Source organism: Tabrizicola sp. (assembly GCF_022842145.1).
In the GTDB taxonomy this organism is placed as follows: domain Bacteria; phylum Pseudomonadota; class Alphaproteobacteria; order Rhodobacterales; family Rhodobacteraceae; genus Tabrizicola.
Map to the genome: position 1 here is coordinate 83943 of NZ_JALHQD010000010.1, position 57671 is coordinate 141613.

A 57671-nucleotide genomic window follows, 5' to 3' on the forward strand; every position below is an offset into this window, starting at 1 on the left:
ACGGCGGTGGTCCCGGATTCGATGGTACGGCTGTCCGTGCCCGCCCCGGCGGTGGTCGCGTTGTTCGGCCCGGTCAGCACTGGCTTGGTGGTGTCGGCGACCGTCAGGGTAAACGCCATCGTCGAGAAGTTGCCCGAGGCGTCGGTGCCGATGACGTTGACCACATAGGTCCCGACGACGCCGGGGGCCTTCAGGGTCAGCACCCCGCCGCTGGTGATGTCGAAGAGGCCAGCGTTGGTGCCCGACAGGCTCCAGGAGCTAATCGGCTCGTTGGCGGTGAAGGTGGTGACGGCGGTGGTCCCGGATTCGATGGTGCGGCTGTCCGTACCGGCTCCGGCGGTGGTCGCGTTGTTCGGCCCGGTCAGCACTGGCTTGGTGGTGTCGGCGACCGTCAGGGTAAACGCCATGACCGAGAAGTTGCCCGAGGCGTCGGTGCCGGTGACGTTGACCACATAGGTCCCCACGACGCCGGGGGCCTGCAGGGTCAGGACCCCGCCGCTGGTGATGTTGAAGAGCGCCGCATCGGTGCCCGACAGGCTCCAGGAGCTAATCGGCTCGTTGGAGGTGAAGGTGGTGACGGCGGAGGTCCCGGATTCGATGGTACGGCTGTCCGTGCCCGCCCCGGCGGTGGTCGCGTTGTTCGGCCCGGTCAGCACCGGCTTGGTGGTGTCGGTGACCGTCAGGGTGAAGGCCATCGTCGAGAAGTTGCCCGAGGCGTCGGTGCCGGTGACGTTGACCACATAGGTCCCCACGACGCCGGGGGCCTGCAGGGTCAGCACCCCGCCGCTGGTGATGTTGAAGAGCGCAGCATCGGTGCCCGACAGGCTCCAGGAGCTAATCGGCTCGTTGGCGGTGAAGGTGGTGACGGCGGTGGTCCCGGATTCGATGGTGCGGCTGTCCGTACCTGCTCCGGCAGTGGTCGCGTTGTTCGGCCCGGTCAGGACCGGCTTGGTGGTGTCGGTGACCGTCAGGGTGAAGGCCATCGTCGAGAAGTTGCCCGAGGCGTCGGTGCCGATGACGTTGACCACATAGGTCCCCACGACGCCGGGGGCCTGCAGGGTCAGCACCCCGCCGCTGGTGATGTTGAAGAGCGCCGCATCGGTGCCCGACAGGCTCCAGGAGCTAATCGGCTCGTTGGCGGTGAAGGTGGTGACGGCGGTGGTCCCGGATTCGATGGTGCGGCTGTCCGTACCGGCTCCGGCGGTGGTCGAGCTGTTCGGCCCGGTCAGCACTGGCTTGGTGGTGTCGGCGTTATAAACAACCGTGACCGTATTTGTCAGTATCGTATTTGCCCCGCCAAACTGGACGGTGGCTTGATATGTCACGGTTGCAGCAGCACTGTTGGTGACAGTAAAGACCGCGGTTCCGTTGGCGCCCGTCGTCGCCGAAGCGGGGGTGATTGAACCGTTTGCGCTGGGGGTTCCTGCAAGCAAGACAGTCGCATTGGCAATCGTTGTTCCATCCGCAAGCTTTGCAACCACGGTGACCGATGCGTTGGCCGCCGTCTGAACCGACGCCGTCGTCCCTCCGTTCACCTGAATTGTGGAAGTCCCCGGGTCGGCCGTAGAGGCAGTGAGGTAGGCGTTGAGCAGGCTGAGGATCTGGTTAGCGCTGCCCGATGCGGAGTAGGTCGCACTGTAGGTTCCGGTCAGAACGAGCAGATAGGATTGTCCAGTCGTCGTTGCGGTAAACACGACAGCCTCGGCGACCGAACCACCCCCCGGGTGACGTGATACCAGAGTGCCGGCCAGCGTCGTTGGAACACCAGCTACGGTGTATCTGAGCGTGCCGGCTGTATTCGTGAAGTTCCGACCGGTCGCCCCGTCGTTGAAGTTCACACTGCCAGCATCGGCGGTCAAGGTTCCGTTGGCGGTAAAGGTCTGTCCGCTGACGGTCCCCGTGTAGGCCCGATTGAATGTGAGATCCGCCGCCGCGGTTGGCTGAACGAAGCACACCATCATGCCCAGAAGCAGGATGAGCCATGCAAGGACCGAAATCCGCGCCTTATCCGCCCGCGCATTCCGCTGCAGATGGGTCCCGACGTAAGAATACAATTGCATTTTAGCTCACCCCAATTTCATCCCTGTTGAAAGGCGAGCGCGAGCAACAACGCAATATGCGCAAAAGGGGGCTGGGCTATCTCTTGGTCATTCGCTTCCCGCGCCCCGTCTTGAGGTCCTGGAACAGGTGTTGTCCGCGCCGAACGACCGCAAAGGACAGGGCAATGCGCTGTAGCTTCCGCATCCCCCGTTCGACTTCAGGGGGCAGCGACAGTCAATTTCACAGGGGCATCCAAGCGCAAGTCGTGTGATCCTCAGTCAGACGAATCATTTTCAAAGACTTGCAGAATCAGGACCTTGGCGCGCCGGTGGCTTTGCGGAAGTCAGGGAATTCGCTTTCCGGAAGCCACCTCTTGCGAGCCATCGCGCTGGAAGCCAGCTTCTGGGGTGGCTTCGGCGGCTGCGGCGACGATGAATGCGAACCTCACCTTGTGATCAAGTTCGGGCACTCATCAGACCGGCCCATCATCAAACGAAGCATGATTGGCCTTGAAGAGCCTTGCGTAGATGCCGCCTTGGGCGATCAGTTCCGAATGGCTACCCTGTTCAACGATCCGCCCCGCGCTGAGGATCAGGATCCGGTCCGCGTTCCGCACCGTGGCCAGACGGTGCGCGATGATCAGGCCGGTCCGGCCCCGCAGCAGGATTGCCAACGCGGTCTGGATCTGCTTTTCGGTCTGGCTGTCGATGCTGGAGGTCGCCTCGTCCAGCACAAGGATTGGCGCATCGGCGACCAGCGCGCGGGCGAAGCTGATCAGCTGGCGCTGGCCCATCGAGAGGTTCGCGCCGCGTTCGTTCAGTTCCGTTTGGTAGCCATCGGGCAGGCGCTGGATCAGGTCATGCGCGCCAACGGTGCGGGCGGCCTGCATCACATCGGAGTCGGTGGCGGTAATCTTGTTGTAGCGGATATTCTCCATCACGTTGCCGGTGAAAAGGAACGGTTCCTGCAAGACCATCGCGATCTGCGCACCAAGTGAGCTTTGGGAAAGCTGGCGTACGTCATGCCCACCGACCAGAACCACCCCTTCCGAGACATCATAGAAGCGGTGGATCAGCGACATGATGCTGGATTTGCCTGACCCGGTCGGACCGACAAGGGCCACCGTCTCACCGGGAGCGACGGTGAAATTGACGCCGCGCAGGACCGGCTGGCCAGGGACGTAGGAAAACTGCACATCGCGGAATTCAACGGCTGCGGGCATGCCGGGCGGCAAGTCAACCGCATCGGGCGCGTCCTTGATGCCGACGGGCACGTCCAGCACCTCGGTCAGGCGCTGGCCCGAGGCCATGGCGCGCTGCATGACGGAATACTGCATGGTGAGGGAGCGGACCGGATCAAAGAAGCGCTGGATGAAGAACAGGAAGGCGACCATCACGCCCACGTCCATGCTGCGGTTCAGCACCATCTGGCCGCCGATGACGACCACAACCGCCATCGCAAGGCCGGTCAACGCATCGACGATAGGCACAAGCACTTGGGCGTAGCGTGCCGCGACCAGATGGGTGCGCAGGTTGGCGGTGGCCTTGTCCTCGAACAGTTGCATGTTGACGGTCTGGCGGGTCATGCCTTGCACCGTCCGCACGCCGTGGATGCCTTCGGCCAAGGCCCCGGCCGTGACCGAGTTCGTGTCATGTGCCGCGATGAAGGCGGCGCGGGCGCGCGGCAGCCAGACGATGCGAACCAGAAAGAGGACAGGCAGGATCGACAGCGTCAAAAGGCCCAGTTGCCAGTCCAGCCACAGCATGCAGCCGACAATGCCGAACAAAAGCACCAGATCGCCTACCGAAATGACCGAAGTTTCCAGAAACTCTTGCATCGAGTTCACGTCACCTTGCAGGCGTGACATCAGGCGGCCGACCTCGGTCTTGTCCATGAAGCTTTGCGATACGCGCTGCAGGTGGGCGAACATCGCCTCACGAATGTCGAAGAGAACGTTCTCGGCGACGCGGCCGACCATCCTTTCCTGAACAAAGCTGGACAGGAAGTTGACAAGGATCGCCACGGCAAAGGCCAGCACGGACCAGATAAGGGCGCTGCGCCCATCGGGGGCCAGCAAGCCTTCGTCAATCGCGGTGCGGATGATGATCGGGATCGACAGTTGCGACAGCGTGAAGACCAGGACCGAGATGACCGAAATCACCAGTTCCCGCCGGTAGGGGCGCACGAAAACCCAGATGCGGCGCATGACATTCGTGTCGAAGACGCGGCCGAACATCTCTTCCTTGATGCGGTGCGATCCGACGACAGCACGCGGCGGGCGGCGGCCGTCTTCCCGCACCTCGTTGCGCTCCATCTCGGTCTCGCCGCTCATGGCCGATCTCCGAAGGATTGGTGCTGCAGGTCATAAAGCGCGCGGTAGCGGCCATTCAGCGCGAGAAGCTCGGCATGGGTCCCCTGTTCGGCGATGGTGCCGCAGTCCAGCACAAGGATGCGGTCGGCATGCATGAGCGTGTTCAGACGATGCGCGATCAGGATGGTCACGCGACTTGCGGCCTTGGCGCGGATGGCGGCGAAAATGCGCTCTTCGGTGCGGGCATCGATGGCTGCGGTGCTGTCGTCAAAGATCAGCACGGCGGGGTCGAGGATCAGGCTGCGCGCGATCGACATGCGCTGGCGTTGCCCGCCCGACAGCGAGGCGCCACGCTCTCCCACAACCGTGCTATAGCGTTCTGGCAGAGCGTTGATGTAGTCGTGCAGCTGTGCATCGCTGCTGGAGGTTTCGATCCCGGCCTCGGGTGCCCATGGGTCGCCATAGGCGATGTTGTTTTCCATCGTGGTGGTGAACATGAACACGTCTTGCGTCACCACCGCGACCGCCTTGCGCACCGAGGGCAACGTAACTTCGCGGATGTCCTGGCCGTCAAGGGTGATGGACCCGCCGGTCACATCGTAGAACCGCGGGATCAACTGGGCGACGGTGGTTTTGCCACTGCCCTGTTCGCCGATGATCCCGATCACCTCACCCCGCTGGGCGGTGAAGGAAATGTCACGCAGCACCAGGTGATCGGGGGCCGAGGGGTAGGCAAAGCTGACGCGGTCAAGCCGCAGGGTGCCTTCGGTCAGGGTCAGAGCTTGGGCATCGGGGGCGGTCGACACGGCTGGCTGCAGGTCCAGAAGTGCAAAGATGCGCGCGCCGCAGGTTGAGGTGCGAGCGACCGAGTTGACCAGCATCCCCAGCTGGCGGACGGGCATCTGCAGGATCATCATGAAGGTCAGGAAGGCAGTCAGGGTGCCCACGGTCATGTTGCCCGCCTGCACCTTGAAGCCCCCGACCAGCAGGACCAGCCCCATCGCGACAAAAAACGACAACGTCATCGCCGAGGTGCTGCGCACCCGCAGCTCCACCCGCTCATGCGCGAGGTCCAGCGCCCGTTCCGAAGCGGAGCGGAACTTGGCCAGTTCATGGTCTTGCGCGGAGAAGGCCCGCACGACTCGGATGCCAGCAAGGTTCTCTTCCATCACGCGGGTCAGGACGGACAGGCGTTCTTGCAGGTCAAGCCAGGTCTGGCGCAGCTCCAGCTGTGAGGTCGAGGACCGCCAGCCGACATAGGGCACGAAGCTGAGCGCCAAAAGCCCGAGCACCGGGTCGATGGCAATCAGCCACCAGCCGCCGAAGCCGATCAGAACAACCAGCAGCAACAGGCGCACCACCCCAGTGGCGAAGAACATCCGCGCGCCTTCAAGGTCAAGGAGGCCAAGGGTGATCAGGTCGCCGGAATGCATCCGGTCATGGAAGCCGAAGCTGAGGTGCTGGATCTTGTCGTAATAGGCCAACCGCAGCCGCAGGCCAGTATGGTGGCCAACCGCCTCGCTGAAGTAGTTCTGAAAGGTAGCAAACAGGCCGCGCAGGGTTGACACCGTCAGGACCAGCAGCGACGTGACCAGAAGCGCGCGGGTTGCGACCTCGTCACCGCCTGTCGCCACGACCTGGGTCTGGTCCACCGCGCGGCCCAGAAGCTGCGGGATGATCAGTTGCAGCACGGCCGCGAACAGAGTGGAGACCAGCGCGAAGGCCATCTGCCAGGGCGTTTCCATCCCGATGCGCAGGACGCGCCACATCGTGCGCAATCCCTTCGACGGGCTGACGGTATCGGTCAGGCCAAGCACCTCGACCGGGCGCGAGGCCGGGTGCGCGGTGTGCTGCGCCTTGGCTTCAGGCATGGCCACCGTCCACAGACAGCACCTGACCGGTGATCCAGCTGGCGTCCGGCCCGGCCAAAAAGGCCACGGCGCCTGCAATGTCTTCAGGCTGACCCAGCCTGCGGGTGTGGGTGCCGGCAAGGATGGCTGCCTGCCCGTCAGGGCCGTAGCTGTCCCATTGGGCGCGGCTGGCAGGGTTGGACAGGACAAAGCCGGGGGCGACGGAATTCACGGTGATGCCGAACGGGCCCAGTTCCAGCGCCAGTTGGCGGGTCAGGCCGACGAGCGCGTGTTTGGCGGCGGCATAGGCCTGGATGCCGGTCAGACTGGCGCGCAGGCCCGCGCCCGAACTGATGGTGACCAGACGCCCCTGCCCCGCCACTTTCATCGCCGGGCCGAAGGCCTGGGCCAGATGGAACGCGCTGTCGACGTTGGCGGCGAAGATCGCCTGCCAGTCGTCTTCGGGCACGTCTTCGACCGGGCGGCGGACCTGGTCCCGCACGCCACCTGCCGCACTGACCACGATAAGGGGCGGGGCGTCCGCCAGCCGGTCGGCCAGCGCACGGACATCGGCGATATGGCCAAGGTCGGCAGCTATTCCCGGCAAGCCAAGCACTGCGCAGGCGGCATCGAAGGCGGTGCCAGGCAGGTCGGTTACCGTGACGCGCGCGCCCTGATCGGCCAAGCGTCGGGCGATGGCCGCGCCGATGCCGCCGACCACGCCCGTCACCAGGGCGGGCGTCCCGTCAAGGGTCAGGCCCATGGCCCCTCCAGCGCGGCGCGGGTTTCTTCCACCCCGATATGCCAGAGGGCATCCGTCACCGAGTCCGGCTTTTGCCAAGCCCCGCCAAAGTTGCCGTCGCCCAGCATGGCGCGGGCAGCGGCGGGCGGGCTGGCGCGCAGCAGGTCAAAATCGGCCATCGGCTTGTCGCCCGCCGGGGCCGGAGCATGTGGAAGCCGGGTCCAGGGGAAGTTTTCCATCCAGCTGGCATGACTGCCGCCGCCGTTTTCCTGCACGAAGGCCCAGGTCCGCGGCGCGCGCCACCAGTTGTGGAACTTGATCGAGGTGTCACCCCAATCCGCCATCAGCTCTTGCGCCAGAGCGTCGACAGGTGCGTTGCCGCCGTGGCCGTTCACGATCAGGATCTGGCGAAACCCTGCCCGGCGGATCGAGGCGAGGGTATCGCGCATCACCGCCAGAAGGGTTTCCACCCGCAGCGTCACCGTACCTGGGTAGGCGACGAAGTAGGGCGCAAGGCCAAATGGCATCACTGGCCAGACTGGGACGCCCAGGGGTTCAGCCGCATCGAGCGCCACCTTTTCGGCCAGGATCATGTCAACACACAGAGACAGCTGCGCATGCTGTTCGACTGACCCGATGGGCAGCACCGCCCGCGGAGCACGCTGGGCTGCGGCCGCCACATCGGCCCAGTTCATTTCAGCAAGTTTCATAACATCGTCTCAAACCGGTGGGTGCCGCCCTTTTCAGAGCGGGCGGTGACAGTGACGCGTCCGGTTCCGCGCACCAACCATTCGACCTTGCGGGCCACGGGCGCCCATTGCTGTCCCCAGTTGGAGTATTCATAGTTGCGTTCGTTGCGGCCCGCCAGATGGCCCAGATCGGCAGTCGTCGGGTTCATCACCACCTCGGCCCCTTCGATGGTCACGGTCACCGGGCGGGCAACCTTGTTCTTGACGGCGACGTCCGAAAGGTTCGTGGGCAGATAGCCGTGGTTGGCGACGATGGCGGTCACTTTGTGGAGGTCGCCGCCCAGCGGTGTCACCGTAACGCTGTCGACCTGCACGCGGGGTGCGGCTGCGGCGTGGCGCAGGTTGAACAGTGTGTTGTCGTGGCAGACCTTTTCCAACAGCTTTCCGGGCGGGTTGCGATAGCTCCAGATATAGACCATTCCACCGACCTCGACCGGCCCAAGCTGCGGGTGGTCGAAGGCTTGCCAGTCGCGGAAGCCGTGGTCGCCGACATTGGCGAGGACCCAGTTGAAAAGCTTGCGCTGCACGTCCGCATCCCGGGGGCGTAGGTTGTAGTAGCCCTTCTTCTCGACCCCGGCGGCGATCTCGATGTCCCATAGCTCGGTCGAAAAGCAGATGATGCCCATCTCTTCATAGACCCAGTCCTTGAGCGAGCCGTGGCGGACCTTGGACTTGTCGGGCGTGAAGTCCTCATAGGTGGAGATCACGGGATAGCCGGTCAGCCGGGTGCCGACCTCGCCCAAGGCCTTGTAAAGACCCAGGTCGCGCGGGCTCATTTCGGCATCCATCGCCATCATCGAAGGGCGCAGGATGATGCCGCCGTGGGTGTGATAGGCGCACATGCCGCAGATGTTGGGATGGTCCAGGATCAGCCGCGCCATGCCCATCGTCTCGGGTTCCGAGAGCGGGTATTCGCCCGCGCCGTATTCCTGCGGCGACCAGTTGATCGGGAAGTTGCGGTTCATGTTGCCGTCGGCCTGCGGCAGGATCTTCACGTCGGCGCCGTTGTAGTCGGGGATCAGGCCCTCAGGGTAGATGCGGTAGTATTCGCCACCCTCTTCGCCCGGTTCGCGCTGGATCATCAGGCGCGGCTCGGCGGGGTCTTTATTCCATTCGCCCTTGGGGTCGGGGACGCGCATGTTGACGATGTAGCCGTCGCCGTCGATGTCCTGCGCTTGCAGCCCTTCAAGCCGGTCCTCGCCGGGCAGGCAGCGCCCGTTGCCGCACCAGGGGTGATAGGGCGCCTTCAGCGCGTATTCCGCCCCATCGGGATTGATGCGGGGGATGATGTAGAAGACCTGACCATCGACCAGCCGCGTGACCTCAGGGTCAGTGCCGTAGCGGGTGAGAAGGTAGTGGATCGCATAAAGCGCGGTGGCAGAAGTCGCGTGTTCCTCGGCATGGATCTGGGCATCGATGTAGAAGCCCGGCTTCTCCAAAGCGGGGCCGGTCTCGGGGTTGGTAATCTGCATGAACCACACGTCGCGCCCGCGATGGGTTCGGCCGATAGAGGTCAGCGTTGCCAAGTGCGGATAGGCGGCTGCCAGCGCCTGCAGATGCCCAGTCATCGCGTCATAGTCGTGGTAGGTGTCGAACCGGATGTCCATTACAGGGTCTCTCCACTGCGGCCGAAGTGTTCCATGATCGCGGCGGCATACTTGATGCCCTTGATATACTTGTCGATGTGGATGTTCTCATCCGGCGCATGCAGGTTGGCACCGGGGTTTGCAAAGCCGGTCAGCACGCAAGGAATCCAGACATGGCGCAGGATTGCGCCTTCGGCGGAGACTCCGTTGACGATGGGCAATTCGCCATAGACCTCAGTCGCGGCGGCGATGATGGCCTGGCTGATGTCTTCCTTGACGCTGATCTTGTAGGGCGGTTCGGCCCCGTCGAAGGCCTTGACTTCGATATGGCCGAAACCATGCTTGACGAGATGCGCCTTAAGGCGGCGGATCGCGGCGTCGGGCTGGATATTGGGGATCAGGCGGAAATCAAGGCGGGCGCGCGCCTCGTTCGGGACGATGGTCTTGGTGCCGGGGCCGGTATAGCCCGCGATCAGGCCCTGTATGTTGGCGGTGGGTTCATAGCTGCGGGCGCGCAGAGCGTCGATGCCGTCGCGGCCCATTGCGAATTGATCAATGCCCCATTCTTCTTTCATCGCCGCCAGATCGACGCGTCCCGCCTTGTCGGCCAGTTGCGCCTCATCATCGGGGCCAAGTTGCCAGAGGCCTTCGTACCAATCGTCGATCAGGATGCGGCGGTTTTCGTCCATGATGCTGTTCAGCGCACGGATCAGGTCCCAGACTGGAGCAGGTACCAGCGGGAAGTTGAGCGAGTGGATGTCCTTGTTGGCCCCCCGCGCGATCAGTTCGACGAAAAGCACGGACTTCAGGCCCAGCGATACGTCCGGCACTTCGGTACCCGTCTCGATAGAGCCATCAAGGCAGTGCATCCCGTCAGCAGCCAAGAGATCCTTGTTCTGCTCGGCCCAGGCGGCAAGATTGGGCGAGCCGATCTCTTCCTCGCCCTCGATCAGGAATTTAAGGTTGGCGGGCACTTCCCCGCGCACCTGCATGAACGCCTTCGCGGCCTTGGTGAAGGCCAAGACGCCGGACTTGTTGTCGGTGGCGCCGCGCCCGTAAAGGACCCCGTCCACCACCGCGCCTGACCAGGGGCCGCCATGCGTCCAGGCGTCGATCGGCTCGGGCGGCTGCACGTCGTAGTGGGCGTAGCACAGGATGGTCTTGGCTTTCGTCTTCGCCTCCAGATGGCCAAAGACCACGGGTGGGCCCTCCGCCAGTTCGTGGAAATCGGCGGGCAGGCCGTCACGGCGCATCATGTCGCGGATCAGTGTGGCGCCTTCGCGCAGGCCGACGTTCTGGGCGCTGATCGAAGGTTGCTGCACGAAGGTTTGCAGATCACGGATGCATTCATCGGCGTTCGCGTCGATCCAGTCGTAGATGGCTTGCATGGTCATGTGTCGGCTCCTGTGGACAAGGCCCAGGCGTCCAGCCGCTGACCTGACAGCTGCATGGGACGCTTCTGTGCCAGATGGGCGAAGGCGGGGGCGAGGCGGATCGGGTCAACCCAGCGGGCGCGCTGTTCGGGGCCGTAGGTCGTCTCACTCATCGGGGTGTGCATCAGCATGCCCGGGGTGATGGTGTAGGAGGCGATGCCGTGGGCCGCGCCTTCCATGGCAAGGCATTTGGAGAAGCCTTCCAGCGCGTGCTTGGCGGCGCAGTAGGCGGTCTCGTTCACGAAGCCCTCGATGCCAGAGCGGGAGGAAACAAAGATCAAAGTGCCCCCCCGCGCCTTCATTTGCGTCCAGACGGCTTGCGTCAGCTGAAAGGCTGCCTGGATGCCGACGTTCATCGTGGCCTGGAAGATGGCGAGGCTGGTATCCTCGACGGCCTCCACCCGCAGGATGGCGGCGTTGTGGATCAGGGTGTCGACGGCAGCGGGCAGTTGGGCGATGGCGGCGGCGGTGGCGGCGGCGTCCGACAGGTCCACCGTCAGCGCAGTCGAGCCGGGGCATTGGGCTTGCGTTTCGGCCAAAGCGTCCGCGTCGCGATCCATCAGGAACAACCGCGCGCCTTGCGCCGACAGATGGCGGGCAATGGCAGCGCCGAGGCCCTGGGCCGCGCCCGTGACGACGATGGTCTGCGAGGAAAGCGGTGTCACGGCTGAACCCAGCGCCGTTCCGTGCCAGACTGGCGAACCGCGTCCAGTACCTTCTGGTTTGCCAACCCGTCCCGGAACGTGGCCCCCCGCGCCAGCGGACGGCCCTCGGCGATTGCCGCGGCCAACTCGCGCATGACAGCGACGACTGAGACGTTCCAGATGCCTGCATTCAGCCCCGGCAGTGCAGCGTTGGGGTCTGGCTGCGTGATCTCTTCAAATCCTTGCCCTGCCTTGGCGAACCAAAGTTTTTCATCGGCATTGTCGAGGGTGATGGTCCCCTTTGATCCGAAGATCTGCGTCTGGTTGCCCATGTTCTGCGCCGCGACACCGGACATGAAGACCTGCGCAAGGGCGCCGCTTGCCATTTCAAGCCCCATCCATGCCAGATCGTCGGCGGTCGCTGTCCATGGCGTTCCGGTGGCCTTGTCGACGCGGTCGGGGATCAGGGTCGGCGCGGCGCCGGTGACCCATGCCACCTCACCCAGCCACCAGCGCAGCATGTCCACCTGATGGCTGCCATTGGCACCAAGGCGACCGCCGCCCTGATCGGCCAGCGACCACCAGTCGCCCTTGGGCCGGCTGGAAGGGTTGGCCCAGGAATTGCCGATGTTCGCGATGTTGACGTGGCGGATCTGGCCCAAGTCGCCCTCGGCGATCATCCGCGCGATATGGGCGCGGTTCGGGTTGAAGCGCAGCTCGTGGTCGATCATGTGGATGCGGCCCGCAGCCTCGGCGGCGTGGAGCATCTGCGCGGCCTCAGTCGCATTCATCGCGGTGGGCTTTTCGCAAAGGACATGCGCCCCTGCGGCCAGCGCGCCCAGAGTTTGGGCTGCGTGCAGGTTGGTCGGGGTGGCGATGCACACAAGGTCGAAGGCGTGATCGGCCAGCATGGCCTGCCAGTCGTCATAGGCATGAGGCACTCCAAACGCATCCGCCGCCGACCGGGCACTTTCCATCCGGCCCGAGGCGATGGCCACCACCTCGGCCCGCGGCACGTGGGCCAGTGCTGGCAGGTAGGCCGCGCGGGCGAAACTGGCCCCGATAATTCCGACTTTCATGATCTATCCCCGTTCCTTGAGGCGAGGGTCAAGCAGGTCACGCAACCAGTCGCCGATGATGTTGAAGCTGAGCACGGTGACCACGATCGCCATGCCGGGAAAGACCGCCAGCCACCACTTGTTGGCGATCAGCTGGTCACGGCTTTGGGCCAGCATGCTGCCCCAGGTGGGCGTCTCGGGCGGGACACCAAGGCCAAGGAAGGAAAGCGACGCTTCGGCCAGGATGACGCTTGCCACGTTGAAAGAGGCAATGACGGTCAGCGGTGCCACGATGTTCGGCAGGATGGTCCGGAACATGATCGAGGTTGTGCTGTCGCCCATGGCACGGGCGGCCTCTACAAACTCTTTTTCGCGCAGGGAAAGGGTCTGGGCGCGCACGATGCGGGCATAGGTGACCCATTGGCCGATCCCGAGGACCAGGATCAGGTTCACCAGCCCCGGGCCAAGAACGACCAGAAACATGATCGCCAGAAGGATAAAGGGAAAGGCCAGCTGAATGTCGCCAAGGCGCATGATGACGTCGTCGATCCAGCCCCCGAAATAGCCCGAAACCAGGCCGGCAATAGTGCCAAGGGTTCCGCCCACGAGGATCGCCGAAATGCCGACCATGAGCGATACCCGCGCGCCGTAAAGGAGCCGGGACAGCACGTCGCGGCCAAGTGCGTCCGAGCCCATGACGAAGGTGGCGCCGTTCGGGCCGGGGGCCATAGGGCCGGCCAGCCGCATCATGATGTTCTGGCGGTTCGGGTCCAGGGGCGAAAGCCACGGGCCGAAGATGGCGACAACGACGACGACAAACAGGATCGCCAGCGCCAGCAGGGGCCATTTCGCAGCCACCATGCTGCGCCCGGCACGGCGCAGTTCTCGGCTGAAGTTCGATCCGGTGACGGGCGCGATGGCGAAAGCATCGGGAAGATTGGTCATCTGGCGCGCCCCTCAGAGTTTCACGCGCGGGTCGATCCGCGCATAGATCAAGTCGACGATCAGGTTGAGGGCGATGAAGATCACCGACAGCACGATGACCGAGGCCTGGACCACGGGAATGTCTTTCTGGTTGATCGCGTTGAACACCAGACGGCCGATCCCAGGCCAGGAAAACACCGTTTCGATCACCACAACGCCGCCAAGAAGGAAGCCAAACTCAAGCCCAACCATCGTGACAACAGGCAGCCAGGCGTTGCGCAGGGCGTGGTTGATCACCACGGCCCGCTCACTGATCCCCTTTGACCGGGCGGTTCGGACGTAATCCTGGCCCAGCACCTCAAGCATTGAGGACCGAACGAGCCGGGCATTACGGGACAGCGAGTAGAAGCCGACCGCAACGCCCGGCAAGACCATGTAGTAGATCGAGCTGGGGATGTTGGTCAGCGCGGTCATGAAGTCGCCCTGCAAAAGCGGCATGATCAGTGGGACATGCCCCGAGATCGGGAACCAGTTGAGATACAGGCCAAAGAACAGGATCATCATGATCCCAAGCCAAAAGTTCGGGATCGACTGACCGAACATCGCCAGCGTCATGATACCCCCATCCACGGGCGTGCCACGGTAAAGCGCGGCAAAGACACCGAAGGGGATGGCCAGGCCGATGGCGAAGATCATTGAAAAGACGGTAAGCTCGATCGTGGCGGGCAAGGCGCCCAGCACGATGTCCATTGCGGGCTGGCGGTAGCTGAGAGAATTGCCAAAGTCGCCCTGCAGGATATTGCCTAGGTAGGTCAGATACTGGATGTGCAGCGGTTGGTCGAAACCAAGCGCCTTGCGGATCATTTCGATTTCCTCTGGCGTCGCGCGCTCGCTGACGAACAGGAAGGTCGGATCGCCGCCAATCTGAAGGGCGACGAAACTGATCAGGGTCACCCCTATAATGACGATGACGCTTTGAAGCAGCCTTCGGATGATGAACGTCCACATGGTACCGGGGGCCTTTCCAAGCAGGGATCGCAGGGTGTGCGGGCACGCGGGGCCGAAGATGCCCCCGCGTGCCGCAGAGTCGCGTCAGTTCAGAGTTGCTGAGAAGAGGTAGACCTTCTCATCCGGACGCGCGGTCCAGTTCAGACGCTTGGAGACACCGTAGAAGTCAGGCTGGAAGTACATGTGCAGCCAGGGGCCGTCGTCGTAGAACACCTGCAGCATCTCATCGATGATGACGCGGGTTTCTTCCGGCGACTTCGAGGCAGCAATGTCAGTCCAGCGATCGAACCAGCGCGGATCGTTCCAGTGGGTGTAGTTCGTCCCGCTGTCCACTTTCGCAAGGTCGGTCATGTCGTAAAGCGGCGACCACAGACCCCCGCCGGAGCCGAGGAAGAACAGCGGGCCGACATTGCGTTCGCGGATCAGAGGCACATAGACCGAGCCCCATTCCATGATGTCGGTTTCGACCTTCAGGCCAACATCCGACAGATACTGCGCCACGGCCAGAACGACGTTTTCATCGTTCAGATACCGTCCGCGGCCCGCCTGGAAGCGGATCGTGAAGCGCGTGCCATCCGCCTGACGCGGCCAGCCGGCAGCATCCAGCAGTTCTTCGGCCTTGGCCGGATCGTAGGGATACGGCGTCAGCGACTTATTGGCGTTGGGCGGGTTCACGATGCCCGTCGCCCGCTCACATGGGAAGTTCAGCAGCTGTGCGCAGATCGCCGGCACGTCGACCGCATATTGCAGCGCGCGGCGCACATCGGGGTTCTGGATCGCATCGCCGCCCGGCATGGCAGCGAATTCCGGCGACAGGTTGAAGCCGACATACATGCGCCGGGTCCCCTGGATCGACTGCACCGCCGCCGTGTCGGACCCATTGATCGCGTCGATCTGGTCGGGGGCCACGTTGGTGATGATGTCGACATTGCCTGCCATCAGTTCGGCGGACCGGGTCGATGCTTCAGGAATGATCCGGTAAAGGATGTTCTGGAAGGTGCCGGGTTCCGACATCTTGCTGAGGCGAACCTCAGACCCGGGTGTCCAGCTTTCCAGCTTGTACGAGCCCGACCCGATCGGAGAGGTCGCAGCCTGTTCAAGCGTCATCTTCTCGTAGCTGTCTTTGCAGTGAACATAGACCTCGGCCAACAAGCCGAAGGCGATCTGGTTCGGGGCGCCGATGTTGATCTGCACTTCAGTATCACTGAGCGCGACAGCATCGACGAACCCGACCGATGAGAACACGAAGCCGGGTGTGTTGCCGGTGAATGCATTCGCCGGGTCCTTGGCGCGGTTGAAGCTATAGGCAACATCTTCTGCCGTCAGCGCTTCGCCATCGTGGCAGGTGCGACCGGCCTCGATGGTATAGGTATAGGCCAGCCCGTCTTCCGAGATGGACAGGTTCGTCGCAAGATCGGGGACCACCGATCCATCGGCTTCGATCGACTGCAGCGTGTCGAAGATGTGCCGAACCACGTTGGCGTTGTCGCGGCTGGAAACGGCAGCCGGTTCAAACGTGGTGATGTCCGCACTAAGACCGACAACAAGCGTGTCATCGGAGACTTGCGCAAAAGCCGTGCCCGCAAGCAGCATGCCTGCGGTAGATGCCATTAAGAGATGTCTTGTCTTGGGCATTAGGACGTCCTCTTTACTGTTGGAGTTGGTGGGGAGGTTCGGCTGACTGGCCCCGCCAGGTCATTCAGTTCAGCCGGATTGATGTTTTTGCCTTGAGAGGAAGAGGCGATGCAGGCCTCGACCATGCGGAGCGATTTCAGGTGGTCCGCGCCGGAACAGTGCAGGGGCGCGGCGTCGATCAGGTGGGCCAGAAAGTCGGCCAGAAGGGCTGCGGCGTCGTCGCGCCACATTTCGGTGGGCGGCAGGTCGACCGGGGTGAAGCTGCGGTCATCGCGCCGGGCATAGGAAAGGGCGCCAAACATCTCGGCTTGGACAGCGACGCCTTTGGCGCAATCGGTGCGCCAATTGAAGCCAAGGTGATCGTGGTTGCCAGCCCAGGTGCCCTGATAGGTCACTTCGATCCCGCCGCCGAAGCTGATCAAAGCAGAGACGTTTGCGTCGCCCGCATACATAGACCAAGGCGGGTTCCAGGTCCGAGCGGAGATGGATACGGGCTCGCAGCCATAGACGTGGCGCATCAGGTCGAAATGGTGGATCGACTGCTCCCACAGCATCGGCTGGGCCATGTCGAGAGGGTAGCGGTTCAGGTGCGGCAAGCGGCCGTCACGCCAGCGTTCATAGGTGAAGCGGCCGAAGGCGGGTGCGCCAAGAAGATCATCGCGGAAGAGGTCGACCAGCGCACGCGTCACGGCGAGATAGCGAAAGTTGAGGCCGACCATGAGCGGCACGTCGGCAAGTTCGGCGCTGGCCACGTGCGCGCTGGCAGCACCAAGGCTATCTGCCAGTGGCTTTTCCGCCAGAATGGCCAGCCGAGCCGAGCACGCGGCAGCAATCTGGGCGTGGCGGTTCGCGGGCGGGGTGATCAGGATGACGGCATCGGCTTCGACCTGCGACGCGACCTCAGCCAGCGTCGTGCCACCGATGCAGGCAGGGTGCGCCTCAAGCCCCGCCGCAAGCCGGGCGGGGTTGGTGTCGACCAGACCGACGATGCGGGCCCGCGGGTTCTCGCCAATCACACGCCGCCAGATGGCGCTTCGCGCGCCAAGCCCCATAAGGATGAGGCGGACCTGCGTCATACCGCCGCCTCGGCCTGGGCAAGGCGGGCGATACCGTCGGCAACTGGCGTCCAGGCAAACCCTTCAAGGGAAGGCACGGACGAAGGGAGCATCGGGGGCTTCGCGCCTTGCTCTGGCACCTTGCGCTGGGTCGCCGCGGGATAATGGCGCCGGATCTGGGCCACGACCTCGCTGTCGCGGGGCGGGTTAGCGGCGCACAAGTGGATGGGTTGCGCGCGACCGGGTCCGGACAAAAGCCGGTCGATGGCGGGACCAAGATCAGGCGCGAAGGTCCAGTCGCGGCGGGGATCGGTGGCGTCGTACTGCAGGGTTTCGCCATTGCGGGCAGCGTCGATCCAGCCTTGCATGAGCGAGACTTTCATCCGGCTGGCCCGCGCAGCCTCGCCCGGGCCATAGAGGTAGCCCAACCGGAGAATAAATGTCTGGCAGATGTCGCCCAAGGCACCCGGCACCAGCGCCTCACCCGCGCGTTTGGCAGCGCTGTATGGCCCCTGGGCAGTTGGGGTGCAGGTGTCGGTCAGGTCTGGCGCGCCATCGGTGGCAGCAAAGACGCCCGAAGACGAGAGATAGACAAAGGCCCGGGGGCGGATTGTGCCAGCATGGGTGAGCATGGTCAGCAGCGGTCGTGTGTTGGCGGCGACATGCTGTGCCGACGTCAACCCCAACGCGGCGGAGCTCGTTGTCAGCGCGGCACCATGGATCACGATCTCTGCCGGCGGCAGAGCGACCCCGTCCGCCGCAAGATCGGCGGCCACCAGGTCGCAACCGGCCAGCCTCTGCTTTGCCGCCGCATCGAAGGTGAGGTCAAGCGCGCAGACCCTGTATCCCATGGCCGCAAGACCAGCCGCGATATGTCCCGCGACGAAGCCCCCTGCCCCAGAGATCAGGACCCGCGCGCCGGTCACAGGTTCATCTCGGCTATGCTTGCAGGGTCAAGATCGGCGATGCTGCGGGTGTGTTCCGAGATCAGGCTGACGGCCTTGTCGACATCCCCGTCTTCCAGCGCGTGTACGATGGGCGGGTGGTTGGCCGCGATCTCGGCGAGGTTGGGCTGGGCCACGTTCCGCAAGGCCATGATCTGGTGGATGCGGAAATAGAGACTGTTCCAAGACGCCAGCAGCAGATCGTGGTCAGACAGACGGATCAGGGTGCGGTGGAACGCTTCGTCAGCCGCGGTCAGCGCCTCGCGGTCATTGTTGCGGGCGGCGGTGGCCATGGCACGGCAGTGGATCCACAGAGGTTCCACCGGCTTGTTCATCTCCAGGATGCGGCGGACGGCCATCACTTCGAACACTTCGCGCAGGCTGTAGGTTTCTTCGATCTCGCGCGCGGTCAGGGGTTTCACCCGCTTGCCTTTGTAGGCGACAGTTTCGACCAGCCCGTCATTTTCCAGGATCTGGATCGCCTCGCGGATCGGGGCGCGGCTGACGTTCATCTGTTCGGCCAAGGCGGTTTCCACCAGCACCGAGCCAGGGCGCAACTTGCCCGAGACGATGGTCCGCCGCAGCATGTCGGCGATCTGCATGCGCAGGGGCATCTGTTCAATCGGGGTGAGTGTTGACAGCACAGAATCCAGCTGGTCGGGAAGTTGATCGGTCACGGGGTGTTTCCTCCAAAACACAAGGCACAGGCACGCAGGATGGCCGCGTCATGCGATGCATCAAGGCGCATCAGCGGCGGACGGGTGATCGCGTAGTCGGGGTCAGACAGGCGGCGGGCGACCGTCGCCTTGATTGCGGGGATAAGCGGCACCTGTTCAAAAAGGGCGCGGATGACGCCGACAGCTTCCAGCCGGGCAGCCTCATCAGGCGTGCCGAGCGCGCGGATCAGGGCCATGATGCCCGCCACGTTGACGTTGGCGCTGGCGCTGATGCAGCCCGCGCCGCCAGCAGCGACGTTGCGCACCAGAAGCGATTCCGACGCGGAATAGGTCTCTATCTCGGGGAAGGCGGCGATCACTGCGGCTGTATTGTCCCAGTTGCCGGAGCTGTCCTTCAGGCCGGCCACGATGCCGGGGAATTCGGTGGTCAGCCGGCCGATCAGGTCAAGCGTGATGCCGACGCCGGTCATTTGCGGGATATGGTATAGATAAAGGCGCAGGCTGTCAGACCCCACAGCCTCGATCAGGCGGGCGTAGCTGGCGAAAAGTCCATCGGGAGACACGGGTTTGTAAAAGAACGGCGGCAGGGTCAGCGTGCCGCGCACGCCATGGGCCAGCGCATGACGGGTCAGCGCGATGCTGTCGGGCAAGGCCGAGCAGCCGGTGCCGGGGATCAGGCGGGTGGCCGGGATACCTGCGTCCACAAGCGCATCAAGGGCGGACATGCGTTCAGCCACGCTCATCGACGTGGCTTCAGACGTGGTGCCGAAGGGGGCCAGGCCATCGGCACCGTCCTCCAGCAGCAGCTTGCAATGCGCGACAAAGCGGGCGGTATCGACGCTGAGGTCGGCCTTGAACGGCGTGATGGCGGGCACGAAAAGGCGGGTCTGGTGGATCATGGTGCAAGCTCTTGTGCCCTGAGGCCGGTCAGTGTGAGGGGGGGGATCGTGACTATCACATCGTCGTCGGGCGCGCCGCGCTGCATCATCACCGCGAAGTGGCCGTCGCGGTCGAGGACCGTGATCGGTGCATGCCAGACGCCCGGTCGATAGACGACGCCCAGTGTGCCCGGCAGCAGCATGGACAGCGCGCCTGCGGGGTCAGGCCTGCCGTCTGCGTCCGCGGGCATGACCGTCACCAGATAGCGGCTGACGTCCAGTGGCAGGAAAATCTGCGCGGCGTGCGGGTGGCGTTCCATCCGATCCAGCGCAAGAGGCAACGCACTGACTGCGACGGTGTTCAGATGGCACTGCAGGTCAAGCGCCGCAGTCGGCTTGAGCCAATGGCCGAACTGCCGCCGACCGCCGGGGCCGTCGGGCGGCGCAAGGATATCGCCGAACGGTCTGAATGCATCCGCGTCCGGCGTTCCTGTCGTGATCTGGTGCCCAAGGGTCATCCCGCACCCACCCCGTCAGGCTGATACGGCACCTGAGCCCGCCAGTGCGCCGCAAGGTCTGCCCTGCGGCACACCCACACATCATCGCGCCCCGCGATATGGTCAAGGAAGGCCATCAGGCCCACGACCCTGCCGGGATGGCCGAGGACGCGGGTGTGCATGCCAACCGACATCATCCGGGGATGCAGGTGCGCCTCGGACGCCAGAATGTCGAAGCTGTCGATCAGGATTTCCCCGAAGGCCCGACCAGTGACCAGTGTCCCGCCGACCAGCTTGGCGTCATTGGTGGCCAGGGAATAGGGGACCACCAGATGACCCTTACCCGCGACGGTTTGCCAATATGGCAGCTCATCGTTGTAGGCATCGCTGTCGTAGGAAAAGCCGCCATGTTCGACCACCAGCCGGCGGGTGGCGGGGCTTGGCCCGTACCGGCAGTACCAGCCTTCGGCCGGCCGCCCCAATGTCTTGAGGATCGAGGCATGCGCGCGCGCGATGTGGTCACGCTCGGTCGCCTCGTCCAGCAGGTAATGCTCGATCCAACGCCAGCCGTGGCAGACGATATCCCAGTCGGTCGAAGCAATCGCCGCGGCCGCATCGGGGGCGCGTTCCAGCGCCAAGGCCGAAGCGAAGACGGTCAGAGGCAGGCCACGGTCCTGAAACAGCCGGTAAAGCCGCCAGAACCCGACGCGCGTGCCGAATTCGAACATGCTTTCCGCTGCAAGATCGCGCAGGCCGGGCGGCACGCGCGCCTGGGCCACTTCGGTCAGGGCGGCGTCGGATTTCCCGTCACCGTCACTGAAGGAGTATTCCGACCCCTCTTCATAGTTCAGCACGAAGTTTACCGCGACACGGGCCCCGTTTGGCCAGCGTACATCAGGTGCGTGGTTGCCATAGCCAATAAGGGGGCGAGCGGTGTCCGGCATCAATCACGCGTCCCCGACACCTTGCAGAAGAAGCAGCACCAGTCGCCGGTCTGCACGTTGGGCAGAGCCCGCAGGCCAAAGAACATGCCGTCAGCCGGGGCGACAAGCTGGGCGAGGGTATCGCCGAAGATGTTGACGATGCGGGCAATTGGATCGCCCTTTTCCATCATCGTCAGAAACTCCACCCCGTCAGCCGGCAGGAAGATGCCAGAGGCGGGGGCAAGCAGGGCCTCTTGTTCGCCAATGTAGCGGGGGTGGGGGTATTCGGCCGTGCCGGGATACATCTTGTAGTGTCGCAAAATGTTAAGGATCGAGTCCGCAAGTTCACGCCCGACACGAGCAAATTCCTTGGGCGAAGTGGCGGACCGGCCGCCAAGTTCGACCGTGATGCCGACCTTGCCCAGCTCTTTCATATGGGCCATCGGGCTGCCTTTCGGCAGGAAGTTCGACATGATGCAGCCCCAGCCGGGGCCCATCGCGGTCGCCAGTTCCACTGAGGCGGGGGATTCGTCGACGAAGATCGCCTTGGCCAGATAGCTGTGCGCGCCGCCCGAATGGATCGATATCTCGAAATCCGCGACCGGACCCATTGCGGCAGCATGCGCGGCGGCGATGCGGTCGGACAGATAGCCCTTGGGATTGCCGGGATAGATCCGATTCATGTCATAGCTGAAGGTGTCCAACGGATTGCCCCGCTGGGCGGCCTCGAACGCGGGGACGTTCACCACCGGGACCATCACCAGACGGCCTTTCAGCTGCGCGGGGTCCACTTCGGCCAGCGCAATCTGGCAGGCGAGCGGGCCTTCCGGTTCATCGCCGTGTATCGCGCCATTGACCCAGAAGCAGGGGCCGTCCATCGCCCCATTGACGATGACGACCGGGATTTCGACCGGCGTGCCTCCGGCCAGATGGGTGACAGGAATGACGCCACGGGCTATGCTGCCCGGTGCGGCCGAGGCGGTGCCGATGGTCAGGGTTTGCGCCATTTCAGACCCCCTTGACCTGATACTGCTGAAGCTGTTCGGGCGTGTAGACCTGCATGAATTCGATCTCGATGCCGCCGGCGTCATTGTCCAAGAAGGCGACCCAGCCTTCAGGGTGCGGGTGCGAGCCGTATTTCTGGCAGGCCTGGCAGATGCGTAGCTTGGCGCCCTTTTCCTGTGCGTGGGCGAGCGCCATGTCGATATTTGTCACCTCATAGCAGATGTGGTGCAGGCCTTCCGAGCCGCGCTCGTCGATCCACTTGGCAAAGCGGCCCTGCGGATCGAGCGACTGGCACAGCTGGTATTCGATGCCGCCCAGATTGAAGAGGGCCACCTTGTTCTTTGACTTGGGGAACACGGTGATCTCAGTATCGGCAGGCACATCCAGAAAGCGCGCGTAGGTGGCCAGCGCGGCCTCGGCGTCGCGGACGCCAAAGGCCATGTGCTTGATGCCAATCACGTTGGGGTTGTCGGTTTTCATCGGGATCTCCTTCAGGCGGCTTCAGCGCGGATGGCCGCGACCACGGTTTTCATGCGGGTGATCGCTTCGCGGATCCGTTCGACGGGTTGGGTCAGTGACATGCGGACGAAGTCATCGGTGTAGTCGCCGTAAATGCCGCCGGGGTACATCAGCACCTGGCCTTCGCGCAGCAGACGCTCGCAGAAGGCGGTGGCGCCGATCCCGGTAGAGGCGACGTTGGCGTAGACGTAGAAAGCGCCCTGCGGCTCGGCGTAGGGGATGCCCATTTCGGTCAGTCCGGCGCAAAGGGCGATGCGGCGCGCGTCGTAGATCTGGCGCATCTCCTCTACGCAGTCCTGCGGGCCGGTGAGTGCTGCGATGGCCGCGTGCTGGCTGGCCGCGGCGGTTGAGATGGCGAAGGCGTGGTTGATCTCGGCCAGCGCGGGGATCAGGTCGGGCGGTCCGGCGAAGTAGCCGATGCGCCAGCCGGTCATCGCATAGGCCTTGCTGAGACCTGACAAGGTGATCGTACGTTCGAACATGCCGGGCAGGCTTGCGACCGGCTGCACGGTGTTGTTGCCGTAGGTAAGGCGGGCATAGATCTCGTCGGAGATGACGATCAGGTCATGCTTTCGCGCCACCTCGGCGATGCGGCGCACTTCGGACGGCGGGGTGACGGTGCCGGTCGGGTTCGACGGGTTGATGAGAACAAGGATCTTTGAGCGGGGCGTGATGTGCGCCTCGACCATCTCGGCGGTCAGGGTGAAATTCGTCTCCATCGTCATGCGGATGTGGACGGTTTCGGCGCCCGCCATCTCGGCGGCCTGATGGTAGGGGTTGTACCCCGGACAGGGCACGAGGATCTCGTCGCCGGGGTTCAGAAGCGCTAGCGCGATGATGAACATCGCATGTTGCCCGCCGGGAGTGACGACGATGTTTTCGGGGGCGTAGGTCGCCCCACCATAAGCTGAGATGTTGGCCGCAATCGCCTGGCGCAGCGCGGGCAGGCCCAGGGGGTGGGTGTAGTGCGTGGCACCGTTGCCCAGCGCGTCCTGGCCCGCCTTGATGATATGCGCCGGCGTATCAAGGTCAGGATCGCCCCGCCCCAGTTTGATGACGTCCGCCAAGCCCTCGGCGATGTCCGTCATGCGGGTGATGAGGTGGGCATCCTTAAGCTTCACCCGGTCGGCAAGGCGCGTGGTCGCGTTCATCATCAAACCCCGTAGACTTCAGAATATTTCTGCGTCAGGTGCGCCACATAGGGGGCGGGATCCAGCGTGCGGCCAGTGGCGCGGACCAGAAGTTCATCGCGCGTGTAGCGGCGACCGTGGCGGTGGACATGTTCGGTCATCCATTCGCGGACTGGGGTGTAGTCCGCACGCGCCAGACCGTCGGCCACTGCGGCATCCTCACGCGCCTTGGCGAACAGCTGGCCTGCCATGACGTTGCCGATGGTGTAGTTGCAGAAGGTGCCGATCTGGCCTGACGACCAGTGCACATCCTGCAGCACTCCAAGCCGGTTGTTGGGCACATCAAGATCAAGGTACTCCTTGATCTTGGCATTCCACGCCTCGGGCAGGTCCTTCACAGAAAGCGATCCGTCCACAAGGGCGGCTTCGATATCGACGCGGAGCATGATGTGGAAATCATAGGTCAACTCATCCGCCTCCACCCGGATGAAGCCGGGCTTGACGCGGTTCACGCCCCGCCAGAAGGCAGTCGCATCGACGTCGGCAAGCTGCTCGGGGAAGGCTGCCTTGGCTTCGGCGAAGTTCAGCTCCCAGAACTCTCGTGAGCGGCCGACCTGGTTTTCAAACAGGCGCGACTGGCTTTCATGCGCACCGAAGCTGACGCCGCTGACCGCGTAGAAGCCGATAAGGTCGGTTGCCAGCGGCGTGCGGACAAAGGCGGGATCGGCGAATTGTTCGTAAAGCCCGTGGCCCGCCTCGTGCAGGGTGCCGAACAGGCTGCCGGGCATCCAGTCTTCGACGATACGGGTGGTGATGCGCACGTCATTGCGGGTGAACGACACCTCGAACGGGTGAACGGTCAGGTCCAACCGCCCACGATGCAGGTCGTAGCCCAGCTTTCGCGCCATCGAGATGCCAAAGGCCAGTTGCTGCTGGGCGGGATAGTTGCGCTGCAGAAAGTCGATGCGCGGTGTGTCCGCCCCTTGCACCTTGCGAAGCAGCGGCAGAAGCCCCTCACGCAGCGTGGCGAAAAGGGTTTTCAGCGTGGCCATCGTCTCGCCAGGTTCGAACCGATACATCAGCGCATCATAGGGGTGCGCATCATAGCCGATGTGTTCCGCCATCTCGCGGTTCAGAGCGACGGTTTCTTCCAGCAGCGGCGTGAAGGCGGCGAAATCGTCGTTCTTGCGCGCCTCGGCCCAGATGTCATGACCAAGACCACCCAATTCAGTCCGCTTGCGGATCAGGTCGGACGGGATGCGCAGATGATAGTCGATGGCGTCGCGGGTCTGGGCGCAGATCGTGCGTTCGACGCTACCATCTGGGGTTGAGGAAACCTCACCCTCGGCCTTGTCGAGCAGGCTGCGGGTTTCGTCCGATACCAGCACGTCACGCGCCAGTCCCATAAGGGTAGCCATCTGCTTGGCACGCGTCACAGCACCACCGGGTGGCATCATGGTGTTGGCATCCCATGACAAGATGGACTTGGCGTTCAGCAGGTCGTTCACCTGCCCCATCCGTTCAAGAAATGCTGCATATCCCATGACTTAGGCATCTTCCTTTCGGTCACAGCCGACTCAGCGGTGCGCTGCAGTCGACTGCTAAATTGTATGTTGTCGACAATCGACAAAGAAACTATCGTATGAGTCGAACGGGATTGTCAAGGCGACTTTGGCCGACGCCCCGCCACCTGAACGACCGGCCGGGGGTGCCATGCAAGACACGCTGCGATGGAATACGGACAGCCTGGTAGAAATGGCCGTGACCGGCCAGATCAGTCAGCCGACGATGCGGCCGAACGGCTATGTGCACTATCCTGATGGTAAGGGCACTGTGCTGCCTGGCATGTCGGGCATCGCTTACAATGCGCGTGTGGGCGACCGCGCCTTTGGCTGGGCGGGCGATCATGTGGAACCGGGTGTCTCGATCTCGAACGGGACGGAAATGCAGGATTTCGCGCTGCACTACCTGACCTGCATCGGCAATGAGGCGACGGTGATGTCGGGTCTGGCGCGGGGTGCCAAGGGCATCGTGACCGGTGAACACGCCCGCCTTCTGGTGGATTTCGCGCCCGAGGTGCTGGAAGACCTGATGATCGGCGACACGGTCCAGATCCGGGCTGTGGGGCGCGGCATCGCGCTTTCTGATTGGCCGAATATCGAGTTCAAAAAGACCTCCCCACTTTTGGCGCAGGGCTATGGCTTGCGTGTCGAGAATGGCCAGCTGATCTGCCCGGTGGCGATGGAATTGCCCGCCCGCATCATGGGATCGGGGGCGGAACTGAATGCGGAATACGTCGATCAGGACCTGATGTCGGGCGACCGCGCGCTGATGGCTGACCTTGGCATCGATCAGATGCGGCTGGGCGACCTCATCGCGATCCGCAATGTCGATCATCGCTTTGGCCGCAGTTACAGCACCGATCGGGTCGCCATCTGCCTTTGTATCCACGGCGACAGTGTGATGACCGGGCACGGCCCGGGAATCCTGACGCTGATGACCGGGCCTGCTGATGAGCTTGGGTTCGAGATCAGCCGCGGCGCGAATATCGCGACATTCTGCAAGATGGGGGCATCGTGATGCTGAAGACAAACCAGGCCGATCTCGTGGCCGTTTCAGTGGCCGGGGCCATTGCCCATCCGGGGTTCGCGGGCCTGCCGGCGGAACCTTACCGCCTGGCCGCTAACGGCACGCCATTCCTGCTGCCAACCTACGGCGGGATCGTCTACAACGTCTCGGTCGGCGACAGCGCCTTTGGCTGGGCTGCGGATTGTATCCATCCCGGCATCAGCATCCGTCAGGCGGATGATCTGAAGAACCGCGGCCTGAATGTGTTCGCCTGCATCGGCAACCGCGCAAAGGTGATGACTGGGCAGGCGCAAGGCACCGTCGGCGTGGTTACCGGCAAATCGGGCCGGTTCTCAGAACAGGTGATCATCCATATCCCCAAGGCCGCCCGTGAACGAATGGCGGTTGGCGATCAGATCATCATCCGCTCCGAAGGCATCGGCATGGCGCTGCCTGACCACCCCGAGATTGTGCTGAAAGGCATCGCACCGAACCTGCTGGCAGCCTTGTCACTGCGCGAGGCGGGCGCTCTGGAGATCGGCGTCGTGGCGCGCATTCCGGCGCATCTGGCGGGCGCGGGCCTCGGTCTGACCTCGGAAGGGGGGAGCCTGCACATGCAATCGACCGACCGCGCCGAACTGGCCCGCCTGGGACTGGACGGGCTGCGGCTGGGCGACCTTGTGGCGCTGGAAGACACCGACAGCCGCTACAACCACGGCTACCTGCGGGGTGCCATGTCGATCGGCGTGGTTTGCGCTACCGACGGGCCGCGCGCGGGATACGGCCCCGGGATCGCGGTGCTGATGACCGCCCCCGCAGGTCAGCTTGGTGCCTTCATAGACGGCTCAGCCAATATCGCCGACCTTCTAGGGTTGGAGCCGTGACCATGATTGCCATGACCAACGTCACGCGCGACAGTCTGGCCGCCTTCATGGAGGAAGGCTTTCGCGTGCTGGGACTGTCCGAACCCGACGCCCGGACCTTTGCCGAAGCACTGATCTTTTCCGAACTGCGCTTTCACCCTGGGCATGGTCAGGGAGTGAAACGCCTGCGACGCTACCACGAGCGCATCAGCCAGAGACTCGTCGACCCCGCCGCGCGGTGGGAAGTGGTCAAGGAAAGCCCTGCCCTCGCGCTGGTCGATGCGCACAACGGCATCGGCACGGTTGCTGCAGCACGGGCAATGACGCTGGCCATCCAGAAGGCCAAGGTCTGCGGCATCGGGCAGGTGGTGGTGCGCAATTCCACCCACTACGGATCAAGCGCGGTGCATGCCTGTCAGGCGGCTGAAGCCGGCTGCATCGGGATCAGCTTCACCAACGCAGGGCCGGAAATGGCCCCCTGGGGTGCGCGCGAAGGGGCGGTCGGCACCAACCCCTGGGGCATCGCGGCCCCCACCGATCAGGGCTTTCCCGCCGTGATGGACATTGCCCTGACGACTGCGGGCAAAGGCATGATGCAGTGGCATGCGCGCGAGGGCAAAGCGATGCCGCTGGATTGGGCGCTGACGCCGGATGGCCATGAAACCGATGATCCGAACGCTGCGATGGCCGGCGCGCTTCTGGGGATCGGTACTTACAAGGGCTACGGGTTGGCCTTCATGACCGATGTGCTGACCGGGGTGATCGGCGGCGGCGGTTTTGGTCTGAAACCCTATTCCGACCCGGCAAAACTGGACGTCAGCCACACCCTGACCGCCATCGACATCGAATGGTTCCAGCCGCTGGCGGAGTTCGAGGAGCGGATGGGAGAGTTTGCCCGCATGATCCGGTCCCGCGCGCTGCGGCCGGGGTTCAAAGAAGTCCTTCTGCCGGGAGAGCAGGAAGCCCGCCGCGCGGCCCGCAAATCTCGCGACGGCGTGCCGCTGGACAACGAGGTTCTGGCCGATCTGCACGCGCTGGCCGAGGAAATCGGGATCAACCGACAGATCGTCGCCACCGGTCCTTATGAGGGGGTGCTGTGACCCCCCTGCCCGCCTCATTTCACGCGATGCTGAGGGATCGGCTGCGAGCACGGGCTTCAGCCGCAGGGCTGGATGGGCTCTTGCTCTTGGCTCCGGGCAACGTGGCCTATGCTTCGGGTTGGCTGTTCTCGGTGAACGAACGGCCGATGGGCCTGTGGGTGCCCGTTGAGGGCGAGGCGATATTGTTCGTGCCACATCTGGAGTTGGAGAACGCCCTTGGCGTCGCGGGCGTGCAAGTCAGCACCTATGAGGAATTTCCCGGCCTCATCCCCCCTGCCCTGTGGATGATCGCTCAGACGGGCGCGCGCCGTCTGGCGGTAGATGCGCTGGACGCAAGGTATCTTTCGGCAGCGCAGGGCATGGTGGCGAGGCTTGACCTGACCGACCATTGCCTGCCCGAACGCACCATCAAGCACGCGCCCGAACTCGCATTGATCCGCGAGGCCGCGCGGTTTGCCGATTTGGTGCTGGAGCGTCTGCTGGCGCAAGCAGGCGATATGATTGCCCAAGGCGCGACCGAACTGGACCTGATGGCAGATTGCACGGGCCATGCCCGCCGGGCTTTGTCGGCAACGCACGGTCAGACCTTTGCGGGTACCAAGATGGGCATTACCGCGTCAGTCCACTCCGGGCCTCGGGGGGCTTTGCCGCATGGCACGGTGCTGGCGCGCGTGCCGCAGAAGGGCGAGCCAATCATCGCGGGCATCGGGTGCAGCCTTGGCGGCTATCACGCCGAAAGCGGCGTCACGCTTGTGTATGGCGACCCGACAGCGGACCAGCGCCGCGTGATGCAGGCGATGGCAGATGCAAACGCCGCCACCATCCAGGCCCTTGCCCAGCGCCAGACCTGCACGAGCGTCAACGACGCCGCCCTTGCGCCGATCCGCGCGGCGGGGTTCGGGGACACGATCCGCCACCGGATCGGCCACGGGATGGGTGTCGAGGGGCACGAAGCCCCGTGGCTCTCGCCCGGCGACGACACTCCCACAGGCCCCGGCATGGTCTTTTCCTGCGAGCCAGGCATCTACCGCCCCGGCCATGATGGCTGGCGCTGCATCGAGACGCTGATCGTGACCGATACCGGCGTCGAGACGCCAAGCCGATTTCAATCCACCCATCCCTTCGACGCCCGCGTCATATCATAGGAGCCGCCGATGCCCGAACCCGCCGCCTGGCGCTATCAGAAGATCACGAAGCCGATGTTCGATCTGGCTGCCCCGCACACGATCCTTGCGGGCCGGGTGATCCCCATTGTGGGCGACATCATCGAGGATGGCTTTGTCGAGATGAAGGACGGCAAGATCGCCGCCATCGGCCCCCGCGTCCAGATGCCCGCAGGCCCGGTGATCGAGACGGGCGGCACGTTGATGCCCGGCATGATCAACAGCCACGCGCACCTGAACTGGGACGGTATCCATGATCTGGCGCGCCAGTCGATGGACGACCCCAAGCCGATTTCCGCCTTCAAGGCGGCGGGCAACATGCTGAAATCCTTGCGTGCAGGGATCACGATGGTCCGCGACCTCGGGTTCCACGATATGAACCTCTATTCCAAGCAGGCGGTGGCACAGGGCATCTTTCCCGGCCCACGTCTGAAGGTCTGCGGCGCGGCGATCATCCAGACCGGCGGGCATACCTACTGGGTCTGCCGCGAAGCCTCCGGCCCAGACGAGATGCGCCGTGCGGTGCGCGAGCAGGTCAAAGGCGGGGCCGACCTCATCAAAATCATGGCCTGCCACGACACGCTGGAATTCACCGACGAAGAACTTGCCGCCGTGATCGACGAGGCGCACCGCAACCGCCTGCCGGTGACGGCGCACGCCACCTACGACGCCTGCATCCGCCGCGTGGCGGAGTTCGGGGTTGACTGCATCGAGCATGGCGGCTCGATGTCGGACGAGACGATCCAGGTCCTGCTGGACCGCAAGCTGCCCGTCGTGACCACCTTCGCTCCCCTTGTGCAGCAAAGCCAGCCCGAAATCGCCCGCCGCTTCGGTATCCCCGAATGGAAGATCGAAGAGCGGATCAAGGCGGTCGCCGACCCCAGCCGATACGCAGGCCTGAAGAAGGCCGCAGAACGTGGCGTGCCCATTGTCTTCGGCACTGATGCGGGCAGCCCTGCTGTAGAGCATGACGTGATCGCGCCGGAACTGGCGCATATGGTCAAGGTCGGCGTCTGCCGCGACAACATGGACGCCCTAGCCTCCATCACCATCCGGGCGGCCAAGGTGTCCGCCATGGACCACCTGATCGGCTCGCTTGAGGTCGGCAAGGCCGCCGACGTGATCGTGGTTGACGGCAACCCCGACCAAGACCTTTTCGCTCTGGAGCGCATCAAGATGACCTTTATCGACGGCAAGAGGATGCACGGATGAGCCAATTCGCCAAGCACATCGCACCCCGGATCGTGGAAGAGGATGGGTCATTCCGCACCAAGATGCTGGGCATCGCGGCCAGCCGAAGCGACGTGATCGCCCTTGGCCGTGGCGATCCGGATTTCCACACACCTACACATATCGTGGAAGCGGCCAAGGCGGCACTTGACGCAAATGCGCATCACTACACCGGGCCGACCGGCCTGCCACAGCTGCGCGCGGCCATCTCGGCTGACCTCAGGGTCAGCTATGGATTGGACTACACCGCGGATGAGATCGTGGTTACGGCCGGGGTGCAGGAGAGCATCATGCTGTGCATGTTGGCACTCTGCGCCCCAGGCGAGGAGGTGCTGATCACCTCGCCCCGCTTCACCACCTATGACACCGCCGTACACCTGTGCGGCGGGGTGCCGGTTCCGGTGCCCACCCATGAGAAGGACGACTTCGCCCTGGACGTGGCCGAGATCGAGGCGCGCATCACGCCGCGCACGCGGATGTTCGTGCTTGTGTCGCCCAACAACCCTACGGGGGCCGTGACGCCGCCCGACGTGATCCGCAAGATCGCCGACCTGGCGGTCAAACACGACATCCTGATCATCGCGGACGAGATCTACGCCAAGATGATCTACGCGCCGAACGAGCATCTCAGCATCGCCACCCTACCCGGCATGAAAGAACGCACGATCACGCTGAACGGGTTTTCCAAGACATACGCAATGACGGGCTGGCGCGTGGGCTACCTCGCCGCGCCTCTGGACTTCGTGGAAAAGGTGACCGAACCACGCCACACGCTCTCAATCAACACCTGCACCGTCAGCCAGCATGCAGCCCTTGCCGCGCTGACCGGCCCGCAGGAACCGCTCCAGGCGATGCTTGCCGATTATGCTGCGCGACGGGACTGGCTAATGCCCGCCCTGACCGCCGCCGGGTTCACCTACGGCCATCCTGGCGGGGCGTTCTACATCTACACGAACATCTCCTCCACCGGGATGCCAGCGCCGGAGTTCTGCGAGCGGTTGCTCCGGGAAACGGGGGTGATGCTGTTCCCAGGCACGATGTTCGGCGACGACAGCACCGACTACATCCGCATCAGCTATCTACAGCCCCTGCCGATGATCCAGGAGGCGATGCGCCGCATCACAGCCTTCGCGCAAAGCGTGCGGGTCGCGGCATGAGCGCTGACCCCGCCAAAAAGTTCGTCGGTTGCCAGATCAGCCCGATCAGCTTTGTCGACGAGGGCGTGGAAAGCGTTCTTGATACGTTACAGACCCGCGCGGGCGTCAATGTGCTGATGTTGGGTACGGTGTCATGGCTTGGGCTGAAATCCGGGCGTTCCATCAGCCATGTGCTGGACGGCTGGCCGGATCATGGCGTGCCGGAGCCCTACCAGATGCGGGGTGGCGCCTACTTCGACCCGGACCCGCGCTACTACCGTGACACCTTCATGGCCGACTACCGGTCACGCGACCCCGAATTCGAAGGCAAGGACATCCTCAAGATGGTCATCCCCGCCGCTCATGCGCGGGGGATGAAGGTCTATGTCGAACTGATGGAGCCGTTCTTCAAATATGCCGGCCACGGCTCGGCGGCTGCGGTCGACATTCCGACCCTGCCGCAAGCGATGGAGGTAGACATCTTCGGCCGCCTTGGGGGCGAGCCATCAACATCGCACCCCGGCTATCGCGGCTGGATCCATTCGATGATCGAAGATCAGGTGCGCAACCACGACATTGACGGGTTCATGTGGTGCAACGAGCGTAACTCTCCCCTCGACACGCTGATCCAGGGCGGCTGTCCCGGCGACTTTTCCGCCCCCTCGCGGCGCGAGGCCGAAGAACGTGGCGTAAACGCCGAAAGCTGCCGCCAGGCGCTGCTGCGACTGTACGACTTTTGCCAAGAAGCGGCCGCGGGCAAGACTTTTGTCGACGGATCGCTCGTCACCTTCCTGCGGGTTCTGATGGACAATCCCGAAGCATTGGTGTGGGAGAAGTTCTGGTTAGAGCGGAACAAGGACCTCGACCGCGAGCTTTACGGTTTGGTCAAATGGTGCAAGCCGCAACTGCCTTTTGGCCTTAACGTCTGGAACCGCAATCATTTCAACCTGATCCGCCGTGCGCAATGGCCCTGGGCCGAACAGACCCGCTACGCCGACTTCGTCAAGCCGATCACCTATCAGCATCAGGCAGGTGAAGTCTGGGCCAAGGAATTGTCGTTCTTTCGCAAGACCATCCTGCGCGACTTCACCGGAGATGAGGCGACGCGTGGCCTGTTCCGCATCCTTGGCCTGAACGAAGCCCCGTTCGACCAACTCGTTGGCGCGGGTATGGACCCCGACACCTACGTGTTCGGTCAGTGCCAGGATGCGGTGCGGGGCGTTGACGGCAAGGCCAGCGTCTACATGGGCATCGGCGTCGACGCCCCGCGTTCCCGCCCCGATACCGCCAAAATGACGCGCGACATCGCCTACCGGTCGGTCCATGCAACCTATCGGGCGGGCGGTCACGGCGTGGTGCTCGCGCCGAACTACACGTCGATGCGGCTGGATCATCTGGACGGGGTGGGCGAGGCGCTCGGCGAACTGGGGCTGAAATGAGCTTCGACACACTGATACACGGGGGCATGCTGATGACCCCGGACGGCTTTCGGCCCGGGCAACTTGGGCTGTCGGCAGGTCGGATCGCGGCCATTCTGGCGCCGGGCGACACGGCTGAGGCCGGCCAGGTGATTGACGCGACCGGGCTACAAGTCCTGCCCGGATTGATCGACATACACTGTCATATCCGCTCGCCCGCCTACCCCAACCGCGGTTCGGTCGAAAGTGAGACGGCGGCTTGTGCAGCCGGCGGGATCACCAGCGTGTTCGAGATGCCGATCACCGATCCCTGCTGCAACACGCCCGATCAGGTCGCGATGCGGCGCGCGCATTTCGCCCCGCGCGCACATGTCGATTTTGGCCTTTATGCCGCCCCGCTGACACTGACCGAGGCCGCAGTGGACGCGCTGGCGGACACCGGGATCATCGGCTTCAAGATCTTCACGACCCCTTCGCCAGAGGGCAGAGAACGGGAGTTCGCGGGCCTCGCCTGGCCCGACCCAGCGGACCAACTGCAGGCGCTGCGGCTGATCGCGCGCACCGGGCTTCCGGTCGTCGTGCACGCCGAGAATGCCGATCTTCTGGCCCGTGCGGCGCATGACGTGGAGGGCGACGATCCCGCGGACGCGCGCATTCACAACCGCGCCCGCCCACCAATGGCTGAAGCGGTGGCAGTGGCGATGCTTCTGACGATGAACATGGAAGCCCAGGCGCGGCTGCACATCGCGCACGTCACCTCGGCCGCGACCGTTGAGGTGCTGCGTCGCTTCGCCGGCACCAGCGACTTCACCGCCGAAACCTGCCCGCACTACTTGCTGTTTACCGAAACCGACGTCGCCCGCGTTGGAGTGGCCGCCAAGATCAACCCGCCGATCCGGCACGCGGCGGACCGCGCGGCGCTTTGGCAGGCAATTGCAGATGGCGTTCTGGCGCATGTGACGACAGATCACGCGGCCTTTGCGCCAGCTGAAAAGGCCGCCCATACGGGCAATTTCCTGACCGCACCGCCCGGCCACCCCGGGCTTGAAACCATGCTGCCCGCCATGCTGGATGCCGTTCATGCAGGCAAGATCAGCCTGCAGCGGGCGGTATCGGTTCTTTCGACCAACGCTGCGGCACGCTTCGGCCTTCCCGACCGAGGCAGGCTTTCCAAGGGCTGCAAGGCAGATGTCGTTCTTGTTGATCTGGCAGCAAAGACGCAGATTACCAAAACCACTCTGCTGACCGCCGCCCGCAACCTTGCAGCGCTTACTGAGGGAGCGGTGTTTCACGGTGCCCTGCGTCGCACCCTCTTGGCTGGCGAAACCATCTGGCACGACGGCCTGACCGGCACAGCTGGCCAAGGCCGCTTCATAACTCCGAAAGGGCTGGCATGACCGATCCTGTACAACCGCTGCTGGAGGTTCGTGACCTACAAACCACTTTCCGTCTGGGGGGCACGTCGCGCATCAGGGCTGTTGATGGCGTAAGCTTTTCGGTGGCCCCGGGCGAGACCTTGGCCATCGTCGGGGAAAGCGGCTCTGGCAAGTCCGTCACCAGCCTGTCGATCATGCGCCTTCTGACCAAGGGCGTGGGCGAGATCACGCGCGGCGAGATCCTGCTGCGTGGCCGTGATCTGACCAAGCTGTCAGAACGCGAGATGCGCGCCGTGCGTGGCAAGGAAATCGGCATGATTTTCCAAGAGCCGATGACCAGCCTGAACCCAGTGCATACGCTTGGTGCCCAGATCTCGGAAGTCGTCATGCGCCATGAGGGGTTGTCGACCGCCAAGGCCCATGCCCGCGCCATCGACATGCTGGCCCTTGTCGGGATTCCGGAACCGAAGAAACGCGCGGACAATTACCCGCATCAGATGTCGGGCGGCATGCGTCAGCGCGCGATGATCGCCATGGCCTTGGCCTGCCAGCCCCGGCTGTTGATCGCCGATGAGCCGACAACCGCGCTCGACGTGACGATCCAGGCACAAATTCTTGAGCTGATGAAGGATCTGCAGGCGCAGCTTGGAATGGCGATCATCTTCATCACGCATGATCTTGGAGTAGTTGCGGAAATGGCTGACCGGGTGGTGGTGATGTACGCAAGCCAGGTTGTGGAATCCGCATCCGTCGTAGACATTTTTGAACGCCCGCGCATGCCCTACACCGCGGGCCTTCTGAAATCGATCCCGCGGCTGGGGTCAGCTGGCCAACATCGTCGGCTGGACACCATTCCCGGCCAGGTGCCAATGCTGGCGCGCCTGCCATCGGGCTGCCGGTTTCGCCCGCGCTGCGCCTATGCGGTGCCCGCCTGCGCGCTGACCGAGCCCAGCTTGACCCGGGATACATCGGGCCGCGAGGTGCGATGCCTGCGGGCCGACGAACTGACACTCTCCGAAGGAATTCCGGCATGACCGCGCTTCTTGCCGTCAAGAATCTTAAGAAATACTTCCCCATAAAGGGTGGCGTGCTGAATCGCGTGGTCAACAACGTGAAGGCCGTCGATGGCATCAGCTTTGACGTGATGAAGGGTGAGGTCGTGGGTCTGGTCGGCGAAAGCGGGTCAGGCAAGACCACCGTCGGGCGCACCTTGCTTCGGCTGGAGGAGGCAACCGATGGGGCGGTGCTGTTCGACGGCACCGACATCATGGAGATCGGCAAGGACGAAATGCGCGCCTATCGCAAGCGAATGCAGATCATCTTCCAGGACCCCTATGCCAGTCTGAACCCCCGCGAAAAGATCCGGACGGTGATCGGCCATGCGTTGGCCCTTCACAAGATCGGAACGTCCGCCGACCGCGAGGACCGCATCGTTGGCCTGCTGGAGCAGGTGGGCCTTTCGGCGGATTATCTTGACCGCTTTCCGCATGAATTCTCAGGCGGGCAACGACAACGGATCGGGATTGCGCGGGCTTTGGCCGTCAACCCCGACTTCGTGGTTGCCGATGAGCCGGTCTCGGCGCTTGACGTGTCCATTCAGGCGCAGGTCATAAATCTGCTGGACGACCTGCGATCCGAATTCAACCTGACAATGCTGTTCATTGCCCATGACCTGGCCGTGGTGGAACATATCTGCGACCGAGTGATCGTGATGTATCTTGGGCGCATCATGGAAATTGCGCCGGCCACGGCCTTGTACAACAGCCCGGCGCATCCCTACACAAGGGCACTGTTGTCGGCGGTTCCAATCCCCAGACCAGGACACAAACGCAACCGGGTGCTTCTGACCGGCGACATCCCCAGCCCAATAAACCCTCCGTCAGGCTGTGTTTTTCGCACGCGCTGCCCCCAAGCGGTTGCAGAGTGCGCAATGGTCGTCCCCGATCTGAGGGAAGTTGCACCAGGACAGTTCAGCGCCTGCATCATGAACTGATCGGTGTCTGAAGATACGGTTCTGCTCATCCGGCCAAGGCCGCTTCATCCGATGCCCCGCGACATCCATAGTGTCCACTATCGATTGGTGGACACTCTCCTGCACTGCGGGAGAGTGGTCAGACCGGACGAGCATGGACGCCCCTCGGAAGCGGGATATTGTGCACAGTCGAGCATGTGATCGGGTACAGTCCTGTGTCGGACTGCCTAAGCCTCGGTAAGTCGAGCTTCATTGGTCTGTAGCTGATTGCCCATGCAGGAAGACGACAAAGCCTTGGCGGCACATATTCGCCGATAAACGGCGGCTTCCCTGAAAGCCATGTTTGCTGCTTGACCTTGCCAGCGTTGGAAGGCGCACAGTCAAGGTCCGTTTTCGACCGCGCAGCAAAAGGAGACCGCCATGTCTACCGCTGATCCGCACGCAGGCCACGTCCACCCTGACGCACGCAAGCCCGATGATCACGGGTCCCCCGGACCGGGTCCGAAGGCGGTCGATCCTGTCTGCGGCATGACGGTGTCCGTCCTTCCCGACACACGGACCGAACGCTTCGGCGGCGACGATTTCCATTTCTGTTCGGATAAATGCCAGACAAGGTTCCGGGCCGATCCCTGGTTTTACGCCTCGGGGCGCGCCGCTGGGCGGAAGATGACCGGGGCGGCCAAAGTTCAGTACACCTGCCCGATGCATCCCGAGATCATCCGCGATGCGCCGGGGAGCTGCCCGATCTGCGGGATGGCACTGGAGCCGATGCTGCCCTCTGATGAGCCCAGCCATGAGTTGACCGACTTCACCCGCCGGATGTGGATTTCCGCGGCGGTCGCGGTTCCGCTGGTCGTGCTGACGATGGGCGAACTGGTGGCTCTGCCGGTACGGGACTGGATCGGACATCAGACAGCCAGCTATCTGGAGTTTGCGCTGGCGACCCCGATCATTCTCTGGGCGGCCTTGCCGTTTTTCAGGCGCGGATGGGACTCGCTGGTGAACCGGTCGCCAAACATGTGGACCTTGATCAGCCTCGGTGTGGCGGCCGCGTATCTCTATTCATTGGTTGCGACCTTCCTGCCCGGCGTGTTCCCCGAGGTTTACCGGATGGGTCACGGTGTCGGCACCTATTACGAGGCCGCCGTGGTGATCGTGGCCCTGGTCTTTGTGGGTCAGGTGCTGGAGTTGCGGGCGCGCGAACGCACCGGGGACGCAATCCGCGCCCTTCTGGACCTGGCGCCGAAGACCGCGCGACGCATCCTGCCCGACGGGACGGAATATGATGCACCACTGGAAAACATCATGGCGGGCGATCGGCTGCGCCTCCGTCCGGGCGATGCTGTTCCGGTCGACGGAACGGTGGTCGAGGGCCGCTCGTCTTTGGACGAAAGCATGCTGACCGGTGAATCCATGCCGGTCGAAAAGGGGCCGGGCGATGCGGTGACCGGGGCCACGATCAACAAGAACGGCTCGCTGGTGATCGAGGCGGGGAAGGTCGGCGCGGATACGGTGCTCGCGCAGATCGTGGCCATGGTGTCAAACGCGCGGCGATCCCGCGCGCCCATTCAGGGGTTGGCGGACCGGGTCTCGGCGGTGTTCGTGCCGACGGTGGTTGCCATTGCCGTCATCGCCTTCGGCGTCTGGCTGACCTACGGCCCGGAACCCGCGCTGGTCTTTGCCATCGCGTCGGCAGTATCGGTCCTGATCATCGCATGCCCCTGCGCGCTTGGGCTGGCGACGCCGATTTCCATCACCACGGCGGCAGGGCGCGGGGCGCAGGCCGGAGTTCTGATCAAGGACGCCGAGGCGCTGGAACGCATGGCGTCGGTGGATACGCTGATCGTCGACAAGACCGGCACGCTGACCATGGGCAAACCTCGACTGACCGACACGATGACCCTTTCAGACTTACCCCAGCTTGACCTGCTGTCCTATGCCGCCGCGCTGGAGCGCGGCTCGGAACACCCGCTGGCCGAGGCCATCGTCGAGGGTTCCGAGCCGCTGGGCGCCGCGCGTCAGAACGTCACGGACTTTGCAGCCGTCACGGGCAAAGGTGTGCGTGGCAAGGTCGCAAACCGGGCGGTGGCGCTTGGCAATGCCGCGATGATGCGGGAGATGGGGCTGGACACCACGGCGGCAGAGGACAAGGCCGACACTCTCCGCGCCGAAGGTAAAACCGCGATGTTCATCGCAGTTGATGGGGCGCTGGTCGGCATCGTGGCGGTAGCAGACCCGATCAAGGAAACCACCGCGCAAGCGATCAGGGAACTTCACGCTCAGGGCCTGCGCGTCATCATGGCGACAGGCGACAACGAACGCACTGCGCAGGCCGTGGCGGGAAAACTGGGGATCGACGAGGTACGCGCCGGAATTCTGCCCGAGGCCAAGAAGGACCTGATCGACCAGTTGCGCCGGGCGGGCCACAAGATCGCCATGGCGGGCGATGGGGTGAACGATGCACCGGCCCTGGCCGCCGCCGATGTCGGGATCGCCATGGGCACGGGCGCGGATGTCGCGGTGGAAAGTGCCGGCATCACGCTTCTCGGTGGGGACCTGATGGGGATCGTGCGGGCGCGCAAACTGGCCCGCGCCACCCTGCGCAACATCAAGCAGAACCTGTTCTTCGCTTTTGCATACAACGCGCTTGGCGTTCCGATCGCGGCAGGGCTGCTTTACCCCGCCACCGGGATGTTGCTGTCGCCGATGATAGCTGCGGCGGCGATGAGCCTGTCTTCCGTTTCGGTGATCACCAATGCGTTGCGGCTGCGGCGGGTCGAATTGTGAAAGGCAAGCCGAATGGCAAAGGACTTTGGGCCATGCCCTCCCGACGCGAAAAGCTAAATTCGGACGCCCGCCTGCCGCTCAGATGCTTTCGGGAGTGTAGATGTCGAACAGGAATGTGACCCGATGGGCCCCGCCTTCGCGCCCGGTGGACTTGGTCTTCACGAGGGTGGAAATCGTTTCACTGGCAAAGCGCTCCATCGGGTGTGAGATCAGCATGGACAGCGTGCCGTCGATCAGAGCGGCTCGGGTCGCATCGAAGAGTTCGTAGCCGACCGCGACAAAATCCGCGCGTCTTGGAAGGGCACGCAGGGCGGCGATTGCGCCAGTGACGCCACCGCCCGAGATGAAAAGACCGCACAGGTCCGGATGGTCGGTCAGAAGCTTCTCGACATGTTCCCGCGCCACGACGGCAGATTCGTAGGTCGGCAGCGGCTCCAGCAGCGTGAAGTCCGTGTTGTGTTCGCGGAAATATGACCGAAACCCGCTTTCGTTCATCTCCTGGTTCCGCAAGCGGTGACTGCCCACCAAAATTCCAATCTTGCCGGGCGTGCGGACCATCCGGTTGAACGCCCAGGCCGCGGTGCGCCCGACCTTCCAGTTGTCCAGCCCGACGAAGCTGACATTGCCCTTGGCCGACAGCGGGCCGATCAATGACGTGACCGGCACGCCCCGCTCCAGCACCGTGTCGATCGCATCGGCCACGAAATGATGCTGTGGGGCCACAATGGCCATCGACTCGCAGCGCTCGCCCAGCGAGACGATGTGGGCTGCGACCTTCTCGGGCGTGAGGTCTTCCAGAAATTCGAGGATCAGTTCGATGCGGCCGCCCTGCCAGTTTTCGGCCGCGTCCGCTATGGCCTCGCCTAGGATGCGATAGAAGGTCCTCTCCTTCCGCTGCAACAGCACGCCCAGGCGATGCGTGGTCTGCGTGGAGCGCACGGCATGCTCGATGGTGCGAAGTCCGTAAAAGCCGATCTGCTCTGCGGCCGACAGCACACGCGCCAGGGTTGGGGGGCGGACGGAATCGGGGTCGTTCAAGGCCCGGTTCACCGTTGAGATGGAAACGCCCGCCGCTTCTGCAAGGTCGGGAATAGTCGGTCGTTTCACTTCAAATTTCCCCGTCCCTGAGTCGCGAACCTCTCAATTCCATCCATCCGGCTAAAGCCATGACATCATTTGGAATGAAATTCCGATGCATAATAGATCGCCGTTGATTTCAAACATGTCAACGCTGCATGAGAAAAGAGTTGTTCGCGTTCACCTAGAAATCTGCCGACAACACTGGGGGAGGCCCAAAGCACGATTGTCAGACCGTATCCACCGCCGTGGCGGGGGGCCTGTCGGTTTGTGCCGCGGCAGATCCAGGGGGCCAACAGGCTCGATCCAAGTCGGGCCGCGGGTTTGCGGCCGTATCAAAACGGGAGGAAAGACAATGACGTTCACCAAGACCCTCGCTGCAGGGATGACGGCGGCGCTGATGGCGTCTGGTGCCTACGCACAAGACATCGCCGTGATCGTGGGCTCGGCCCAGGACGGCTTCTGGAACATGGTCAAGAAGGGCGTCGACGACGCAACCCTGATGGTCGAAGCCAATGGCGGCACCGTCAACTTCATGCAGACCCCGAACTACGACAACTTCGGTCCCGACCTGGCCGCCCTGATCGAGCAGGCTGTGGCTCAGGGTGCCGAAGGCATCGCGATCCCGAACTGGCTGCCGGAGTCGGAAACCCCGGCGCTGAAGGCGGCACGTGATGCGGGCGTGGTAATCATGTCCTTCAACGCGGGACAGGAGCATATGGGCGAGTATGACGCGCTGAACTACTTCGGTTCGGACGAATACATCGCCGGCGTCGAGGGCGGGAAATACCTGGCATTCAAGGGTGCCAAGAAGATCCTCTGCCACATCCAGAACCCCGGTGCCGTGAACCTGGAAACCCGCTGCAAGGGCGTGGAAGATGGCGCCAAGGAAGCCGGTGCCGCGACCTACATCCTGCGCGTTCCGGCGAACCTTGATCAGGACATGGTTGGCACCTCGGAAGCGATCAAGTCTGAGCTGATCGCCGATCCGTCGATCGACGCCGTGATCACCTTGGCCGCCTGGGCCTCGGACGCCGCTGCAAGCGCGATCGATCAGCAGGGCGCCACCGGCAAGATCCAGCTTGGCACCTTCGACATGTCGGCCGCCGTGCTGGAGCGCATCGCCGCTGGCACCCAGACCTTCGCCATCGACCAGCAGCCCTACCTGCAGGGCTTCCTGTCGACCTCGATGCTGTTTGCCAACCTGAAGTTCGGCACCGCCATCGCGACGAAGCCCGTGCTGACCGGCCCGGCCATCGTGGACGCGACCAACGTTGCCGCCGCCGTCGAAGGCGTGAAGCTCGGCGCACGCTGAGCGCAGACCTGACCCCGGACCCGGCCAGAGATGGCCGGGTCCAAGCCGGTCCGACCCGGGCCTGGCAGACGGCCGCAGCGGAGGAGAACGCCGAATGACCGACACGACCACAAACAACCGCACCGAGATCAGGCCCGCCGGCCCCGATGCCTCGGCAGGGTTCTCGTTGAAGAGCTTCTTTCGCAGCCCGGCGGCTGGGGCCTTCATGGGCTTTGTCGCGGTCTTCGTGTTGTTCTCGATCTTCGGCTACAGCCGCAATTTCTTGTCCGTCCCGGGCATGACCACCTGGATGAACTTCGCCTCGATCATCGGAATGATCGCCATTCCGGTCGGCTTCCTGATGATCGCGGGCGAACTGGACATCTCGACCGGGGCCGTGGTTCCAGCCTCGACCATGACCGTCGCCATCGTGTCGCAGCACTACGAGATGCCGGTGATGGTGGGTATCGCGGCAGCACTGGCCATCGGCGCGCTGATCGGCTTCGTCAACGGGTTCATCGTCACCCGCACGCGCGTTCCGTCCTTCATCGTGACGCTGGCCACGCTTTTTGCCGTCGCGGGGCTGACGCTTTACCTGTCGATCTTCTTCATCAACAACACCAACTCTTTCTACAACGCGCCGGACTGGGCCAAGTCGCTGTTCGGCGGCAAGGTCTGGGGCTTTAACTCCTCGGTCTTCTGGTGGCTGGGGATGATCGCAGGCTTCATCTTCTTCCTGCACTACTCGCCCAAAGGCAGCTGGGTCTTCGCCCTGGGCGGCGATCAGGAAAGCGCGCGGAACGCCGGTATCCCGGTCAACGGGTTGAAGATCTGGCTCTTTGTCCTCTGCTCGACCTCGGCCGCCTTTGCGGGAGTATTGCAGGTCATCACCTTCAGCTCGGCCACCTCGCAGGCAAACTTCGGGCTGATCTTCAACACCATCATCTCGGTCGTCGTGGGGGGCGTCCTGCTGACAGGGGGCTTCGGCACGGTGATGGGCATCGTCTTCGGCGTGCTGACCCTCTCCATCGTGACCCAGGCGATCGGCTTTACCAACATCGACCGGAACCTGTCGTTCCTTATCATCGGAGTGATGCTGCTGATTGCCGTCCTGATGAACGACACCTTCCGCCAGCTTGCGACCAGCTGGTCCACCGCGAAGAAGAAGTGAGGAGAGCGATATGTCCGACGCAAAACCCGTTCTCGAACTGCGCAATGTCGACAAAAGCTTCGGCCCCATCGAGGTGCTGAACGACATCAGCCTCAAGGTCGGCGCGGGCGAGGTCCTGTGCCTGCTGGGCGACAATGGTGCCGGGAAATCGACGCTGATCAAGCTGATGTCCGGCGTTCACCAGCCGACGCGGGGCGATATCCTGATGGATGGCGCACCGATCACCTTTGCCAGTCCCCGCGACGCACAAGAGCGTGGGATCGCGACCGTCCACCAGTTTGGCGGGACCTATCCGCTCATGTCCGTAGGTCGCAACTTCTTCATGGGCTCCGAGCCGACCAAGGGCTTCGGTCCGTTCAAGGTCTTCGACCGCAAGCGCGCCAACAGCATCGCGGTCGCCGAGGTGCAGAAGATGGGCATCACCCGCATCACCGACGGCGACCGTCTGGTCGGCGGCCTGTCGGGCGGTGAGCGGCAGTCGCTGGCCATTGCCCGAGCGGTCTATTTTGGTGCGCGCGTCCTGATCCTGGACGAGCCGACGGCAGCCCTTGGCGTCAAGCAGGCGGCCCACGTTCTGCGGATCGTGAACCAGGCAAAGCGGCGCGGCCTTGCCGTGATCTTCATCACCCACCAGGTGATGCACGCAATGGCAGTGGGCGACCACTTTGCCGTCCTGATCCGCGGGGCCGTCGCCTCGGATTTCCGCAAGGGCGAGAAGACCCGCGAGCAGATTGCCGACCTGATGGCGGGCGGAGAGTCCATGGTCGAGCTCGAAGCGAACATCGACGGCTACATGGAAACCCACGGCGGCCACCCGCCGCCGCCCGCCCACTGACGGACCCGAAGTTTGGAATGGAAAGCCGGTCAGCCGCGCGCTGCCCGCAAGAAGGAGTGTTGTCCCATGACGCGACTGGCGATCATCGGAGCGGGTCTGATGGGCGAAGACCACGCAAGCATCGTCGCCAGGGACCTTCCGGGTGCAAGCCTGCAGGTCGTCTGCGACATGGACCTGGCGCGTGCCAAAGCGGTGGCTTCGACCTATGGCGCGGCTGACGTCTCGGACAGCCCGGAAAGCGTGATCGCCCGCGCCGATGTGGATGCGGTCATCGTGGCCTCGCCGGATTTCACCCATGCGCCCCTGTCCAAGGCCTGCATCGCCGCCGGAAAGCCGGTGCTGTGCGAAAAGCCGCTGTCGCAGTCATCCGAGGACTGCCTTGGTGTCCTGAAGGCCGAGCAGGCCGCGGGCCGACAGTTCGTGATGCTGGGCTTTATGCGCCGCTACGACCAGGCCTACATCGAGATGCGCGCGGCCTTGGCCAACGGCACGCTGGGCCGCGCCCTGATGATGCACAACTTCCACCGCAACGTGGAAACCCCCGCCGCCGATTTCACCGGCGCCATGGCGATCACCAACTCGGCCCCGCATGAGTTCGACATCGTCCGGCACGTCCTGGGGTCCGAGTTTACCTCGGTCACCGCGATGCAGCCGCGTCGGTCGGATGACCGGGTGGCCCCGGTGGTCATGGTGCTGGAAACCCGCGACGGCCAACTGGTGACGATCGAGGTCAACAACAACGCGGCCTACGGCTATGACGTCCGGGCGGAACTGGTGGGCGAAGCGGGATCGGTGGCGATGAACCAGGTCGCCTATACCCGGACCGACCGGAAGCTTGCCTCCTCTACCCGCTACGACGCCGACTGGCGCGGCCGGTATCACGAGGCCTATGTCCGCCAGAACCGCGATTTCCTGCGCTTTGTGGAAACCGGAACCTTCCCTGCCATCGCGTCAAGCAGCTGGGATGGCTATGCCGCCGCCGTGGTGGCCGAGGCTGGCGCACATGCACTGGCAACGGGTCAGCGACAGACAATCAGCATGATGGAAAGACCCGCATTCTATGCGGGAGTGAAGGGAGAAGCGGCATGAAACTCGGCTTTGTTTCGGACAGCCTTGGCGGGCTGCCGTTCGGAGAGGTCCTGAACCATGCCCAGCGGATGGGCGTCAGCGGGATCGAGGTGAACACCTGTGGTTGGTCCACCTCGCCGCATTTCGACCTGAAGGGGATGCTCGGAAACGCGGGGAACCAGCAGGCCTTCAAGCAGCAGTTCACCGACCGCGGGCTGGAGATCATCAGCCTGAACGCCAACGGGAACCCCCTGCATCCGACCGACCCCACCCAGGCCGAGGGGCTTAGGAACACCATCCGCGTCGCGGGCGAGATGGGGATCAAGACCGTCTGCACCATGTCGGGCCTTCCCGCGGGCAACGCCACCGATACGATGCCGAACTGGGTCGTCTCGTCTTGGCCGCCCGAGACGCAGGCGATCCTGTGCTACCAGTGGGAGGCGAAGCTGCTTCCCTTCTGGTCCGAGATCACCGCGCTGGCCAGATCCTGCGGCGTCGAACGCATCGCGCTGGAGCTTCATGGCAACCAGTGCGTCTACAACGTACCGTCCCTGCTGAAGCTTCGCGCGGCTGTGGGCCCGACCGTGGGCGCGAACCTTGACCCTTCGCATCTTTTCTGGATGGGCGCCGACCCGCTTCTGGCCGCAGAAGCCTTGGGCGATGCGATCTACCACGTCCACGCCAAGGACACCTTCCTGAACGCGCCGAAGCAGGCCACCACGAGCCTGCTGGAAAACGGCAACCTCATGGACATCGCGGCGCGCAGCTGGTCCTACATCACCCTCGGCTTTGGCCACGGCGAGGAATGGTGGCGGCAGTTCTGCTACCGGCTGAAGATGGCCGGTTATGACGGCTGGCTTTCCATCGAGCATGAGGATGTCCTCCTCAATTCGCTTGAAGGGTTGGAGAAATCTGTTGCCCTTCTGCAGGGCGTGATGCCCAAGGCAGCTGCCGACTTCAAACTGCAGGATATCTGACATGGCCTTCCAACTTGCCGCTTGCGCCGAGATGCTCTGGCGCGACAAACCCATCCATTGGCGCGCGGCCCGGCTGCACGAAATGGGCTTCGGCGTCGGCCTGTGGAATTGGCCGGAGTGGGATCTGGACGCGCTGGAAAAGACCGGTGCGACCTTTACCATCATGAACGGCTATATGCAGGGCCGCCTGGCCGATGCCGAAGGGGCCGAGATGCTGCTCGCCTCGGCGAAGCAAACGGCGCAGGTCGGCAAGCGTCTGGGCGTGCACCGCCTGAACCTGCACGGCACCGGGCTGGGCGACCAGGGCCTGCCGATCCAGCAGTTGGCCCATGTCGCACCCGGCATGTGGCTGCGAGCCAGGGACACTTTGCACCGGATCTGCGATCTGGCGGAGGAGGAAGGCGTCACCTTCACGCTGGAGAACCTGAACCTGCGCGAACATCCCGGTTGCCCGTTCAACTCGACCGCCGACGTGCTGTCCTTGGTGGCTGCCGTCGACCGGCCAGAGCTGCGGATCAACCTCGACCTCTACCACACCCAGATCGGCGAGGGCGACGTGATCCGCCACGCCCAGGCCTGCCTGCCCTGGATCGGCGAGGTCCAGGTCGCCGACAACCCCGGCCGTTTCGAGCCCGGCACCGGTGAGATGAACTGGCCGGTGATCGCCCGCGCGCTCCACGACATGGGCTATGATGGCCCGGTCGGGATGGAAGCCTTTGCCAAGGGCAAGCCGGAGGACGCACTCGACGCCTTCCGCGCAGCCTTCACCCTTTGATGAAACGGAAAAACCCATGCTGAACGTCGGACTTCTTGGCGCAGGCCGCATCGCGGGCGTCCACGCCACCGCCATCACCACCAACCCCGGCAGCCGTCTGGCTGCGGTCTCGGACTTCATCCCCGAGAATGCACAGAAGCTAGCCGCGACATACGGCTCCACCGCGCGCACGACGGACGAGATCATCGCCGACCCCACCATCGACGCCGTGCTGATCGCCACCTCGACCGACACCCATTCCGACCTGATCGAGCGCGCCACGGCGGCCGGAAAGGCCGTCCTTTGCGAAAAGCCGGTGGACCTGTCGCTAGCCCGCGCCCAAGCCTGCCAGAAAGCGGTGGCCAGGAACGGCAAGCCGGTGATGATCGGCTTCAACCGCCGTTTCGACCCGAACTTCGCCGCGCTGAAAGCCGCCGCCGACAAGGGCGAAATCGGCAAGACCGAGCTTCTGTCGATCACCTCGTTCGACCCGGCCCCGCCGCCGGTGGCCTACATCAAGGTGTCGGGCGGGATCTTCCGGGACATGATGATCCACGACTTCGACATGGCGAACTTCCTGATGGGGGCGCCGCCGGTCAGCGTCTCGGCAGCGGCCTCGTCCATCGTCGATCCGGCCATCGGCGAAGCAGGGGACTACGATACCGCCGTCGTGACCCTGACCTATGCCGACGGTCGCATCGCGGTCATCAAGAACTCGCGCCGCGCCGTCTATGGCTATGACCAGCGGGTCGAGATGCTGGGGTCCGAGGGTCTTCTTCAGGCGCAGAACATGTTGGAATCGACCGTGGTCAAGTCCACCACGGCGGGCGTCACCGCCGCCAAGCCGACCTACTTCTTCCTGGAACGCTACATGCCGTCTTATGCGGCCGAATGGGCGGCCTTCGTCGATGCCGTGAGCACGGGCAAGCCTCTTCCTGTGACGCTCTCCGATGGTGTTGCGGCCTTGGCGATGGCCGAAGCCGCGACCCTGTCAGCCAAGAGCGGCAAGCCAGTCCTCCTCGCCGACGTCGCCGCCTGATCCCATCACCCCGCCAGACAACTCATCCCGTCTGGCACTGCGGCGGCCCGTTTGCCCACGGGCCGCCGCTTCTATTCCGCTACACCGATCAGGCCTTCGGCGCACCGGCCGCACTATTGAGGCGCGCCTTCTTCTTCGCATAGCGAAGCTGCATCCGCTCCTCGGCCTCCTTGGACCCATCGTGCCAGGTGCCCGCAAGCCGGTCGAATGGCACCAGCCCGTCGGCGTAGTTCACCTCGAAATGCTTGTGGTGCAGGTAGTGCGCATAGGCGTGCGAGTCGATTGCACTGTCCTTCCCCGTCTCGATCTTGTCGAACCCGATGTGCCCGACGACCGCGCCCGTGCCGGTAACCTGAAGGTGATACATCACCAGAAGCGGATGCGAGGGCAGGACAAGGTGGATCAGCACGTCCGACCAGTACAGCAGATGCTCCACCGGGTGCATCGACAGCGACGACCAGGGCGAGGGGTTGACCGAGTTGTGGTGCACCGAATGCACCCATTTGTAGAGCGGCCCCTGGTGGATCAGCCAATGGATGCAGAAGAAGTGCGCCTCATGGATCAGCGGAACCAGAAGGCCAAGAGCGATCAAAGCCAGCGGGTTGTCCCCGAAGACCGCCCAGGGTCCCCAGCCGATGGCCCAGAGATGGAGCATGATCACCTCGTAGGCCGTCCAGATCGGCACGCCGGTTCCAAAGGTGCGGATGATGCCGTCGATGTTCTGGCTGCCGAACAGGAAGACGTCGGACTTGCGATCCGAGGGGAACAGCCCGTTGAACTTGAACCGGTTGCCCTGAGCGCGATTGATGTAAAGCCGCAGTTCCAGCACGCCATAGATCACGAAGACCAGAAGCGCGTTGCGCAAAAGAATCCAGGCCATCCAGCGCCAGTCCAGCACTGCGAGGGTTTCCTTCGCGGGCGTGGCGTAGAACCAGAAGACCGCGCCCAAGGCGAAGAAAAGCGCGTTCCACGGCAGGAAGTAGTGCGGCAACCAGGACAGGAACTTCAGGGGCCGGGGCGGCCAGACGAAGACCGGCGCGGGTTCCAGCGGGTCGTTGGGCGTGTAATCCCCGCGCTTGTTCTTCCGTCCGAACTGCAGGTCGTCCATTCGATCCTCCGCTGATGCACGTTCAGTTGCTCCAATAGCGTTGACAAACGCTACGGTATATTCCCTTCATTCCGAAAGCTGTGTTTTCCCTCATTTCCCTCATCCTTTCTGATGTCGGATTGAGGGGTTTGCCTTGGGACAGGATGATGGCGCGCAGACCCACGATACAGGACCTTTCTGCCCGCGCCGGTGTCAGCGTCTCGACCATCGACCGCATCCTGAACGGACGGGACAAGGTCCGGCACGGAACCGCCGCCCGCGTGCTTGCTGCGGCCGAGGACATGGGCTTCTACGCCCTGCCCGCGTTGCGCCAAAGGCTCCAGCCCGCCCACCCAAGGGTGAAGCTGGGTTTCCTGCTTCAACAGTCCGATCGCGGATTCTATCGCAGTATCGCCGAGGCTCTGCGCACCGCTGCAGCCTCCGTTGACCCACCGGTCGAACTTCTGATCGAGCATCTGCAGGACCTCTCTCCCGATGCCGTCGCGGCTCAGATCCTGCAACTCGGCGCGCAGGTCCAGGCCCTTGCTGTCGTATCGGCCGAACATCCGCGCATCTCGGCCGCCATCGAAGAACTGGCTGCAAAAGGGGTGCCGACCTATGGCCTGATCTCTGACCTATCGGCCGCCTGCAGCACCGGCTACATCGGCCTGGACAACTGGCGCGTCGGACGCACAGCCGCCTGGGCCGTGACCGGCATGTCCCGCCGCCCCGGTCGGCTGGCGATCATTCTGGGCAATCACCGCTACCGCTGCCAGGATCTGAACGAATCCGGCTTCCGCTCCTATTGCCGCGAACACGCCCCGGACTTCACGGTCCTCGAACCCGTCCAGACCTTCGAGGACAACAGCATTGCCCGCGAAGTGACCGAACAGCTCCTCCGCCGCGAACCAGATCTTGTCGGTCTCTATGTGGGCGGCGGGGGCATGCCGGGCGTGCTCGAAGCGCTTCGGCAATCAGGCAGGGCCGGGACCATTGTTACGGTGGGGAACGACATGACCGAGCATACGCGCTTGGGACTGATCGACCGCGTCCTCACGATGATCGTTGCCCATCCGGTGCAACATCTGGCCGCGGAAGCGATCGCTCAGATGCAAGGCGACGCGGCGGTGGCTGCAGCGCCTCGAAAACGGGTTCTCGGTTTCGAGATCTTCGGGCCGGAGAACGTTTAGAAAGCGTCGGCGCCATGCTTTGCAACAACCCGTTGCCTGCCGATCGATTGTCTAGACTGTCCGCTATGGGCCGATATCTCCTTTGGGTGTTCAGCCCCGCTTGCTACTGGTTTTCGTCTGCTTGTTCCCGCGAGGCCCGGTCTGGACAGGGGTGTTGGACCGATTTTCGTCCACAAGTTTGCGCCAGCGCGCAAGACGCTCCGGATCAAGCCGCCCGGCCGCAACTGCTGCCTGGACCGCGCAGCCCGGTTCATGGTCATGAGTGCAGTCCCTGAAACGGCATTCAGGTGCAAGCTCGGTGATTTCGGCGAACACCTGGTCCAGCCCGACTGAAAGGTCGCTGGCATGCAGCGTCCGGATGCCGGGCGTGTCGATCACCCAGCCGCCTCCGGCAATGCGATGCAGCGAGCGGGATGTGGTGGTGTGGCGGCCCTTTCCGTCGGCTTCGCGAATGCTGCCGGTCAGCTGCGCCTCGTCCGGCGCTTTCTCACAAAGCGTATTCAGCAGTGAGGACTTCCCCACGCCAGACGAGCCTACAAGGGCGACCGTTTGTCCGACCGCGCACCAAGGCGCCAGCGCCGCGGCCGCTTCTGGCGCCGTTGCGTCCAGGGTGACGACCTCCAGGCCGCGCTGCAGTCCTGACACCTGATCCTGCCAGGGTCCGGTGTCTGCCACCTGGTCAGCCTTGGTCAGGATGATCACGGGCGTTGTCCCGGACTCGTTCGCAAGGGCCAGATATCGCTCGAGCCTTGCAACGTTCAGGTCATCATTACAGGACGAGACGATGAAGAGCGTGTCGACGTTCGCCGCGATAAGTTGCGGAGCCCCCCCGCCTTCGGTCCGCCTTTGCAGCGTGGTCTTTCGCTCCAGTCGTCGCACAGGGGTCCGGGTGTCAAGCTCTACCAGAAGCCAGTCCCCCACCGCGTAGTCCGCCGTATTGGCCTGGCTGGGAAGGTTCAGCTTCACCGGACCGGACTGCGATTCCGCTGTCACTCGGGCGCGGTGAACGGTCGCCACACGCATGCGTGCAAGGTGTGCTTCCGCTTGCCCGAGTTGATCGTTGAAAAACGCTGACCACCCGAGTGCAGCCAACGACAAAGGTTCCTGATCTGATGTGTGGGTCACGGTGATCTGCATGAGCGGGATCCAAGGCTGTTGCAAGGCTTGCTTTGAAGGGGGCACGCAACTGATGTTGGCCATCGCCCATATATAGAAAGCACCGCCCGCTGCGCAAAACACAACGGCAGAGTTCGAGAAGAGGTTTTGCTCAACACAAACGTCCTGTTGGGGCCGACCGATGCGTACCGGTCGGGTACTTAACAGGTCGATCCCCTCCGACAGGCACAGCGGATCTTCAATGTCGACGCCGAGGTACTTCAAGCGCACGGCGGCGTGGTCGCACCCGGGCAGCTTGCTGTCGCCAGCCGGATGCAAAGGTTATCCTTCAAACGCTATGCTGGAAGCAAAATCACATCGCTTGCTGCAAAGCTGATTTCAGCCGTGCTCCCGAGGGGCGGCGGTGGCTGGTCCGGACGGTTGAATGTATCCAGCGCGACCACCGTTCCCGCAACGCGCGCCCGGACGCGGATCACCGAACCGAGGAAGTGGACCGCTTCAATCGTGGCAGGTAGCACAACCTCGCAGCTAACGGCCCGGCCGAGGCGGATCGCTTCAGGTCGTAGCGCCAGGTTGACCGTCTCTCCATTGCGCGCCTCGATCGCGCCCGTTGCAAGGGCGATCCTTTGACCTGCGACGGTAATGAGCCCACGCTCGGCATCCTCCACCATTGCGGTAAACATGTTCAATGTGCCGACAAATCCGGCAACGAACCGCGTCCGCGGGTTGTTGTAGATCTCGAAAGGTGCACCGGCCTGCTCGGCTATCCCACCGTTCATCACGACGATGCGGTCGGAAATCGACATCGCCTCTTCCTGGTCATGCGTCACGAAGATTGTGGTGATCCCCAATTCGCGCTGGATCTCGCGGATCTCGTTCCGCAGCGAGACCCGCACCTTTGCGTCGAGCGCCGAGAGAGGCTCATCCAGCAACAGGACGCGGGGCTGGGGAGCCAAGGCGCGTGCCAGGGCCACGCGCTGCTGTTGGCCCCCCGACAGCTGGAAGGGGAACCGGCTGGCAAGGTCTGGCAGTCCGATCAACTGCAGCATCTCGATCACGCGAGCCTCGCGTTCGGCCCTTGGCACCCCCTTGACCTTCAAGCCGAAGGCAACGTTGTCGGCTACAGTCATGTTGGGAAACAGGGCATAGGCCTGGAACATCATGCCGATGGCGCGCTGGTTCGTGCGCTGGTCCGTGACATCTTGACCATCGATCCGGATCGAGCCCGAGGTCGGTGTCTCGAACCCTGCGACCATCCGCAGGACGGTCGTCTTGCCGCAGCCGGAAGGGCCAAGAAGGGAAACGAACTCGCCCTTGTCGACGCCCAGACTGAAATCCTTGACGACACGATTGGTGCCGAAGACCTTTTCAAGGTTGGTCAAATCAAGAAAGGCCATCAGACCTTTGCCCTTTCGTGTTTGGAGAACCGGGTCACAAGCTGGATAAGGCCCATGCAACCCCAAGTGATTGCGAAGGCGATCACGGCCAGAGCGGGCGGTTCATAGGCGCGATTCGCCCCGAGAAGTTGCATGAACGGACCGAACGCCGGACGGTTCAGCAGCGCTGCCATGGTGAATTCACCAATCACGATCGCAAGCGTAAGAAACGCCCCGGAGAGCACTGCGACCAGCACATTCGGCAGGATGATCCTCGCCAGGATCGTGATCCACCCCGCCCCCAGGCTTTGCGCCGCTTCGGTCAGGGTGGCGACATCAATGGTCCGCAGACCCGTGTCCACAGCCCGGTACATGTAGGGCAATGCCAGCGTAGCATAGCCCATGGTCAACAGAAAATCTGTGCCCAACGCCGAGCCAGTCAGTGGCAGGACGGACGAGGTGTTGTAAAGCCGGATATACCCAAAGACGATCACGATGGCCGGGATCACGAGCGGCAACAGGGTGATGAACTCGATGACCGGACGCGCTTGCGGAAGCTTCAGCCGTACCCAATAGGCGGTAGGCACTACAAGGAGGACGCCGAAGACGATGGTCGCCCCGGCCAGGATCAGCGAATAGCTGAAGGTGTCCCAGAACCGCTGGTCCTCGAACACCCGGCGATAAGCGTCGAAGGAATATTCGCCGCGCCGCATCTTCAAGCTGAACTCGGTCATGCCGACCAGCGGCAAGACAAAGAACAGCACGCCCAGCAGAAACGCTGTCCAGGCAAAAAAGCGGGTCATTTCAGCCACCTTTCCGACCGGGTGCGGAGGACGATGTAGGTCACGTTGGCCAGACCGGTGATGACGATCATCCCGAAGGCAAGGGCGTACCCGAGGTTCGGGTTGCCCAGCACATCCCCACGGATCTGCGCGAAAAGCTTGATCGGGACGATATTCAGCTGCGGCCCGGTCAGGGCAAAGGCGGTGGCAACGGCACCGAACGAGTTGGCAAAGAGCAGCGCGAAGGTCCCGAGTATCGAGGGGAACAGGATCGGCAGGGCCACCATCCGCCAGTATTGTGCACCGGTCGCCCCCAAGACTTCAGCTGCTTCGCGCCATTCGCGCTTCAAGCCGTCAAGCGCTGGGATAATGATCAGGATCATCAGCGGAATCTGGAAAAAGAGATAGGTGACCACCAGTCCCCAGAAGCTGAGAAGGTTGAACCCCATGGCACGCAGGTTGATCCCGAACTCGGTCTTGAGCCACAGCGTCACCAGCCCGGCCGGGCCAAGCGTCGCAATGAAGGCAAAGGCAAGCGGAACGCCGGCAAAGTTGGATGCGACACCGGAGAAAGTAAGAAGTGGACTGCGCACGCGCTTGGGAAGGCCGCCAAAGACCACGGCTGAAGCCATGGCAAAGCCTGCCGCACATCCCAGAAGCGCCGTGATCAAAGACAGCTTGATCGAGGTCCAGTAGGCACTGCGGATCGAGTCGGTATTCAGATCGATCAGGTTTTGCAGCGTGAAACCGCCCTCGGGCGACTGAAACGCACCGATCACGATCTTCATCGTCGGCATAATCAGGAAAAGCATCGCAAACGCCACGAAGGGCAAGATGCCCAGCCATTCGACCGGCAAGCGCCGTTTGGGCGGGCGGCGCAATTGTGCTTCGGACATGGGCCCCTCGTCTGTCGGACTCCCAAGGCGTCTGGCGGCCTCGGTGAGAATCCCCTCCCCGGAGCAAGCCGGGGAGGGCAAGTGTCAGGTCAGATCACTCGACGTTGGCGCCGACGGTCGTGTCCCAGCCCGCAGTGACTGCGGCCTTGTTTGCGTCCACCTCTTCCAGGGTCGGGAAATAGGCGGCCTCATACGACGCGGCCGGTGGCAGAGCATCTAGAAGATCTTGCGGGATCTTGCCTGCGGCCACCATCGCGTTGAACCGCGCGGGGTGGCAGTAGCCCTTCAGCCAGCCAAGCTGTCCCTCATCGCTATAGAGATATTCCATCCACAGTTTGGCGGCATTCGGCTGCGGTGCATAAGCACTGATAGCTTGCACATAGACCCCAGCCAGAACGCCTGACTTTGGGACCACGACTTCGACTGGCGGGTTTCCGGCCAGCGTGTCACGTGCAGCAAGAGCATTGTAGTCCCACATGACGACGATGGGCGTGGTGCCCTGAGCAAGCGTTCCGGCCTTACCGATGACCGGGACGAAGTTTCCTGCATCGTTCAGCTGCTTAAAGAACTCCAGTCCCGCTTGGCCCGCTGCTTCGCCAGGAGCGGCGCCAGTCGACATCCCCGCCGCCAGAACAGCAAGGATTGCCTGGTTCGACGCACGGGGGTCACCGGCCAACGCGACCTGTCCGGCATACTCCGGCTTCAAAAGATCGGCCCAATCCTGCGGGACGTTTTCCACCAGGTCCTTGTTCACGAGGAAGGACATCACGCCGTAGTAATCGGCATACCAGTGGCCGTCGGCATCCTTGATATTCTCGGGAATCTCGTCCCAGGTTGCGACCTTGTACGCCTGCGTCAGGCCTTCAGCCTTGGCTTGCGGACCAAAGGCCAGACCCACGTCGATCACGTCAGGCGCCTGTGGACCCTTGTTGTCCTTGTTCGCCTTGATCGCCTCTATCTCGTCGGCAGAGCCGGCGTCAGGGTTCAACTCATTGACGCTGATCTCGGGGTACTTTGCTTTGAAGCCTGCGATCACGTCGCCGTAGCCACACCAGTCATGCGGCAGGGCAATGGTGCTGAGCATCCCCTCGGCCTTGGCGGCAGCCTCGACTTCGGCGAGTGACTGGGCGGTAGCGGTCGTCGCAGCCAGCAATGCTACCAGGCTGGCGGTGCGTCCAAGCGCAGTTCTGATTGTCATGTTGGTATCCTCCTTTGTTGACCGGCCTCGTGTAACCTTGGCGCGAGACAAGTTGCGACATCTTGCGCTCGGTCGTGCCGTTTGCTTGTCCAACCTTGTTAGGGTGGAGTTCGCTTGATTTCCAGTCCTATCACCGTCGGGGCAAGGAATGCCCATGGTGGCCTATCAAACCAGTACTCATGCGTCCGTCGACCTTCTGCCCGATGCAGTGGCTGTGTCTTGTGTCGTCCGGGCAAGCGGCAAGGATGTCGGGGGCTGCCTTGGCATCATGCGTATGATGTCTGATCGGATCTTCCCGGCCAGCGCCAGCAGCCGATCCGGATCTTTCCCAAGATGGGCCGCAATCTTGATGGACAGCGCCTCGGGGGCGGTGGAAAGATCTCCCGCTCGCTCTTGGATGAGGCGGGCCAGGGCCGCGGAGGGTAATGGCGCGGGCTTCTAGAGCAGGAGGACCAAATTTCGCACGCGTAATACACTGTGCACAAGGACGCGCGTCAAACCTCCGGGGGTGCAAGACAAACTCCTCGCCCTGGAAGGCCGCATTGCAGCAATCAATGCGGAACTTGCCGGCCCTGCCCCAACGCCGGTGCGTTAACCCGGACCTGTCGGAGTTCTACTGGCGCAAGGTCACGGAGCTTGCCATCACGCCTGCGGATCCTGCGGCTGCCTCGCCCCCGCGAGAGGTGGTGCGAAGCCTGATCGAGAAGGTCTCCGGGCGATGGAAGGAGGGCCAGGCGGTCATCGTGTTCGACGGCGCGCTGAGGGCGTTGCTTGAGCTGGCCCAGAATGCAAAAAGCCCCGCGTTGACGGGGCGTGTAGGTATCGAGTTTAGTTCGCTTGAGGTGGTTGCGGGGACAGGATTTGCGCAAGAGCCTACGATTTGTATCGCCGCATGATCCTCATGAACGATCTAGCCTTAGGACGCCCACGGCCCAAAGCGGACGGTCAGCGCGAAAAGCGTTTACGCGCAACTGGGATCATCCACCTTTGTGCGCAAGACGATGTATGAGCCCTTCGAGCACCTTGCTTCAGCCCGTTTTCTTTTCTCCAGTGCCCGACTGGATCGCGTTGGCAAACAGGTCACCGGGCTTTGGCGCGCCAGGCTTCTTGCCTGTCTTTGTCTTTTTCACTTCTCGGTTGCTGGGACTTTTACCTTTGGGCGGGGCTTAGTCCTTTCGCCCTGTTCGGGCTGTCCGAGGAAATATGCCCGCCTTGTTCAGGCGGGGTAGCAAGCGGGGGATATCCCAAAACTCGAAGCCGTGGTCGTCGATGCTGAACTTGTCAGTGTCGACAATCCACATCCAAAGCGCGATGCCAGCTGCATCGACAGCGCCCTACTATACCCTCAAGTGGCGCCTGGAAGGAGCGCGTTGCTCGGGAAGATCTCCGCGGTGGACCGCGTTGACTGTTAGATCCGAATGTCAACGAGTGATGTCCAACTTAGTTTGTGACTTTTGCCGTGCTGGCTCTGCATTTGGGTTTGCTTTGCTGAGACATGGAAATGCCGCTCGCTGTCTACAGGACATGGGCCTGTGAGCCGTGAAGAACCGTATTCGGATCAGGGAGCAAGCCATTGCCGCGCCAGTCATCCGCCCTATCAAAGCGTGCGCGGCGATGGTTTGACCCCAAATGCACCGCATTGATGGCAAGAACCGTGCAGTGCAAAACAGCAAAGCAGTGGGATCGGGCGTCTTGCTGTAGCCCAGAGAAGTGGTGATCGCCGTGCCGGGAGCGGGCATCGTGCCGTAAGCGGATTGCGAGGTCTCCGGTACCCGCCTCCATTCCTTCTGATGGCTTAACGAAAGCTAGCGTCCGAGGGTTTCAGCCAGGGTGTCAGGTTTCAGCTTCGACCCCGTTCTGGTCACTGCCTCTTCTCCCGCTCCCGGACGCGGCCGCATTTCGTGGCAGGCATCGCCGCCCCAGTCGGTCTTTCAGCGGGTTAACCAAGTCCGCCGCTGATGTGAACAATTCCCAGCCAGCGACTGTGGTCTTAGCCAGGCCTCAGCTTCGGGGCCGCGACAGGATGCGTCATTCCCGCGCCGACAGTGACAGCAGACCGTCGAACAGCGCGCTCGCAACGGGGTCGGCGTCAGGGGCCGCTGCGTTCAGCCGAAAGGTGGTCGCAACCAGTTTCCCCCGACCAAGACGCTTTTCGATGATGAAGGCTCCGGGCTTGTGGACCCATCCCACAACGACACCGGCATGGACGCGGCCCTGGAACTCCCACGGCCGGAAGCCGGTCATCAGTTGATGCGGCACGACCCCGGTGAATGACAGGTCGAACATCGGCCCGCCCGGCAGGTGCGAGAACACCCCGTCCCGGCGCAGCCAACTGAAGTTGCCGACCCAGTCGCCACGCCAGATGCTGCGGTGGCGGTCGACCAGCTGGTAGCCGGGGAAGGTGAAGTAGGCACCGGACCGAAACCCGCCCTGTCCGTCCTCGATCTGCATCGACATCGGCCCGTCGCGCGGCGACAGGTCGTCGCGCAGCCGGCCCGAGGCCTTGGCGACCAGTTGCAGGATCCGTGCCCCGGCGTGGATCTCCTCGACCCGCGCGGCGTCGAGTGAATGGGTGACGAAAACCTGCGCC

Annotated in this window: 50 protein-coding genes (1 of these 50 only partly in view); 20 read left to right on the forward strand and 30 right to left on the reverse strand. The window is 63.3% G+C overall.

Going from position 1 to position 57671, the window contains the following annotated elements; translation table 11 throughout:
- The 22 genes from Q0C42_RS19335 to Q0C42_RS19440 form a co-directional block, all read right to left on the reverse strand.
- Positions 1-2060, reverse strand: a 2060-nt coding sequence (locus tag Q0C42_RS19335) for a hypothetical protein (RefSeq protein ID WP_295079931.1), incomplete at its 3' end; no start/stop codon positions are given.
- Between the two features lie 452 nt (positions 2061-2512).
- Entirely contained in the window at positions 2513-4372 is a 1860-nt protein-coding gene (locus Q0C42_RS19340; RefSeq protein WP_295079934.1) for an ABC transporter ATP-binding protein, read from the reverse strand.
- Positions 4369-6222 carry an ABC transporter ATP-binding protein gene (locus Q0C42_RS19345; RefSeq protein ID WP_295079937.1) on the reverse strand — a complete coding sequence of 618 codons (1854 nt, stop codon included), beginning with the start codon at positions 6220-6222 and terminating at the stop codon, positions 4369-4371. The genes Q0C42_RS19340 and Q0C42_RS19345 overlap by 4 nt, the downstream gene beginning before the upstream one ends.
- Entirely contained in the window at positions 6215-6964 is a 750-nt protein-coding gene (locus Q0C42_RS19350; protein WP_295079939.1) for an SDR family NAD(P)-dependent oxidoreductase, read from the reverse strand. The genes Q0C42_RS19345 and Q0C42_RS19350 overlap by 8 nt, the downstream gene beginning before the upstream one ends.
- Positions 6955-7653, reverse strand: a complete 699-nt coding sequence (locus Q0C42_RS19355; protein ID WP_295079941.1) for a creatininase family protein — start codon at positions 7651-7653, stop codon at positions 6955-6957. The genes Q0C42_RS19350 and Q0C42_RS19355 overlap by 10 nt, the downstream gene beginning before the upstream one ends.
- Positions 7650-9299 (reverse strand): M14 family metallopeptidase, encoded by a 1650-nt coding sequence (locus tag Q0C42_RS19360; protein WP_295079943.1) that lies wholly within the window; start codon positions 9297-9299, stop codon positions 7650-7652. Before Q0C42_RS19360 ends, Q0C42_RS19355 begins: the two co-directional genes overlap by 4 nt.
- Positions 9299-10672, reverse strand: coding sequence for a M20/M25/M40 family metallo-hydrolase (locus tag Q0C42_RS19365; RefSeq protein WP_295079946.1), 1374 nt, complete (start codon positions 10670-10672; stop codon positions 9299-9301). The genes Q0C42_RS19360 and Q0C42_RS19365 overlap by 1 nt, the downstream gene beginning before the upstream one ends.
- On the reverse strand, positions 10669-11376 hold the full coding sequence (locus Q0C42_RS19370) for an SDR family NAD(P)-dependent oxidoreductase (protein ID WP_295079949.1): 708 nt from the start codon (positions 11374-11376) through the stop codon (positions 10669-10671). Before Q0C42_RS19370 ends, Q0C42_RS19365 begins: the two co-directional genes overlap by 4 nt.
- On the reverse strand, positions 11373-12434 hold the full coding sequence (locus Q0C42_RS19375) for a Gfo/Idh/MocA family oxidoreductase (protein ID WP_295079952.1): 1062 nt from the start codon (positions 12432-12434) through the stop codon (positions 11373-11375). Before Q0C42_RS19375 ends, Q0C42_RS19370 begins: the two co-directional genes overlap by 4 nt.
- Positions 12435-12437: 3 nt before the next feature.
- On the reverse strand, positions 12438-13358 hold the full coding sequence (locus Q0C42_RS19380) for an ABC transporter permease (protein ID WP_295079955.1): 921 nt from the start codon (positions 13356-13358) through the stop codon (positions 12438-12440).
- A gap of 12 nt (positions 13359-13370) precedes the next feature.
- The gene (locus Q0C42_RS19385; protein ID WP_295079958.1) at positions 13371-14345 is read right to left on the reverse strand and encodes an ABC transporter permease; all 975 of its coding nucleotides are present in this window, start codon (positions 14343-14345) and stop codon (positions 13371-13373) included.
- A gap of 84 nt (positions 14346-14429) precedes the next feature.
- The gene (locus Q0C42_RS19390) at positions 14430-15956 is read right to left on the reverse strand and encodes an ABC transporter substrate-binding protein (protein WP_295079961.1); all 1527 of its coding nucleotides are present in this window, start codon (positions 15954-15956) and stop codon (positions 14430-14432) included.
- A gap of 23 nt (positions 15957-15979) precedes the next feature.
- Positions 15980-17056: a Gfo/Idh/MocA family oxidoreductase gene (locus Q0C42_RS19395; protein ID WP_295079964.1), complete on the reverse strand. Its 1077-nt coding sequence runs from the start codon at positions 17054-17056 to the stop codon at positions 15980-15982.
- On the reverse strand, positions 17053-17961 hold the full coding sequence (locus Q0C42_RS19400) for an NAD(P)-dependent oxidoreductase (RefSeq protein ID WP_295079968.1): 909 nt from the start codon (positions 17959-17961) through the stop codon (positions 17053-17055). The genes Q0C42_RS19395 and Q0C42_RS19400 overlap by 4 nt, the downstream gene beginning before the upstream one ends.
- Positions 17958-18656 (reverse strand): GntR family transcriptional regulator, encoded by a 699-nt coding sequence (locus Q0C42_RS19405; protein ID WP_295079971.1) that lies wholly within the window; start codon positions 18654-18656, stop codon positions 17958-17960. Before Q0C42_RS19405 ends, Q0C42_RS19400 begins: the two co-directional genes overlap by 4 nt.
- Positions 18653-19555, reverse strand: coding sequence for a dihydrodipicolinate synthase family protein (locus Q0C42_RS19410; RefSeq protein WP_295079974.1), 903 nt, complete (start codon positions 19553-19555; stop codon positions 18653-18655). Before Q0C42_RS19410 ends, Q0C42_RS19405 begins: the two co-directional genes overlap by 4 nt.
- Positions 19552-20052 (reverse strand): ureidoglycolate lyase, encoded by a 501-nt coding sequence (locus Q0C42_RS19415; RefSeq protein ID WP_295079977.1) that lies wholly within the window; start codon positions 20050-20052, stop codon positions 19552-19554. Before Q0C42_RS19415 ends, Q0C42_RS19410 begins: the two co-directional genes overlap by 4 nt.
- Positions 20049-20885, reverse strand: coding sequence for a polysaccharide deacetylase family protein (locus Q0C42_RS19420; RefSeq protein WP_295079980.1), 837 nt, complete (start codon positions 20883-20885; stop codon positions 20049-20051). Before Q0C42_RS19420 ends, Q0C42_RS19415 begins: the two co-directional genes overlap by 4 nt.
- Positions 20886-20974: 89 nt before the next feature.
- On the reverse strand, positions 20975-21961 hold the full coding sequence (locus Q0C42_RS19425) for a succinylglutamate desuccinylase/aspartoacylase family protein (RefSeq protein WP_295079983.1): 987 nt from the start codon (positions 21959-21961) through the stop codon (positions 20975-20977).
- A 1-nt stretch (position 21962) separates the two neighbouring features.
- Complete coding sequence (locus Q0C42_RS19430; RefSeq protein ID WP_295079985.1) at positions 21963-22439, reverse strand: VOC family protein; 477 nt, start codon at positions 22437-22439, stop codon at positions 21963-21965.
- 11 nt (positions 22440-22450) lie between these two features.
- Positions 22451-23629: an aminotransferase class I/II-fold pyridoxal phosphate-dependent enzyme gene (locus tag Q0C42_RS19435; protein ID WP_295079988.1), complete on the reverse strand. Its 1179-nt coding sequence runs from the start codon at positions 23627-23629 to the stop codon at positions 22451-22453.
- 2 nt (positions 23630-23631) lie between these two features.
- On the reverse strand, positions 23632-25152 hold the full coding sequence (locus Q0C42_RS19440; RefSeq protein ID WP_295079991.1) for a carboxypeptidase M32: 1521 nt from the start codon (positions 25150-25152) through the stop codon (positions 23632-23634).
- Positions 25153-25321: 169 nt separating this feature from the next.
- On the opposite strand from Q0C42_RS19440, the gene Q0C42_RS19445 reads away from it, so the two are divergent.
- The 11 genes from Q0C42_RS19445 to Q0C42_RS19495 all read left to right on the forward strand — a co-directional run bounded on the left by Q0C42_RS19445 (position 25322) and on the right by Q0C42_RS19495 (position 39221).
- Positions 25322-26188 (forward strand): DUF4438 domain-containing protein, encoded by an 867-nt coding sequence (locus Q0C42_RS19445; RefSeq protein ID WP_295079994.1) that lies wholly within the window; start codon positions 25322-25324, stop codon positions 26186-26188.
- Positions 26188-27060 carry a DUF4438 domain-containing protein gene (locus Q0C42_RS19450; RefSeq protein ID WP_295079996.1) on the forward strand — a complete coding sequence of 291 codons (873 nt, stop codon included), beginning with the start codon at positions 26188-26190 and terminating at the stop codon, positions 27058-27060. The genes Q0C42_RS19445 and Q0C42_RS19450 overlap by 1 nt, the downstream gene beginning before the upstream one ends.
- Before the next feature lie 2 nt (positions 27061-27062).
- Positions 27063-28139, forward strand: coding sequence for an Ldh family oxidoreductase (locus Q0C42_RS19455; RefSeq protein ID WP_295080163.1), 1077 nt, complete (start codon positions 27063-27065; stop codon positions 28137-28139).
- Positions 28136-29284 carry a Xaa-Pro peptidase family protein gene (locus tag Q0C42_RS19460; protein ID WP_295079999.1) on the forward strand — a complete coding sequence of 383 codons (1149 nt, stop codon included), beginning with the start codon at positions 28136-28138 and terminating at the stop codon, positions 29282-29284. The genes Q0C42_RS19455 and Q0C42_RS19460 overlap by 4 nt, the downstream gene beginning before the upstream one ends.
- Positions 29285-29293: 9 nt before the next feature.
- A complete protein-coding gene (locus tag Q0C42_RS19465) occupies positions 29294-30514 on the forward strand; it encodes an amidohydrolase family protein (protein ID WP_295080002.1) in 1221 nt (406 codons plus the stop codon).
- Complete coding sequence (locus Q0C42_RS19470) at positions 30511-31689, forward strand: pyridoxal phosphate-dependent aminotransferase (protein WP_295080005.1); 1179 nt, start codon at positions 30511-30513, stop codon at positions 31687-31689. Before Q0C42_RS19465 ends, Q0C42_RS19470 begins: the two co-directional genes overlap by 4 nt.
- On the forward strand, positions 31686-33107 hold the full coding sequence (locus Q0C42_RS19475; RefSeq protein ID WP_295080008.1) for a hypothetical protein: 1422 nt from the start codon (positions 31686-31688) through the stop codon (positions 33105-33107). The genes Q0C42_RS19470 and Q0C42_RS19475 overlap by 4 nt, the downstream gene beginning before the upstream one ends.
- Positions 33104-34483 carry a dihydroorotase family protein gene (locus Q0C42_RS19480; RefSeq protein ID WP_295080011.1) on the forward strand — a complete coding sequence of 460 codons (1380 nt, stop codon included), beginning with the start codon at positions 33104-33106 and terminating at the stop codon, positions 34481-34483. The genes Q0C42_RS19475 and Q0C42_RS19480 overlap by 4 nt, the downstream gene beginning before the upstream one ends.
- Positions 34480-35496 (forward strand): ABC transporter ATP-binding protein, encoded by a 1017-nt coding sequence (locus Q0C42_RS19485; RefSeq protein ID WP_295080014.1) that lies wholly within the window; start codon positions 34480-34482, stop codon positions 35494-35496. Before Q0C42_RS19480 ends, Q0C42_RS19485 begins: the two co-directional genes overlap by 4 nt.
- Positions 35493-36455: an ABC transporter ATP-binding protein gene (locus Q0C42_RS19490; protein WP_295080017.1), complete on the forward strand. Its 963-nt coding sequence runs from the start codon at positions 35493-35495 to the stop codon at positions 36453-36455. The genes Q0C42_RS19485 and Q0C42_RS19490 overlap by 4 nt, the downstream gene beginning before the upstream one ends.
- 399 nt (positions 36456-36854) lie before the next feature.
- A complete protein-coding gene (locus Q0C42_RS19495) occupies positions 36855-39221 on the forward strand; it encodes a heavy metal translocating P-type ATPase (protein WP_295080020.1) in 2367 nt (788 codons plus the stop codon).
- 78 nt (positions 39222-39299) lie between these two features.
- On the opposite strand, the gene Q0C42_RS19500 is transcribed toward Q0C42_RS19495, so the two are convergent.
- Positions 39300-40328, reverse strand: coding sequence for a LacI family DNA-binding transcriptional regulator (locus tag Q0C42_RS19500; RefSeq protein WP_295080023.1), 1029 nt, complete (start codon positions 40326-40328; stop codon positions 39300-39302).
- A gap of 325 nt (positions 40329-40653) precedes the next feature.
- On the opposite strand from Q0C42_RS19500, the gene Q0C42_RS19505 reads away from it, so the two are divergent.
- From Q0C42_RS19505 to iolG, 7 genes are all read left to right on the forward strand, one after another.
- Complete coding sequence (locus Q0C42_RS19505) at positions 40654-41613, forward strand: substrate-binding domain-containing protein (protein WP_295080026.1); 960 nt, start codon at positions 40654-40656, stop codon at positions 41611-41613.
- Positions 41614-41707: 94 nt separating this feature from the next.
- On the forward strand, positions 41708-42763 hold the full coding sequence (locus tag Q0C42_RS19510) for an ABC transporter permease (protein ID WP_295080028.1): 1056 nt from the start codon (positions 41708-41710) through the stop codon (positions 42761-42763).
- A 10-nt stretch (positions 42764-42773) separates the two neighbouring features.
- A complete protein-coding gene (locus tag Q0C42_RS19515; protein WP_295080031.1) occupies positions 42774-43598 on the forward strand; it encodes an ATP-binding cassette domain-containing protein in 825 nt (274 codons plus the stop codon).
- Positions 43599-43664: 66 nt separating this feature from the next.
- A complete protein-coding gene (locus tag Q0C42_RS19520; RefSeq protein ID WP_295080034.1) occupies positions 43665-44687 on the forward strand; it encodes a Gfo/Idh/MocA family oxidoreductase in 1023 nt (340 codons plus the stop codon).
- Entirely contained in the window at positions 44684-45643 is a 960-nt protein-coding gene (locus Q0C42_RS19525; RefSeq protein ID WP_295080037.1) for a sugar phosphate isomerase/epimerase, read from the forward strand. The genes Q0C42_RS19520 and Q0C42_RS19525 overlap by 4 nt, the downstream gene beginning before the upstream one ends.
- 1 nt (position 45644) lies before the next feature.
- A complete protein-coding gene (locus tag Q0C42_RS19530) occupies positions 45645-46418 on the forward strand; it encodes a TIM barrel protein (protein ID WP_295080040.1) in 774 nt (257 codons plus the stop codon).
- A 16-nt stretch (positions 46419-46434) separates the two neighbouring features.
- A complete protein-coding gene (iolG, locus tag Q0C42_RS19535) occupies positions 46435-47436 on the forward strand; it encodes an inositol 2-dehydrogenase (protein WP_295080042.1) in 1002 nt (333 codons plus the stop codon).
- A gap of 88 nt (positions 47437-47524) precedes the next feature.
- On the opposite strand, the gene Q0C42_RS19540 is transcribed toward iolG, so the two are convergent.
- Positions 47525-48544 (reverse strand): sterol desaturase family protein, encoded by a 1020-nt coding sequence (locus Q0C42_RS19540; protein ID WP_295080045.1) that lies wholly within the window; start codon positions 48542-48544, stop codon positions 47525-47527.
- Between the two features lie 146 nt (positions 48545-48690).
- Here Q0C42_RS19540 and Q0C42_RS19545 point away from each other — a divergent pair, with 146 nt between their 5' ends.
- The gene (locus tag Q0C42_RS19545; protein ID WP_295080048.1) at positions 48691-49713 is read left to right on the forward strand and encodes a LacI family DNA-binding transcriptional regulator; all 1023 of its coding nucleotides are present in this window, start codon (positions 48691-48693) and stop codon (positions 49711-49713) included.
- A gap of 90 nt (positions 49714-49803) precedes the next feature.
- Here the strand turns inward: Q0C42_RS19545 and rsgA are convergent, their stop codons facing one another.
- The 5 genes from rsgA to Q0C42_RS19570 all read right to left on the reverse strand — a co-directional run bounded on the left by rsgA (position 49804) and on the right by Q0C42_RS19570 (position 55081).
- Complete coding sequence (rsgA, locus tag Q0C42_RS19550; RefSeq protein WP_295080050.1) at positions 49804-51099, reverse strand: ribosome small subunit-dependent GTPase A; 1296 nt, start codon at positions 51097-51099, stop codon at positions 49804-49806.
- A 65-nt stretch (positions 51100-51164) separates the two neighbouring features.
- Positions 51165-52226, reverse strand: a complete 1062-nt coding sequence (locus Q0C42_RS19555) for an ABC transporter ATP-binding protein (RefSeq protein ID WP_295080052.1) — start codon at positions 52224-52226, stop codon at positions 51165-51167.
- Positions 52226-53008 (reverse strand): ABC transporter permease, encoded by a 783-nt coding sequence (locus Q0C42_RS19560; RefSeq protein WP_295080055.1) that lies wholly within the window; start codon positions 53006-53008, stop codon positions 52226-52228. The genes Q0C42_RS19555 and Q0C42_RS19560 overlap by 1 nt, the downstream gene beginning before the upstream one ends.
- The gene (locus Q0C42_RS19565) at positions 53005-53883 is read right to left on the reverse strand and encodes an ABC transporter permease subunit (RefSeq protein WP_295080058.1); all 879 of its coding nucleotides are present in this window, start codon (positions 53881-53883) and stop codon (positions 53005-53007) included. Before Q0C42_RS19565 ends, Q0C42_RS19560 begins: the two co-directional genes overlap by 4 nt.
- 94 nt (positions 53884-53977) lie before the next feature.
- On the reverse strand, positions 53978-55081 hold the full coding sequence (locus tag Q0C42_RS19570; protein WP_295080061.1) for an ABC transporter substrate-binding protein: 1104 nt from the start codon (positions 55079-55081) through the stop codon (positions 53978-53980).
- A 563-nt stretch (positions 55082-55644) separates the two neighbouring features.
- On the opposite strand from Q0C42_RS19570, the gene Q0C42_RS19575 reads away from it, so the two are divergent.
- Positions 55645-55977 carry a hypothetical protein gene (locus Q0C42_RS19575; RefSeq protein ID WP_295080063.1) on the forward strand — a complete coding sequence of 111 codons (333 nt, stop codon included), beginning with the start codon at positions 55645-55647 and terminating at the stop codon, positions 55975-55977.
- A 1132-nt stretch (positions 55978-57109) separates the two neighbouring features.
- Here the strand turns inward: Q0C42_RS19575 and Q0C42_RS19580 are convergent.
- Positions 57110-57671, reverse strand: partial view of a glycoside hydrolase family 2 protein gene (locus Q0C42_RS19580; RefSeq protein WP_295080066.1) — the final stretch only. 2198 nt of this gene lie beyond the right edge of the window; only the last 562 of its 2760 coding nucleotides appear in the window; its start codon lies off the right edge, out of view — the gene reads right to left on this strand; it ends in the stop codon at positions 57110-57112.

Coding starts and splice junctions, on each gene's coding strand:
- Q0C42_RS19465 (WP_295080002.1), top strand. CDS start 29,294: ATGCCCGAACCCGCCGCCTGGCGCTATCAGAAGATCACGAAGCCGATG.
- Q0C42_RS19510 (WP_295080028.1), top strand. CDS start 41,708: ATGACCGACACGACCACAAACAACCGCACCGAGATCAGGCCCGCCGGC.
- Q0C42_RS19375 (WP_295079952.1), bottom strand. CDS start 12,434: ATGAAAGTCGGAATTATCGGGGCCAGTTTCGCCCGCGCGGCCTACCTG.
- Q0C42_RS19470 (WP_295080005.1), top strand. CDS start 30,511: ATGAGCCAATTCGCCAAGCACATCGCACCCCGGATCGTGGAAGAGGAT.
- Q0C42_RS19555 (WP_295080052.1), bottom strand. CDS start 52,226: ATGGCCTTTCTTGATTTGACCAACCTTGAAAAGGTCTTCGGCACCAAT.
- Q0C42_RS19495 (WP_295080020.1), top strand. CDS start 36,855: ATGTCTACCGCTGATCCGCACGCAGGCCACGTCCACCCTGACGCACGC.
- Q0C42_RS19380 (WP_295079955.1), bottom strand. CDS start 13,358: ATGACCAATCTTCCCGATGCTTTCGCCATCGCGCCCGTCACCGGATCG.
- iolG (WP_295080042.1), top strand. CDS start 46,435: ATGCTGAACGTCGGACTTCTTGGCGCAGGCCGCATCGCGGGCGTCCAC.
- Q0C42_RS19475 (WP_295080008.1), top strand. CDS start 31,686: ATGAGCGCTGACCCCGCCAAAAAGTTCGTCGGTTGCCAGATCAGCCCG.
- Q0C42_RS19390 (WP_295079961.1), bottom strand. CDS start 15,956: ATGGCATCTACCGCAGGCATGCTGCTTGCGGGCACGGCTTTTGCGCAA.
- Q0C42_RS19355 (WP_295079941.1), bottom strand. CDS start 7,653: ATGAAACTTGCTGAAATGAACTGGGCCGATGTGGCGGCCGCAGCCCAG.
- Q0C42_RS19530 (WP_295080040.1), top strand. CDS start 45,645: ATGGCCTTCCAACTTGCCGCTTGCGCCGAGATGCTCTGGCGCGACAAA.
- Q0C42_RS19445 (WP_295079994.1), top strand. CDS start 25,322: ATGCAAGACACGCTGCGATGGAATACGGACAGCCTGGTAGAAATGGCC.
- Q0C42_RS19450 (WP_295079996.1), top strand. CDS start 26,188: ATGCTGAAGACAAACCAGGCCGATCTCGTGGCCGTTTCAGTGGCCGGG.
- Q0C42_RS19360 (WP_295079943.1), bottom strand. CDS start 9,299: ATGGACATCCGGTTCGACACCTACCACGACTATGACGCGATGACTGGG.
- Q0C42_RS19565 (WP_295080058.1), bottom strand. CDS start 53,883: ATGTCCGAAGCACAATTGCGCCGCCCGCCCAAACGGCGCTTGCCGGTC.
- Q0C42_RS19385 (WP_295079958.1), bottom strand. CDS start 14,345: ATGTGGACGTTCATCATCCGAAGGCTGCTTCAAAGCGTCATCGTCATT.
- Q0C42_RS19350 (WP_295079939.1), bottom strand. CDS start 6,964: ATGGGCCTGACCCTTGACGGGACGCCCGCCCTGGTGACGGGCGTGGTC.
- Q0C42_RS19490 (WP_295080017.1), top strand. CDS start 35,493: ATGACCGCGCTTCTTGCCGTCAAGAATCTTAAGAAATACTTCCCCATA.
- Q0C42_RS19540 (WP_295080045.1), bottom strand. CDS start 48,544: ATGGACGACCTGCAGTTCGGACGGAAGAACAAGCGCGGGGATTACACG.
- Q0C42_RS19485 (WP_295080014.1), top strand. CDS start 34,480: ATGACCGATCCTGTACAACCGCTGCTGGAGGTTCGTGACCTACAAACC.
- Q0C42_RS19505 (WP_295080026.1), top strand. CDS start 40,654: ATGACGTTCACCAAGACCCTCGCTGCAGGGATGACGGCGGCGCTGATG.
- Q0C42_RS19515 (WP_295080031.1), top strand. CDS start 42,774: ATGTCCGACGCAAAACCCGTTCTCGAACTGCGCAATGTCGACAAAAGC.
- Q0C42_RS19440 (WP_295079991.1), bottom strand. CDS start 25,152: ATGGGATATGCAGCATTTCTTGAACGGATGGGGCAGGTGAACGACCTG.
- Q0C42_RS19545 (WP_295080048.1), top strand. CDS start 48,691: ATGGCGCGCAGACCCACGATACAGGACCTTTCTGCCCGCGCCGGTGTC.
- Q0C42_RS19480 (WP_295080011.1), top strand. CDS start 33,104: ATGAGCTTCGACACACTGATACACGGGGGCATGCTGATGACCCCGGAC.
- Q0C42_RS19410 (WP_295079974.1), bottom strand. CDS start 19,555: ATGATCCACCAGACCCGCCTTTTCGTGCCCGCCATCACGCCGTTCAAG.
- Q0C42_RS19415 (WP_295079977.1), bottom strand. CDS start 20,052: ATGACCCTTGGGCACCAGATCACGACAGGAACGCCGGACGCGGATGCA.
- Q0C42_RS19455 (WP_295080163.1), top strand. CDS start 27,063: ATGATTGCCATGACCAACGTCACGCGCGACAGTCTGGCCGCCTTCATG.
- Q0C42_RS19395 (WP_295079964.1), bottom strand. CDS start 17,056: ATGACGCAGGTCCGCCTCATCCTTATGGGGCTTGGCGCGCGAAGCGCC.
- Q0C42_RS19520 (WP_295080034.1), top strand. CDS start 43,665: ATGACGCGACTGGCGATCATCGGAGCGGGTCTGATGGGCGAAGACCAC.
- Q0C42_RS19570 (WP_295080061.1), bottom strand. CDS start 55,081: ATGACAATCAGAACTGCGCTTGGACGCACCGCCAGCCTGGTAGCATTG.
- Q0C42_RS19340 (WP_295079934.1), bottom strand. CDS start 4,372: ATGAGCGGCGAGACCGAGATGGAGCGCAACGAGGTGCGGGAAGACGGC.
- Q0C42_RS19435 (WP_295079988.1), bottom strand. CDS start 23,629: ATGAACGCGACCACGCGCCTTGCCGACCGGGTGAAGCTTAAGGATGCC.
- Q0C42_RS19430 (WP_295079985.1), bottom strand. CDS start 22,439: ATGAAAACCGACAACCCCAACGTGATTGGCATCAAGCACATGGCCTTT.
- Q0C42_RS19365 (WP_295079946.1), bottom strand. CDS start 10,672: ATGACCATGCAAGCCATCTACGACTGGATCGACGCGAACGCCGATGAA.
- Q0C42_RS19425 (WP_295079983.1), bottom strand. CDS start 21,961: ATGGCGCAAACCCTGACCATCGGCACCGCCTCGGCCGCACCGGGCAGC.
- Q0C42_RS19345 (WP_295079937.1), bottom strand. CDS start 6,222: ATGCCTGAAGCCAAGGCGCAGCACACCGCGCACCCGGCCTCGCGCCCG.
- Q0C42_RS19560 (WP_295080055.1), bottom strand. CDS start 53,008: ATGACCCGCTTTTTTGCCTGGACAGCGTTTCTGCTGGGCGTGCTGTTC.
- Q0C42_RS19525 (WP_295080037.1), top strand. CDS start 44,684: ATGAAACTCGGCTTTGTTTCGGACAGCCTTGGCGGGCTGCCGTTCGGA.